Source organism: Dyella choica, assembly GCF_003977665.1.
GTDB lineage: Bacteria > Pseudomonadota > Gammaproteobacteria > Xanthomonadales > Rhodanobacteraceae > Dyella_B > Dyella_B choica.
The window spans coordinates 1-55,863 of record NZ_RYYV01000022.1; the positions used below are offsets into that span (position 1 = coordinate 1).

The 55,863-nt window shown below is 60.4% G+C and carries 57 protein-coding genes (1 of these 57 only partly in view); 35 read left to right on the plus strand and 22 right to left on the minus strand.

Translation table 11 applies throughout. From position 1 onward, the window contains the following. Positions 1-402, plus strand: a 402-nt coding sequence (locus EKH80_RS20095) for a tetratricopeptide repeat protein (RefSeq protein ID WP_230473847.1), incomplete at its 5' end; no start/stop codon positions are given. Positions 403-618: 216 nt separating this feature from the next. Further along, positions 619-942 (plus strand): hypothetical protein, encoded by a 324-nt coding sequence (locus EKH80_RS20100; protein WP_126686592.1) that lies wholly within the window; start codon positions 619-621, stop codon positions 940-942. A 56-nt stretch (positions 943-998) separates the two neighbouring features. Here the strand turns inward: EKH80_RS20100 and EKH80_RS20105 are convergent, their stop codons facing one another. Further along, positions 999-1,532, minus strand: coding sequence for a dihydrofolate reductase family protein (locus tag EKH80_RS20105; protein WP_126686593.1), 534 nt, complete (start codon positions 1,530-1,532; stop codon positions 999-1,001). Positions 1,533-1,674: 142 nt separating this feature from the next. On the opposite strand from EKH80_RS20105, the gene EKH80_RS20110 reads away from it, so the two are divergent. Together EKH80_RS20110 and EKH80_RS20115 are read left to right on the plus strand one after the other, a co-directional pair. Continuing rightward, positions 1,675-2,178 carry a hypothetical protein gene (locus EKH80_RS20110; protein WP_126686594.1) on the plus strand — a complete coding sequence of 168 codons (504 nt, stop codon included), beginning with the start codon at positions 1,675-1,677 and terminating at the stop codon, positions 2,176-2,178. Between the two features lie 113 nt (positions 2,179-2,291). Continuing rightward, entirely contained in the window at positions 2,292-2,987 is a 696-nt protein-coding gene (locus EKH80_RS20115) for an SIR2 family NAD-dependent protein deacylase (RefSeq protein ID WP_230473848.1), read from the plus strand. 533 nt (positions 2,988-3,520) lie between these two features. Here EKH80_RS20115 and EKH80_RS20120 read toward each other — a convergent pair. Both EKH80_RS20120 and EKH80_RS20125 read right to left on the minus strand, forming a co-directional pair. Then, positions 3,521-4,201, minus strand: coding sequence for a response regulator (locus EKH80_RS20120; protein ID WP_126686595.1), 681 nt, complete (start codon positions 4,199-4,201; stop codon positions 3,521-3,523). A gap of 63 nt (positions 4,202-4,264) precedes the next feature. After that, positions 4,265-4,642, minus strand: a complete 378-nt coding sequence (locus EKH80_RS20125) for an Hpt domain-containing protein (RefSeq protein WP_126686596.1) — start codon at positions 4,640-4,642, stop codon at positions 4,265-4,267. Positions 4,643-4,741: 99 nt separating this feature from the next. On the opposite strand from EKH80_RS20125, the gene EKH80_RS20130 reads away from it, so the two are divergent. The 6 genes from EKH80_RS20130 (at position 4,742) to EKH80_RS20155 (ending at position 9,385) form a co-directional block, all read left to right on the plus strand. Next, complete coding sequence (locus EKH80_RS20130; RefSeq protein ID WP_126686597.1) at positions 4,742-5,059, plus strand: hypothetical protein; 318 nt, start codon at positions 4,742-4,744, stop codon at positions 5,057-5,059. 70 nt (positions 5,060-5,129) lie between these two features. Beyond that, positions 5,130-5,717, plus strand: coding sequence for a carbapenem self-resistance protein CarG family protein (locus EKH80_RS20135; protein WP_126686598.1), 588 nt, complete (start codon positions 5,130-5,132; stop codon positions 5,715-5,717). Positions 5,718-6,177: 460 nt separating this feature from the next. Then, positions 6,178-6,534 (plus strand): hypothetical protein, encoded by a 357-nt coding sequence (locus tag EKH80_RS20140; protein WP_126686599.1) that lies wholly within the window; start codon positions 6,178-6,180, stop codon positions 6,532-6,534. 102 nt (positions 6,535-6,636) lie between these two features. Next, positions 6,637-6,891, plus strand: a complete 255-nt coding sequence (locus EKH80_RS20145) for a hypothetical protein (RefSeq protein WP_126686600.1) — start codon at positions 6,637-6,639, stop codon at positions 6,889-6,891. A 181-nt stretch (positions 6,892-7,072) separates the two neighbouring features. After that, positions 7,073-7,699: a YdcF family protein gene (locus tag EKH80_RS20150; protein WP_126686601.1), complete on the plus strand. Its 627-nt coding sequence runs from the start codon at positions 7,073-7,075 to the stop codon at positions 7,697-7,699. A 324-nt stretch (positions 7,700-8,023) separates the two neighbouring features. Beyond that, a complete protein-coding gene (locus tag EKH80_RS20155; protein ID WP_126686602.1) occupies positions 8,024-9,385 on the plus strand; it encodes a S41 family peptidase in 1,362 nt (453 codons plus the stop codon). Positions 9,386-9,512: 127 nt separating this feature from the next. Here the strand turns inward: EKH80_RS20155 and EKH80_RS20160 are convergent, their stop codons facing one another. Together EKH80_RS20160 and EKH80_RS23890 are read right to left on the minus strand one after the other, a co-directional pair. Beyond that, entirely contained in the window at positions 9,513-10,193 is a 681-nt protein-coding gene (locus EKH80_RS20160) for a response regulator transcription factor (RefSeq protein ID WP_126686603.1), read from the minus strand. 65 nt (positions 10,194-10,258) lie between these two features. Further along, positions 10,259-10,828: an Hpt domain-containing protein gene (locus EKH80_RS23890; protein ID WP_158628902.1), complete on the minus strand. Its 570-nt coding sequence runs from the start codon at positions 10,826-10,828 to the stop codon at positions 10,259-10,261. Between the two features lie 691 nt (positions 10,829-11,519). On the opposite strand from EKH80_RS23890, the gene EKH80_RS20170 reads away from it, so the two are divergent. From EKH80_RS20170 to EKH80_RS20195, 6 genes are all read left to right on the plus strand, one after another. After that, positions 11,520-11,816 (plus strand): helix-turn-helix domain-containing protein, encoded by a 297-nt coding sequence (locus tag EKH80_RS20170; RefSeq protein WP_126686605.1) that lies wholly within the window; start codon positions 11,520-11,522, stop codon positions 11,814-11,816. A 681-nt stretch (positions 11,817-12,497) separates the two neighbouring features. Beyond that, the gene (locus tag EKH80_RS20175) at positions 12,498-12,773 is read left to right on the plus strand and encodes a hypothetical protein (protein ID WP_126686606.1); all 276 of its coding nucleotides are present in this window, start codon (positions 12,498-12,500) and stop codon (positions 12,771-12,773) included. Then, a complete protein-coding gene (locus EKH80_RS20180; RefSeq protein ID WP_126686607.1) occupies positions 12,770-13,114 on the plus strand; it encodes a helix-turn-helix domain-containing protein in 345 nt (114 codons plus the stop codon). The genes EKH80_RS20175 and EKH80_RS20180 overlap by 4 nt, the downstream gene beginning before the upstream one ends. A gap of 18 nt (positions 13,115-13,132) precedes the next feature. Then, on the plus strand, positions 13,133-14,149 hold the full coding sequence (locus tag EKH80_RS20185; protein WP_126686608.1) for an ImmA/IrrE family metallo-endopeptidase: 1,017 nt from the start codon (positions 13,133-13,135) through the stop codon (positions 14,147-14,149). Between the two features lie 329 nt (positions 14,150-14,478). Then, positions 14,479-14,766, plus strand: a complete 288-nt coding sequence (locus EKH80_RS23895) for a C1 family peptidase (RefSeq protein ID WP_158628903.1) — start codon at positions 14,479-14,481, stop codon at positions 14,764-14,766. Between the two features lie 3 nt (positions 14,767-14,769). Beyond that, positions 14,770-15,576: a thymidylate synthase family protein gene (locus EKH80_RS20195; RefSeq protein ID WP_126686610.1), complete on the plus strand. Its 807-nt coding sequence runs from the start codon at positions 14,770-14,772 to the stop codon at positions 15,574-15,576. Here the strand turns inward: EKH80_RS20195 and EKH80_RS20200 are convergent. From EKH80_RS20200 to EKH80_RS20210, 3 genes are read right to left on the minus strand one after another with little or no spacing between them, the layout of a single operon-like run. Beyond that, positions 15,570-16,244, minus strand: a complete 675-nt coding sequence (locus EKH80_RS20200) for a uracil-DNA glycosylase (RefSeq protein ID WP_126686611.1) — start codon at positions 16,242-16,244, stop codon at positions 15,570-15,572. The genes EKH80_RS20195 and EKH80_RS20200 overlap by 7 nt on opposite strands. Next, the gene (locus EKH80_RS23900; RefSeq protein ID WP_158628904.1) at positions 16,241-17,452 is read right to left on the minus strand and encodes a nucleoside triphosphate pyrophosphohydrolase family protein; all 1,212 of its coding nucleotides are present in this window, start codon (positions 17,450-17,452) and stop codon (positions 16,241-16,243) included. Before EKH80_RS23900 ends, EKH80_RS20200 begins: the two co-directional genes overlap by 4 nt. Beyond that, the gene (locus tag EKH80_RS20210; protein WP_126686612.1) at positions 17,449-17,760 is read right to left on the minus strand and encodes a DUF4031 domain-containing protein; all 312 of its coding nucleotides are present in this window, start codon (positions 17,758-17,760) and stop codon (positions 17,449-17,451) included. The genes EKH80_RS23900 and EKH80_RS20210 overlap by 4 nt, the downstream gene beginning before the upstream one ends. 41 nt (positions 17,761-17,801) lie before the next feature. Between EKH80_RS20210 and EKH80_RS24480 the strand changes: the two genes are divergently transcribed. Beyond that, on the plus strand, positions 17,802-18,167 hold the full coding sequence (locus EKH80_RS24480) for a helix-turn-helix domain-containing protein (RefSeq protein ID WP_126686613.1): 366 nt from the start codon (positions 17,802-17,804) through the stop codon (positions 18,165-18,167). Between the two features lie 205 nt (positions 18,168-18,372). Here the strand turns inward: EKH80_RS24480 and EKH80_RS20220 are convergent, their stop codons facing one another. Further along, positions 18,373-18,960, minus strand: a complete 588-nt coding sequence (locus tag EKH80_RS20220) for a DUF4124 domain-containing protein (RefSeq protein ID WP_126686614.1) — start codon at positions 18,958-18,960, stop codon at positions 18,373-18,375. 501 nt (positions 18,961-19,461) lie between these two features. On the opposite strand from EKH80_RS20220, the gene EKH80_RS24485 reads away from it, so the two are divergent. The 7 genes from EKH80_RS24485 to EKH80_RS24360 all read left to right on the plus strand — a co-directional run bounded on the left by EKH80_RS24485 (position 19,462) and on the right by EKH80_RS24360 (position 30,879). Further along, positions 19,462-19,626: an SDR family oxidoreductase gene (locus EKH80_RS24485; protein WP_425481168.1), complete on the plus strand. Its 165-nt coding sequence runs from the start codon at positions 19,462-19,464 to the stop codon at positions 19,624-19,626. Positions 19,627-19,709: 83 nt separating this feature from the next. After that, positions 19,710-20,063 (plus strand): putative quinol monooxygenase, encoded by a 354-nt coding sequence (locus EKH80_RS20230; RefSeq protein ID WP_126686615.1) that lies wholly within the window; start codon positions 19,710-19,712, stop codon positions 20,061-20,063. Between the two features lie 789 nt (positions 20,064-20,852). Further along, positions 20,853-22,118: an MFS transporter gene (locus EKH80_RS20235; RefSeq protein WP_158628905.1), complete on the plus strand. Its 1,266-nt coding sequence runs from the start codon at positions 20,853-20,855 to the stop codon at positions 22,116-22,118. Beyond that, positions 22,115-23,113, plus strand: coding sequence for a helix-turn-helix domain-containing protein (locus EKH80_RS20240; protein WP_158628906.1), 999 nt, complete (start codon positions 22,115-22,117; stop codon positions 23,111-23,113). Before EKH80_RS20235 ends, EKH80_RS20240 begins: the two co-directional genes overlap by 4 nt. Before the next feature lie 175 nt (positions 23,114-23,288). Next, positions 23,289-24,104 (plus strand): sulfotransferase family protein, encoded by an 816-nt coding sequence (locus tag EKH80_RS20245; protein WP_126686618.1) that lies wholly within the window; start codon positions 23,289-23,291, stop codon positions 24,102-24,104. Between the two features lie 127 nt (positions 24,105-24,231). After that, positions 24,232-27,945 carry a beta strand repeat-containing protein gene (locus EKH80_RS23905; protein ID WP_158628907.1) on the plus strand — a complete coding sequence of 1,238 codons (3,714 nt, stop codon included), beginning with the start codon at positions 24,232-24,234 and terminating at the stop codon, positions 27,943-27,945. A gap of 45 nt (positions 27,946-27,990) precedes the next feature. Then, positions 27,991-30,879, plus strand: a complete 2,889-nt coding sequence (locus EKH80_RS24360; RefSeq protein ID WP_126686619.1) for an autotransporter outer membrane beta-barrel domain-containing protein — start codon at positions 27,991-27,993, stop codon at positions 30,877-30,879. A gap of 365 nt (positions 30,880-31,244) precedes the next feature. Here the strand turns inward: EKH80_RS24360 and EKH80_RS20280 are convergent, their stop codons facing one another. The 3 genes from EKH80_RS20280 to EKH80_RS20290 all read right to left on the minus strand — a co-directional run bounded on the left by EKH80_RS20280 (position 31,245) and on the right by EKH80_RS20290 (position 33,542). Next, positions 31,245-32,450, minus strand: coding sequence for a HEAT repeat domain-containing protein (locus EKH80_RS20280; protein WP_126686620.1), 1,206 nt, complete (start codon positions 32,448-32,450; stop codon positions 31,245-31,247). A 102-nt stretch (positions 32,451-32,552) separates the two neighbouring features. Further along, positions 32,553-32,993, minus strand: a complete 441-nt coding sequence (locus EKH80_RS20285; RefSeq protein WP_126686621.1) for a hypothetical protein — start codon at positions 32,991-32,993, stop codon at positions 32,553-32,555. Positions 32,994-33,023: 30 nt separating this feature from the next. Continuing rightward, entirely contained in the window at positions 33,024-33,542 is a 519-nt protein-coding gene (locus tag EKH80_RS20290) for a Panacea domain-containing protein (RefSeq protein WP_126686622.1), read from the minus strand. A 379-nt stretch (positions 33,543-33,921) separates the two neighbouring features. On the opposite strand from EKH80_RS20290, the gene EKH80_RS20295 reads away from it, so the two are divergent. The 3 genes from EKH80_RS20295 (at position 33,922) to EKH80_RS20305 (ending at position 36,896) form a co-directional block, all read left to right on the plus strand. Beyond that, positions 33,922-34,956 (plus strand): two-component system sensor histidine kinase NtrB, encoded by a 1,035-nt coding sequence (locus tag EKH80_RS20295; RefSeq protein ID WP_126686623.1) that lies wholly within the window; start codon positions 33,922-33,924, stop codon positions 34,954-34,956. Further along, positions 34,949-36,343 carry a nitrogen regulation protein NR(I) gene (ntrC, locus tag EKH80_RS20300; protein WP_126686624.1) on the plus strand — a complete coding sequence of 465 codons (1,395 nt, stop codon included), beginning with the start codon at positions 34,949-34,951 and terminating at the stop codon, positions 36,341-36,343. Before EKH80_RS20295 ends, ntrC begins: the two co-directional genes overlap by 8 nt. Positions 36,344-36,443: 100 nt before the next feature. Further along, positions 36,444-36,896 carry a GNAT family N-acetyltransferase gene (locus EKH80_RS20305; RefSeq protein ID WP_329955494.1) on the plus strand — a complete coding sequence of 151 codons (453 nt, stop codon included), beginning with the start codon at positions 36,444-36,446 and terminating at the stop codon, positions 36,894-36,896. 66 nt (positions 36,897-36,962) lie between these two features. On the opposite strand, the gene EKH80_RS20310 is transcribed toward EKH80_RS20305, so the two are convergent. From EKH80_RS20310 to EKH80_RS20330, 5 genes are all read right to left on the minus strand, one after another. After that, a complete protein-coding gene (locus EKH80_RS20310) occupies positions 36,963-38,858 on the minus strand; it encodes a phospholipase D-like domain-containing protein (RefSeq protein ID WP_126686625.1) in 1,896 nt (631 codons plus the stop codon). 176 nt (positions 38,859-39,034) lie between these two features. After that, a complete protein-coding gene (locus tag EKH80_RS20315; protein WP_230473851.1) occupies positions 39,035-39,634 on the minus strand; it encodes a YceI family protein in 600 nt (199 codons plus the stop codon). Then, positions 39,631-40,104 (minus strand): SixA phosphatase family protein, encoded by a 474-nt coding sequence (locus tag EKH80_RS20320; RefSeq protein WP_126686626.1) that lies wholly within the window; start codon positions 40,102-40,104, stop codon positions 39,631-39,633. Before EKH80_RS20320 ends, EKH80_RS20315 begins: the two co-directional genes overlap by 4 nt. A gap of 60 nt (positions 40,105-40,164) precedes the next feature. Continuing rightward, positions 40,165-40,797: a ParA family protein gene (locus EKH80_RS20325; RefSeq protein WP_126686627.1), complete on the minus strand. Its 633-nt coding sequence runs from the start codon at positions 40,795-40,797 to the stop codon at positions 40,165-40,167. Positions 40,798-40,947: 150 nt separating this feature from the next. Beyond that, the gene (locus EKH80_RS20330; RefSeq protein ID WP_126686628.1) at positions 40,948-41,970 is read right to left on the minus strand and encodes a hypothetical protein; all 1,023 of its coding nucleotides are present in this window, start codon (positions 41,968-41,970) and stop codon (positions 40,948-40,950) included. A gap of 173 nt (positions 41,971-42,143) precedes the next feature. Here EKH80_RS20330 and EKH80_RS20335 point away from each other — a divergent pair, with 173 nt between their 5' ends. Continuing rightward, complete coding sequence (locus EKH80_RS20335; protein WP_196240415.1) at positions 42,144-42,332, plus strand: antitermination protein NusB; 189 nt, start codon at positions 42,144-42,146, stop codon at positions 42,330-42,332. 141 nt (positions 42,333-42,473) lie between these two features. Here EKH80_RS20335 and speE read toward each other — a convergent pair whose 3' ends face one another. Further along, the gene (speE, locus tag EKH80_RS20340; RefSeq protein ID WP_126686630.1) at positions 42,474-43,325 is read right to left on the minus strand and encodes a polyamine aminopropyltransferase; all 852 of its coding nucleotides are present in this window, start codon (positions 43,323-43,325) and stop codon (positions 42,474-42,476) included. A gap of 267 nt (positions 43,326-43,592) precedes the next feature. Between speE and speA the strand changes: the two genes are divergently transcribed. From speA to EKH80_RS20365, 5 genes are all read left to right on the plus strand, one after another. Continuing rightward, positions 43,593-45,482, plus strand: a complete 1,890-nt coding sequence (speA, locus tag EKH80_RS20345) for a biosynthetic arginine decarboxylase (RefSeq protein WP_126686631.1) — start codon at positions 43,593-43,595, stop codon at positions 45,480-45,482. 103 nt (positions 45,483-45,585) lie between these two features. Next, positions 45,586-46,371: a 3-hydroxybutyrate dehydrogenase gene (locus EKH80_RS20350; protein ID WP_126686632.1), complete on the plus strand. Its 786-nt coding sequence runs from the start codon at positions 45,586-45,588 to the stop codon at positions 46,369-46,371. Between the two features lie 197 nt (positions 46,372-46,568). Next, on the plus strand, positions 46,569-47,360 hold the full coding sequence (locus tag EKH80_RS20355) for an acetoacetate decarboxylase (RefSeq protein WP_126686633.1): 792 nt from the start codon (positions 46,569-46,571) through the stop codon (positions 47,358-47,360). Further along, positions 47,329-48,513: a DUF3734 domain-containing protein gene (locus EKH80_RS20360; protein WP_126686634.1), complete on the plus strand. Its 1,185-nt coding sequence runs from the start codon at positions 47,329-47,331 to the stop codon at positions 48,511-48,513. Before EKH80_RS20355 ends, EKH80_RS20360 begins: the two co-directional genes overlap by 32 nt. Positions 48,514-48,542: 29 nt before the next feature. After that, positions 48,543-49,895: an NCS2 family permease gene (locus EKH80_RS20365; protein WP_126686635.1), complete on the plus strand. Its 1,353-nt coding sequence runs from the start codon at positions 48,543-48,545 to the stop codon at positions 49,893-49,895. Between the two features lie 464 nt (positions 49,896-50,359). Here EKH80_RS20365 and EKH80_RS20370 read toward each other — a convergent pair whose 3' ends face one another. Further along, positions 50,360-51,199 carry a hypothetical protein gene (locus EKH80_RS20370; protein ID WP_126686636.1) on the minus strand — a complete coding sequence of 280 codons (840 nt, stop codon included), beginning with the start codon at positions 51,197-51,199 and terminating at the stop codon, positions 50,360-50,362. Between the two features lie 89 nt (positions 51,200-51,288). Between EKH80_RS20370 and EKH80_RS20375 the strand changes: the two genes are divergently transcribed. After that, positions 51,289-51,567, plus strand: coding sequence for a hypothetical protein (locus EKH80_RS20375; RefSeq protein ID WP_126686637.1), 279 nt, complete (start codon positions 51,289-51,291; stop codon positions 51,565-51,567). A gap of 151 nt (positions 51,568-51,718) precedes the next feature. Continuing rightward, on the plus strand, positions 51,719-52,582 hold the full coding sequence (locus tag EKH80_RS20380; RefSeq protein ID WP_126686638.1) for an NAD(P)-dependent oxidoreductase: 864 nt from the start codon (positions 51,719-51,721) through the stop codon (positions 52,580-52,582). A gap of 73 nt (positions 52,583-52,655) precedes the next feature. Here the strand turns inward: EKH80_RS20380 and EKH80_RS20385 are convergent, their stop codons facing one another. The 3 genes from EKH80_RS20385 to radC form a co-directional block, all read right to left on the minus strand. Further along, positions 52,656-53,357, minus strand: a complete 702-nt coding sequence (locus EKH80_RS20385) for an SPOR domain-containing protein (RefSeq protein ID WP_126686639.1) — start codon at positions 53,355-53,357, stop codon at positions 52,656-52,658. Beyond that, on the minus strand, positions 53,358-55,049 hold the full coding sequence (argS, locus tag EKH80_RS20390; RefSeq protein ID WP_126686640.1) for an arginine--tRNA ligase: 1,692 nt from the start codon (positions 55,047-55,049) through the stop codon (positions 53,358-53,360). Positions 55,050-55,576: 527 nt separating this feature from the next. Continuing rightward, a protein-coding gene (gene radC, locus EKH80_RS20395; RefSeq protein WP_126686641.1) for a RadC family protein crosses the window boundary here: on the minus strand, positions 55,577-55,863 show its 3' end. 385 nt of this gene lie beyond the right edge of the window; 287 of the gene's 672 nt are visible here — the last part of the coding sequence; the start codon falls outside the window, past its right edge; the stop codon is at positions 55,577-55,579.

Sequence of the window (55,863 nt, forward strand, 5' to 3'; positions counted from 1 at the left end):
GCCTCGCTGAATTTGGATTTCTTCATGACACCTCCTGGCGGAAAAGATGCCAGAAAGTTCTACTTCCCGCATGTCCAGGACCTGGGGGAGCTTACGCTCTCGCCTTTCAATTCCCAGTTTCTCTCCGAGCTTGGGAATGTCTACGAAAACGAAAAGAACTGGTCAAGCGCGCTGGATACGTTTCAGAGTGCGGATGGCGCCGCCGAATTTGCGCCGCCCGAGCAAAAGGCCACGCTCCGCTGCCATGCCTTGCGCGGCCAAGGCTTCGTGCTGGTCGAGCAGCATAAGCTCGACGAGGCGGCAAAGAAGTACAACGCCTGCCTCAGCATCAGCCCGGGAGATCAGAGGTCGATCGACGAGCTTGGTTATGTCAGGGGGTTGCAGGCCAAGGCGGGGAAGTGATTACCATGCGGCGCTGGTCCGAAAGCGGGGCAGGGGGCGATAGATTGAGTGCAATCTAGAGGTCTGCTTTCAGCTGGAAGCGGGCATCGTGCATAAACGCCAACCAAATGGCTCGTATAGGGAAGGAATATGAGAAGGCTATGTCTATTGATCGCCACCTTGGCCCTCGCCCTTGGCTCTACGGCAGCCCTTGCTTCAAAGGAGGGTCTCCTTCGAATGAGCTCATTTGAGTTCACTTCGGAAGGTGTCGGCGAATCAGGCAATGTGACGATCACCGGGAAGCAAGGGAATGGCGGTATCTCAGAACTCACCATCATGGCCTTTGGGAAGCAGTTCAAACTGGATGGAGAGCAGTTGGACAAGGTCAAGGGCTTTGCCGTTAATGGCCTTCAACTGTCCTACGAAGCTGGATACAAGGAACTGGGTGGCCGCACGATTTACATCGTTCTCTCAAAGGGTTTTACCTCCGGAACTATCGGCAAGAAATTTGTGGTCGTGACCGAAAGCGGAACACTCAGCGTGAGCGACGAACTCCGTTAAGTAGTCTTCTGCGGTTACCCGGGGCGTCGACGTCATCCGTCAGGCGCGTTGCGCCATTAAGCCGGAGCGTAGGTCAACCTGATCACGTCCTCGCCGATGAAATCGCTGGCCACCAGGCGCAGCGGCGGACGAGGGCCCGCGAAGAAGGGCTTGCCGTGACCCAGCACGACGGGGCGGAGGTAGAGTCGATACTCGTCGATAAGACCAAGGTCGGTCAGGCTTCGCGCCAGGTCCGGGCCGGCGACATCGATCTCTCCGGAGCGCTCGGCCTTCAGTCCCCGTATCGCCGCCTCGATATCATCGGCAACCAGGATGGCGTTGAGGCCGACTGATTTAAGCGAGCGCGACACGACCCACTTCGGTAGGCTTCGGTACACCGTCGCAAATTCGTGATCCTCCTTGTCCCAATCAGGCTGATCCTCGTCCCAATAACGCATGATCTCGTACGTACGGCGTCCGTACACCAGGCCCGTCAGGTTGCGTACGTGTTCTAGGAAGTGGCGAGAGACCAGTGGCCCGGGAGGCCCCAATTTCTGATGGTCGACATAGCCATCCAGGGATTGTGACAATGCGAACACAAGCTTTGCCATGGGAACCCTCCACTGGAGAGTCTCCAGGATAGTGGTGGTGCCCTTACTTCGCGAGCATTTTAGTGGATGTCCCCAATCGCCACCCAATCGCCACTCTTAACCTACCTAACGTGAGGCTGAACCAGTGCGTATTGGCTTAACCGTGAACTCCCAACAGCAGTACATTGCGTCGATGCCATCTGAGGGTTTTTTGAGTGCGCATCTCAATCTTTCGGATCGCCCCAAGTCTGGTGAGACTAAACGTAGAATTCGCATTGTTGGACACGATACTTCTTTGGCCACCGAAAACGTTTCGATCTTTTGGCCAGATATCGAGCTGGCACTAGGAGACGTTGTCGAACTCGCGGTGCTCGAAGACGGAATTGGCTCGCCACCGTCATCTATTCGACGCAGTTCCCAGGATCAGGGGAATCTCTTTGCTAGCAACGAATTGGCGGCCGAAGCGCTGGCAATCGGCCACGAGTTTGAAAAGAAAATTCTCTCACTGCTACAAAAAGCCGAAATGGCGGAGACTGGAGAGGAGGCAAAGAAGATCCGCTTAGCCACAGGTCACCTTATTGCTGCATTGGGTGAGCATCTATTTGCACCGATTTGGCGCCGCCATTCGGATTTGGTGCCGCCAGAGATGAAGGGGGAATTGCTATAAAGGGTGTTGCTACAGCATCAGTGCAACCTTGTGTTGAAGCACCAAACCATAGTGTCTGCTACTTAGCGGTCGTTCCCTGGCTTAGCTCAAATAATTCAATCTCGGAGATTCGCGTGGCGGAGAAGGTCGTCGTCTTCACTGGCGCAGGTGTTAGCGCAGAGAGTGGGTTAAAGACCTTTCGTGACATGGGCGGTCTCTGGAACGAGTACGCCATCGAGGACGTTGCGTCGCCCGAGGGATGGAGACGGAACCCATCCGCAGTGTTGAGCTTCTACAACGAGCGCCGCCAGGCCGTATTGGCAGCACAGCCAAACGCAGCTCACAGAGCTATCGCCAGCCTAGAGGCAAAGTTCGATGTCGTCGTGATCACCCAGAATATCGATGATCTCCATGAACGAGCGGGTTCTACGAATGTCATCCATGTTCATGGCGAAATTATGAAAGCCAGAAGTTCAGTCGATCCATCACTCATCTACATGCTGGCGAACCCAACCATTCAGCTCGGGGAGCTCTGCGAAAAAGGAAGCCAGCTACGCCCAGATGTTGTTTGGTTCGGAGAGGACGTCCGATTCATGGAGGAGTGCCTTGGACACTTCTCAACGGCCTCCCGGATCATCACGGTAGGTACGTCGCTCACCGTCTATCCGGCTGCTGGTTTGGTAAAGAAGGCCCGCTTCTCTGCAGAGAAGTATTTGGTGTCTCTAGAAGCCCAGAAGGTCCCCTACGGTTTTAGATTTCTGAGGGGCGCTGCAGCCACCGTCGTGCCTCATGTCGCGACTTGCTGGCTGGAAGGCCGTAAGCCCGTATAGCAGCCGAGTCCATCGCGGTCAGGGTGGTGGTCCACCGGCAAGCTAGCAGAAAAGAACGAGCAGGCGGCAAAAATAGTCGGCGATATCCTGAAAAGCCCAGAAGCGGTTAGAGCAAAGCTTTCAGGAGGGCGGAGTTGAATATCGCATTGGACAGGACGGACAAGGAGTGAGATTTAACAAGGATGGTTTCTTCAGTACAGTGTTGGACCCAAGGACGAAAATCAAATGAGTGGCTTTAGTGTCGACTTCGTAAGTCCTGTTGAGTACGAGTGGCTTGCGGCGGAAATCTCTTATGAAGGGCAGCTCATATGTCGCGTAAGTGACGAGCGCCCTGATCGGTAATTGGAGGTTCAATTCGCATTTGATGCTCGGATAGGTAAAGTCATGTCCCCAATAGCGCCGTTGCGTGAATTCATGTTGCTTTTGGAAGATGTTGCAAAAGAAGTGGAGGCGTGCCGTGACAAAAAATAACAAATAACGGGAAATGACGGAGCTAGGGGTTGGCCTCTGTATTGACCCATTGCTGAGCCTGCTCACCCGCGCTGATACCGCACCTTGAACAACTCGCGGTCGTTACATAGACCCATCTTGCGGAAGGCTGAGTGCTTCTGCGCGCTGATCGTGGTGACAGACCGGGAAAACTTTTTGGCAATGGCTGTGATGGACATCCCATCGAGCAGGCAGCGCAGCACCTCATGTTCCCGTGCAGAAAGCTTGAAGGTGTCCAGCAACTCGTCGCCGAGGCCCTTGCCGGGCTCGTCACTCCGATGGATGGAGTTGATTGGGCTGGCAAGGTCGGTCAGGTGTCGGCTGAAATAGGTTCGGCCCGCGGCCACCGCCCGGATGGCCAGGTTCAGTTCGGAGTCGTGCTCGGCTTTGCCAATGAAACCGTGAGCGCCGGCCTTCTGCGCGACAGCCATCGTGGCGGCGTTGCAGTGGGATGACACCACCAAGACGCGAACACGCGGATGATGCAGATGCAAGGAGCGCAGCAGCTTGGCGCCATCGGTCTCCGTTGCACCCAGTGCGTAGTCCGTAACGATTACGTCGGGTCGGTCTTCCTTTAGCGCATCGAAGAGTTGCCGAGGCGTGCAAAAGCTGCCTGCTATGTCCACTCCGTACTCTTGCTTGAGCAGCAGCTCCATGCCATGGCGTACCAGCACGAGGTCTTCGAGCAACATCACGCGCAAGCGCGGCAACAGGGCATCGGACATGTCCTACTTCCTTTTCAGATTAACCTGGCCTTCTTTTCCTCTTTCGCTGCCCGCATCGTCTGCTTAGTCAAAGTGGCGGGCGATAGCGACCTTCAACGCGGCGAGCGTGCGCTGGATGTCATCCGGCTGCAGCGATGCATAGCCTCTTGCCGCGAGTTCGAGCCGATCCGCCAACTCGGCCACCTGATCTGCATGCAGCACCAACGCCGCGCCCTTCGCGCGATGCGAAAAGTGCAGCATGTTGGCGGTGTCCTGCCTTGCCAGGGCTCGCTCATACTCCTGGACGTCCGCGTCGATACAGGCTCGGCGCCATCGGGGCGGCAGGGGTTCATCCGGCGCTTGATCAGCGGGAGGCGGTAGATCAAGCCACCGCGCGAGGGTGGCATACAACTGCTCGGGGCGCAGGGGGTTGTGCAGGACATCATCTAGGTGGCTAGTCAACTAGACGCCAATGTCAGATCATGGTCCGAACTGCCTACGCGAGCCCATACTTCGCGGCCTTTTTTGGTGGATGTACCCAATCGCCTCTCCAATTGCCGAATGACTAACGTTGCCGAAGTGCTTTTCCAAAGCAGGAGCCCGACTGCGACGCCGGACGCACTGGCCGATCAGCTGGGCCGACTCGTGTGGCAGGGTACCGATAATGGCGCCTCTATTCTGAAGGAACTGGCAGAGTGGATTGAGGAAGGCGATGCGGAACACGCCGCTATCGCACTTGCCTTCGACGAGGGGCTATTGTTTTGGCCGCCGGATCAAATGAGCGCAGCACTGGACCGCTTGGCGGTTCGCTTGCCTCAACTCGGTCAGAATATCGAGACTAGGCGGAATTGGTTGAGAGAGAATTTTGGTGACCACTAATGTCCGGTTCCGCCATCCACAGCGGACATTGGTTGGCCTGATCGGATTCGATGAATTCAAGGGATTCTGAATGCACAAGCAGGTGTTATGGACCATTGGATTTTTGGCTGTGCTCTGTCTCGTTACCGGGTTTGCTTCGGCCTCCGAGCAGGACGGCAATGCCGAAATATCGATCGACAACGGCATCAACCGGTTTGTCCTCGATGGAAAGGAGTTCATGGCCGTCAGGGCCATACGGGAGAACTTCAACGCACATGACTTTGATGTCGTTACCTTCTATGTGCGCGATTCGGATACATGGAAACTCGTTCCCCTATTCGAGGACTACTCAGACAAGCAAGGTGCTGAGCGTGACCTTCTGACGGTAAGTGGAGGTGCCGACTGTGTGCTACATGACTTCCGTCTGCTGCGTGCAACGGCGACGCATCCGCTAGAACTCGTTGCGGCTGACCGCGAGCTGGGTAAGAGCTACGCAGATAGCAACATTGTCCATTTCACATACTTTGAACTGGCGACGAACGACGCCAACATCCCGGGGCGGCCGTCGCTCTATTTCAAAATGCAGAAATCCACCGTTGCTAGAGCCCAATACTGCGACGTTAATGAAGCGCTGGACAAAGAACTTCATTTGGGGGCAGATAGCCATTTCAGTAGATGACGCTTCTGCGTGGAACGTCCGCTTTCGGCCGACGCGGATCTCAAAATGTTGGGAGGGCGAATGCGTCAATACCATCGCCTGATGCACCGGCAGAGCCCGAACGTCTGCGTAGACGATGAGCGAATTGAGCTGCTGAAACTGCTGATATCCGCGCCCGGGGTAAGCGACGTAGAGATCATCGAGAGGCATCCAAAGGGTGGGTATGTGACCCGATTTGAGCTGTCACCAGACATGCTTGACGATTTCACTGCCTGCCTTGTCGATCACGACTGGAGGCCTGCGGTCTAACCGGGCCTGTTACGAGATGCCCGCTTTCGCCCAAAGTGGACGGTTCGCGCAACGCCTGGCTGGTAGCATGGTCCGAACGGGGTTGACGTCCGATCCATTAGGAAGTGAACCTGCCCCGGTCTGCCTGGAAGGGCTGCGACTCTGAGCGCCGTAACATCCAATAGAGGTGGTAATGGAATACGTAGAAGAAGCCTGGAATTCTCCGATTGGTGTGCTGAGCCTTTTGGATGCGGGGGAAGGGATTTCTGCCGCGAGGGCTTTGATTGGACTAGCCCTCAACTCGCCCACTTTGGTGCCGGCCCTCGAAGTCACGCTAGCGGCCGCTCGCTCTTCCGATCCCCTAGTTCGTGGAAATGCGTTGCTCAGTTTCGGGCACTTGGCTCGTCGCTTTGGCGAGCTTCCACGCGAGCCGGTATACGATCTGGTCGCTAAAGGGCTGGCTGATGCTGATGCGCATGTTCGAGGGCAAGCAGACGCGGCGGCTGATGATCTGGATCAGTTCCTGGGCTGGCGGATCGATGGGAGGTGATGTCCACTTGCTAGCATGTCCGGCATGGAGCAAGCGGGTATTCAATGGACACGGCCATCGATGTGCCGCTAATCCTAATCTGAGATGAGAGGGTTTTAGGAGATGTGGTGCAAGTTCAAGGTGATCGGATACCTGAAGCTGGAATCGTTGACGGTACAGCCTATCGCGCCGCCGGCTCCAGAAGGGCGAGTGATTCTTTTCGATGTTTTTGTCGCTGAGATAGCGCTCGACCTAGTTCCACACGCATTGCGGATGCCAAACAGCGAGTTTTGGGGGCTGGTGGAGGGTAGCCGGACAGTTGTCGAAGTTCGCGCCGAAATCGTCAAAGATTTGCAATGGGTTGCGTTGACCGGCTGAAGCCACTGAGTATGCCGGGAAAGGTGGCGATCCCGACGCTTGACACACTGAAATTAAGAAGGAGGGGCAGAGCCGCCTCTCCGTAAGAAGCACTGCCCGCATTCCGCCCCCTCCTGGCCATGATGTCCGCTGTGCTCATGGCGCAGACTTTCGGCTTTGACGATGGAAGGAGTGGTACCAAATGACACGCACTCGCCCGCACACCCGCTGGTGGCGGCTTGTCTATTGGGGATGCGCGATCTGGACGATCGCAGCTGCAACCGTGGCTTTCGCCGGTTTGCTTACGACGCCCAAGCGTGCCGATCTCGCTCTGGTCCTGGGGAACACCGTGACCAGGGGGAATCGCCCCATGCCTCGCCTTGAGGCCCGCCTTGAAGCGGCCAGGGCCCTGTATGCCAATGGCGGTTGCGCGACCATCATGGTTAGCGGCGGGATTTATCCACTCGATCATCGTAACGAGGCCGCAGGCATGAAGCAGTGGCTGGTCGACCATGGGGTTCCGTCTCAGGACATCGAAGAAGACCCCTACGGGGATGACACGCGCGCCTCCGCTCGCCATGCAGAGGCGTGGCTTGCCGCGCATGACAAACATAGCGTTGTGGCTGTTTCTCAGTTCTACCATCTTCCGCGCGCGCGGCTCGCCTTGCGCCAGGCGGGCGCAGTAGATGCCGGTGGCGCCTATCCGCGCCGTTGGTTTTTGCGGGACATCTATTCCAGCTACCGCGAGGCACTCGGCTATCCGGCCTACTGGCTGCAACTGGACGGAGCACTTCGCCGTAGGCACGCCGACATCAAGGCAAGCAGCTGATTAGGCGATCCATGTGCGTTCGAAAGCCGGGCTCAGGGTGCACATTCCAGCAGTCCGCTTCCGACGGCGGATTCAGTCCGTCGATGCAACACTCTAAAGAATGCGCGGGCGGCGGGGGGGCATCGACCGGCCGATTCGCCCCCAAAGCGCACCTTGCAGGCGTTGAGATCCCTGTGACTTGCGGCACTACTGGCTTGTGCGACGGCGGATGCAACCTATCGGCGCTGCTGAGCTTCCTAAACGGGACAAAAGGGGTGATCAGTGCGTGCCATCCTCCGACGAGTAGTTCTTGTTCTCGCAAGTTTGGCTTTGGCCCTCGTTGTGATGGTGGGTGGACTAAACCTAGCGTTCCACTTCCTTTTCCATCGCGCTGCGCCAAGCGCCAGTTATCCGACGCCGTCATCGCCTTTAGAGGCGCAGCAGCAAGATGTCGACTATCTCACCAAGGTGATAGCGCGCGATCGTGCTTTTTCGCCTACCGCACGTGAGACGGTAGAAGCACGCCTCGTCGCTCTCCGATCCATGCCGAATGCGCTGCCGCCACCCGCTTTGCACGTAGCGCTGATGCAAGTGATGGCGCTGGCCGACAATGGTCACACTCGAATGGACGCAACGGCCGAGCAGCGCGCGCTGATCGTTCCGCTAAGGGTGACGCGCTTCGCGGAAGGTTTCTACGTCACTCGGGCGGCGACTGCCTATCGCGAGATGCTCGGCGGTCGCGTGGTGAGCATCGACGGGCATCCGATCGATCAGATCTTGCCTCAGCTGGATACGCTTCGCGGCGGCGTGGAGGGCTTCCGTCGGGAAAACGATGCGATCTACATCATCGTGCAAGACTTGCTGTACGGCTTGGGCATCGCCACCGAGCCCAAGGCTTCGACCTGGACTGTCGTACTGTCCGACGGTCGAACGGTGACGCGTCGACTGGATGCCTATTCGATGCACAAGGGCGACAGACTACCTGCTGGCGGACGTTGGTTGTCGCCCGAACCGAGCAAGGGCGTCGAGCAAGACTGGAGCGCTTACCACCCGCAATCCACCGAGCTGCCGGAAACATGGCGGGATTTCGATCATCCTTTCCGGCTATTCCCTGCCGCGGACAGCTGCGCCCAGGTTGTGCGACTGCAGAGTATCGGGGATGTTGGTAGTCATCGGATTTCACCGTTTCTCGCTGAGACGGAAGCAACGCTTCGCGCAAACCCACCCTGTGCCGTGATTCTCGACCTGCGTGGCGATGGCGGTGGCGATTACACCAATACCTGGCATTTCACGCATGCGCTGCCGAACTTGCTCGCGCCAGGTGGTCGCATCATCGTACTCACTAATTCGGCGACTTTTTCCGCCGCTATCACGACGGCCGCTTTCGTCAAAGACGCCGGTGGCGATCGGGTCGCGATCATTGGCGAACCGGTCGGCGACCGCTTGTCCTTTTTCTCCGAGGGTAACAAGGCCTGCTTGCCCAATCTAAAGGTATGCGCCTACCCGCAAACGGCGAAGCATGACTACCAGCGCCCTTGCGACAACTGGCGGGTATGCTTTTGGCTCAACTGGTTTTATCCCGTCAGAGTGAGGAGTCTGCAGCCGGATATCGTCGTACCGCTCAGGTTTGAAGATTGGAACACGGGCCACGATGCAGCCTATGAGACTGCGCGCCAGCTAGCCATGCACCCGGCCAGCAAAACGTAAGCTCGCGGCCGGAGCCTTCGTGTCTCGCCGAGTCGTTGTCGCTGTGCAGCTAATAGACGGGCTCCACCCAATAACCAGCTGTGGGGCGGGCCGTGGATTCCCTGTTTTGATCCGGTACTGAGCCTGCTCACCCGTGCTGATACAGCACCTTGAACAACTCGTGGCTGGTACATACACCTAGCTTGCGAAAGGCGGAATGCTTCTGCGCGCTGATCGTGGTGACCGATCGGGAAAACTTCTTGGCAATGGCTGTGATGGGCATGCCATCGAGTATGCAGCGCAGCACCTCATGTTCCCGAGTGGAGAGGTTGAAGGCGTTCAGCCACCCGTCGCCGCGATCCTTGCCGGGCTCGTTACTCTGATGGATGGGGTTGATAGAACTGGCTGGCTCGGGCAGATGCCTGCCGAAATAGGTCCGACCCGCGGCAACCGTTCGGATGGCTAGGTACAATTCGGTCTCGTGCTGCGTCTTGCCAATAAAGCCGTGAGCGCCGGCCCTCATCGCCAGGGCTATCGTAGGGGCGTTGCAGTGGGACGACACCACCAAGACCCGCACATGCGGATAATGCAGGTGCAAGGAACGGAGCAACTTGGCGCCATCGGTATCCGTTGCACTCAGGGCGTAGTCCGTAACGATCACGTCAGGTCGGTCTTCCTTCAACGCCTCGAAGAGTTGCCGAGGCGTGCAAAAGCTGCCTGCTATGTCCAATCCGTACTCATGCTTGAGCAGCAGCTCCATGCTATGGCGTACCAGCACGTGGTCCTCAAGCAACATCACGCGCAAGCGCGGCGACAAGGTATCGGACATGTCCTACTTCCTTTTCAGATTAGCCTGGCCTTCCTTTTTCCTCTCACGCTGCCCGCCTCTTTGGTCTAGTCAAAGTGGCGGGCGATAGCGACCTTCAATGCGGCGAGCGTGCGTTGAGTTTCATCTAGCTGCAGCGGTGCATAGCCTCTTGCCGCGAGTTCCAGTCGATCCGCCAACTCGGCCGCCTGATCCGCATGCAGCACCAACGCCGCGCCCTTCGCGCGATGCGCAAAGTGCACCATGTTGGCGATGTCCTGCCTTGCCAGGGCTCGCTCGTACTCCTGGACGTCCCCGTCGATACAGGCTCGACGCCAACGGGGCGGCAGGGGTTCATCCGGCGCTTGACCGGCGAGTGGCGACAGGTCGAGCCAACGCGCGAGGGTGGCATACAGCTCCCCTGGGCGCAGGGGAGTGTGCAGGACACTATCCAGGCGGCTATCCAAAGCGCGACGCCAGCTCTCCCCACCTTGCCCAACGATGGCAACGAGGGGAATATGGGCGTGTCTTGCAAGGTTAGCGACCGTAAAACGCAGCACGGCTTGATAGACGGCTGCGTCCGGCCCCTCCAGGGCCATCAGGATCACGTCGGGCACCTTCAAATCCATGGCATTCAAGGCTGCCAGGCTGTCAGGCACGGGGAGTGAGTCCAGGCGAAGCGCTTTGAGTTCGGCGGTCAAAACGCTACGCGTTTCAGGATCATTCGCCACCACAAGGATGCGCGCTGGCGCCTGGGGCCGTGCGTGGTACGACGCGGAAGGCTCTCTCACATCCAATGGGTTAAACCACTCCGTAATGCGAGAAGCATAAGAGATGGGCGCAGTCGGAGGCATCCAAGAAGCGGTCTCTTGCCAACTAGCCGAAAACGTCAAATCGCCGTCCGACGCTCGTAAGCAAGCCCTTACTTTGCGGGTTCTTTGGTGAATGTCCTCAATCGCTCTGGCCGAAGTGATGTAGGTGAGTTTAGATAGGGGTGCTGCGCGGCTTTGAAACCAAAACGGGCTGTCGTGCCGGTCCTCTCGACTGTCCGCACCTTTGGTTACCCTGGCCGAGCGGGAATCTATATGCGTGATTTGTTTCATGGCAGCCCAGATCCTTTGGCATGTGTTCTGTCATCTTCGTCGTGTCTGATGACTCGTTGCGGCCTCTGGCTCAGCACGGGTTGCTGGATGGTCTGATCAGGGGGGGCGATTTGTATGGTTGTTTGGCACACTAAAAAATCTGTCCACAGCGACGTCATGCATTCAAACACATGCGAAGAACACATATATGAAGCTCGCATAAATAAGCTGCGCATATAGCTTTTCATGCCACTCGGAGGGTTGCGCGGTGGCACGGAAAAGCATCTACAGGCCAGAGCATCGAATCTTCGCGGAGCTACTCCGCGACGTGCGAATGCAGGCGGAACTCACGCAGGAGCAACTAGCAACGACGTTGGATGTCGACCAGGCATTTGTTAGTGAGGCGGAGCGGGGCAGGCGGCGTCTGGACACCGTTCAGGTACGCGACTGGTGCCTGGCATGCGGAATCGACCTCGTTCACATCAGCAGGGAATTCCAGAAGCGGCTGAGTAATCCTCGATACCAAGAGCCGAGAGAGCCCGATGGTCGGCGTAGGCCACGGTAAGCGCGGCGCCTGAGGTAAGGGCGTCACAGCACGCGATCAGTTCCCCTAAGGGCGATATATGGACGCCCCCTCCTAGTCAAGCCTTTGCGCTGAATGACACGGTGCTCGGACATCTATTCGGCGTCGTCGGTGGGGCGATGAATAGCCCCGCGCCTGGATGAGCTGCGACCCTGAGTGCCCTAACATCCACGCAATCGGGGACATCCAAGAAATGGTCCCTAGCCAACTAGACGCCAATGTCAGGTCACCGGCCGAAGCGCGTAAGCAAGCCCTTACTTCGCGGACTATTTGGTGGATGTTCTCAATTGCCGTAATTGCCTAAAGGCGAACGCCATAGTCGGTACCAACTGGCGACTCATAGTTTGTGCTGGGCGATGCCTATCCATACACACTTTGATTCATACGTGCAGGCAAAGTGTGTATTAGTGCATAGAAATCATGTATTTATGGCCATGTGTGCTTAACCAAGGCTGGCGTAGATCGGGCACAAGGTATGTGCTCGTCCCGCTGGTTAAGTCCGCAAGCGGAACGCATATCCACTCTTAGCTACTCTATCCGCGACCCGGTGACCTCGGCGCCGCCGATTGGCAGTCTACGAAAGGGTTTTAGAGCCAGAGGCTTATTGCGATTAGCATTTCATCGTAGTACGATTTTCTTACCAAGATGGTAGCGAGGTACTACATGAGCGAGCATAAGGCCGAGCTCGAACGGATCCTCAGCAACTTCTGGGATGGCAATGAAATCCCCACCAATGATGCTCCCACGAGCACAGACCAGCTTGGCGCTGCGTTAGATTCGATCACGGCCGTTGCGGTCCTTCTTGAAGTCGACACATTATTTAAACGGAAGATTCCAGTGGAGGCGGTCATCCAGCGAGGCGGTTACAAGGATAAGGAAGAATTCGTTACTAAGTTGCGCGACCAAATCCTTAAGGTCGTTGAGGAAAGCAAAGCATGAGCAACGCAAAAAAAACGCCACGCCAGGAGCTGGCTGAGCGTTTGCGTGGTGCACGCGAATATTTGGGCCTATCTCAAGACGAGGTCGCAGTAGCTATGCAGCTTTCCAGGCCATCGGTGACACTTATGGAGTCCGGCGGCAGGAAGATCGAAGCCACAGAACTCGACAGGCTGGCGAAGCTCTATCGAGTGAGCGTCGAGTACTTGTTGTCGGGACGCGAACCAGAGGATACGGAGCCGAAGCAATTTGCATTCCTGGCGCGAGCGGTGAAAGGGTTGTCCGAAAGCGATGTTCAAGAAGTCGCGCGATTCGCCGAATTCTTGAAGAAGTCCCCCAAATAACCGGCAGCGAGTAAGGGAATGCTCGAATTCAAGACGAAAGCCGCGCAGATCGCTGTAGAAGTCCTACGGGATACAGGTGCTGAGCGCCGCATCCACGAAGATGGCTACACGCGCGTCGATCCACTTTGGATCGCTGCGATGCAAGGCGTCATGGTCATGCGTCGTCCCTTTGAGAAGCTATTAGGTGCGTTCGTACGCGAATCGACGCCGGGCATCATCATCAACTCCGATCGTCCCACGGGTTTGATTCACCTTACCTGCGCGCATGAACTAGGCCACTATTTCCTCGGGCACGAGTCGACGGCCGACGAGCACATCCAATACGACAAGGACGCCGCGCTCCAGGAACGCGAAGCCGACTGGTTCGCCTACTGCCTGCTTACATCCCGTGGCGTCTTGGCCCAGACGATGCGCCGAAAGGGCTGGTCCATCGCCGCGCTGCGGGATCCGCTGAATCTTTATCAGCTCTCCCTCCGTATCGGTGTGAGCTACGCGGCCATGGCCTGGAGCCTGGCGCGTTTAAAGTTGTGGGCTTCCAGTGATGCCGATCGAATGACGCGCACGGAGCCCGCTGAGATCAAGCGGTCGATCTTGAGCCGTGGCGACTTTGAGGCACGCAATGACGTCTGGTTGCTTGATGAACGTGATCGCGAGCTGATTCTAGAGCCATCTGTCCGCGATCAAATCGTAGTTCGCCTTCCAAATCACGCACCGTCGGGCTACCTCTGGTCGTTGGATGAGGCACACAGCGAAGGTTTCCGGATACAGCCGCTAGACACATCCGCCCGCCCGGCCGCAGCAGAGCCGCCGAGTACTACCAATGCCGAGGCTGATCACCTTCTGATAGGCCATACAGAACGGGGTAAGTTCGCAGGGCAGATCTTGCCCTTAATCTTCACGGAAAAGCGTCCTTGGGAGTCCAAGTCGGAAGACGAAGCCCGCTTTCGGACTTCAGTTGGTTTTGAAGAGGCTGGAGAGGGACTCAGCGCTGGTTCGCGCCGCCGTCTACTGCAGGAAGGTGCTCCTGCAGCATGATCACAATTGAACTGACGCTTCCGCAATCGAGATTGAGCGCGCGAGACCAAGGCAGGCGTCTAACGTGCTTAGCGTTCGCTCTTTGCGAAGTGGAGTATGGCTATTCGCCGGGCGGCTTTTTAAGCCCGGAATACCTATACCAACGCGCAGCAGCTCGCTCCCGATCGTGGGTCCCAAACTGCGGGCTGCAACTTTCCGCCGCGCTCCAGGCGGCAAATCAGATTGCGCTTGAAGTGGACTGCCCATATCAGCAGACGGAACCCCCTTTTCCCTTGCCACCACTGCCCTCGGGTGTCCCTCTCTTTGGGGGCTCAGCACACGCATTTTCCATGGATACGGACGAGATCATTCGGCGGTTGCGTGAGGGCCTGGTTGTGGGCCTTGGGCTCATGCTCACCCACGCCTTTTATGCGCCTGATGGCGACAGGATTCGCGACGGCGCTCCCATTGTTCCGCAGTCAGGTCATGCAGTGGCCGTGGTGGGTCTAGGTTGGGAAGAAGAAGAGGCGTTCTTTCTGATCCGCAATAGCTGGGGCCAAGCATGGGGCCAGAATGGCTCCGCATGGCTATCCGCCGACTACATTCAAACGCATGCGCAATGCGCATTTGGGGTCTAGAACATGGCTGAGCTTATAGTCGGTGACCGTATCATCCCCGTTTGGCTCGCAGCGGTAAGGAAGCTAAACACCAGTCCCGGCCGAACGGCACTCAATGTCGTCCTGGAGATCGCGTCTCCCACGCTTATGGCGGACGACCTGGAGATATGGCGAGCGGTCGATGCCAAGCTGAGGACGCACACCACTGACATGTCACTCGACACTGTTGCAGGCACGCTATTCCCCAATCACCTTTACAAGCGGTTCGGCCGACCCGATTTCTACGATCGATATTTGACGGCTATCAAGCGCGGAAAAAAGAAAAACAGCTGGGGCACTTACGCGTGGCGCATGATGGAGCGCCCGGACCGCAAAAGCGGGAAGAACTTCAATCCGCTTGACCGTATCGTGCAGAAGTTTATCGACGCAAAGAATGGGCAGGGATATCAAGCTGTCTATGAGCTCGGCGTTCTCGAACCGGATGATTTGCTCGAAAATGGTGGCGATGGTCCATGGTGTGAACTTCCCGTGGCGAACCCTGCAGCAAAGCCGCGGCGCAATATTCCCTGTCTTAGCCACCTTAGTTTCAAGCTAAATAAAGGCCGAGTCACATTGACTGCCGTATACCGGGCACACTACTACGCGCAGCGTGCCTTGGGGAACTTGATTGGTCTCAGCCAGCTGCAGAAGTTCGTAGCCATCGAGTCGGGCTTGGGAATCGGTCCGCTGACCTGCGTTAGCACGCTTGCTGTGCTCGATACCGACACTTGGGGTGGTGTCGATGCAACAACAACCTTTCTTGGGGGCCTTCCCTCGACACGCGATCAGTAGGCCAAGAGAGCCTGCCGCGGTTTCGCTACCCGAGGTGCGGGGAGAGAGTACGCGTGGCGCATGCCATCTCGGAAGTCCATTACACCGCCGTAGCTCGGATGCCTTACCGTCGTTACCTTGGCATCGAACCGGCTCGCGTAGCGCGCAGCATCCTGGCCGATGGCAACGATGCGTTTGATACCTAACCAAGAGATCAACGCGGCGTTGAGCTCTTCGACTTCGCGAAGTTCAGCATTGCTGAATCGGCGATTGGTAAATGGATTGCCAGGTTCGTGTGGATGTAGTGGGAAGACGTTCCACAGTAGCGGAGGAAGATCGAGGCTTCTGAGGATTGTCCAGATCTCAGCTGCCGTCCGTTCTGCAACCGCAGGACCCTTCGTCGCCTGTCGCGACTCGCAACCCGGATAAAGCTTGCTCATCTCGGTCAGATGGAGCTCATCGGTCAGGGCGAGTCCGGTTCTGCGCCCCCCCCGGTAGCCCAGGTCACGGCCCATCCAGATGGTATCGACGCCGATCGACTTCGCGGCAGCGAGATAGGAACGCAGATTTCTCCGCCTGAACGCGGCGGCATCGCTCAGGTCATGCACCGGGCACACGTCAGCGTACGGGTTGAACACGTTGTGCTGACGTAAAGCAGCTAGGGCGCGAACGAAGGAGGCAGGATTCATGTGGGGTGAGGGAGCTCTTCGTATGTAAGCGTATGATCATTCATGTTGACGGTGACGCGGCCACCCCGATTGGACTTAAGCATCCGAAATACCTCAAAGCCTCTCAGGATGGCCATTTCCCACTGCCATAGTGGGCAGGCCTCCACCTCATACCCTTCCACCATACTTTTGATCTGCTTAAGAAGACCGTAGTCTAGCTTGCCCTGCGCGACATTTTCGTAGTGATCGCGGCGCTTTGCATGATTGAAGATCCAGGTGGCGATGCCCTCCTCGATGATCGTCGCGCGAGCCCCGTCCTCGTTCTCATCGATCTTCGGCTGAGACTTTCTTTTCAGTTTCAACAGGCCACGGAGCACAGGAGACCAGCCTAAATAGGCGACGTAAGCGAGATGAAAGACGTCATGAAAACGATAGTCATCTGGCTCATTGCTGTTGTCTGTTAGACGGTCGCCAATATTGACGTCTTGCAGACGTTGCACAACATAGGTGCGGCCACCTTCAATGCGCTCGACGAAATCGATACTAAACACCCTGGGAAACTGTTCATATTCGGGATAGCGCTCGCTAGGATCAAAAAACGGCAGAAACGCTTGCTCGCTTGGCCAACGATTGGCCGTCTTGGCCAAGTTCTCATAAGCCACGTCTTCGACTTTGAGATCGAACGTGTGGCAGGCCAGTGCCCACTCAGCCAAGATTTTCCCCAGATGCTGACAGGCCGTGGGATGGCTCATTGTTCTCAGCTGCTCGCGAGCAGTCGAGGCTAAGACTCCGGCTGCATTGGCAAGAACGCCCAGCTGAAATGGGCGAACGATGTCCCATTCACCGCGATGGGAATCCATCACTCCGTCGATATGGCGAAACGTAATAGGAAGCTTAGGCGTTGTATCTTTGTCCTGAGCGCGCTTGCGCAACTCCCGAATGCACTCCACGCCAAGATCATCTGGACTCACTTGAAGTGCTTTGGCGACACCGAATAGGTACCAGAGCGCATCTCCCAGTTCTTCCGACGCTAGCTGGCTTTGGGACTCGCTGAGCTGGTCCCGAACGCTGCGCTTGACCGAAGATAATAGCCCTCCGACTTCACCAAAGAACCCGAACCTCAGGTAATCGAGTTCTTCCGGGTCTTTATCCAGCTGGTTTGTGGCGCTGGATTTGAGCGCGTACTCGGGTAAAGAGAGAGCAGCACCCCTTCGCTTGGCTGGCGTCATGGAACAACTTCCTCCTGGAGGTTGCGTTCGGCCCATACAGCACGCTGGGCAAGGAGCTCGCGCCGCAGAACCCTACTTCGATCAACAATGGTAAAGCGATCAGCGTCCACGGCGCCGAGACGTAGCGCTTTTTCGCGAACAGTCATCGTGACGTCGTAGTGCGGATAGGCGCCATGGTCCTGGAACCACTGGCGCTTGAGCCCGAGGCGCCGAGCGAAATCGTGCAGCTCACTCAGCGAATCAGCGACGAGATGACACCACAGGCGGTTGCGCCATCGGATCCCCTCGGAATCAATGTAGACTGCCATGGGTCGAAACCATCGCGAGAGTGTGCAAATATTATGCACAAATGGCGATCAGATTCAAATCAGCTGCGGACGCCGCGGCGCTAGGGGCTAGCTTGAGGTTGGCTCGGGAGCGCCGCAAGATGTCGCGTGCAAAACTGGAAAAAAGGATAAATGTCGACCGATCTCAGATATCAAGGATCGAGCGGGGTCAAATACTATTGGTGAGCACAAATGTGCAGAAAATATGCACATATCTACGCGTTCAGATTGAACCTTATGTTGGGCAATCAACTGACGATCGAGCATCCCTTCAAAGCCGTTTGATTCGCATAAATTCACTCCTTGGAGGACGGCAGGGAGGCGACGGCGCTGTGAGCCAGCTCCTTAACGCCCTGGAGGCGTTCGCCGAGGCTTATTCAGGCAAGTGACACGCTAGGTTTCAGCTACTGCGAAAGTCTGGCGGAGCGCTGTCTCACCAGACGAGTCTGGCCCGGCACTGAGCGGCGATTTCTGACTGCTCAATCTGCGGTCATTAGTCTTTCCGCCTTGCGGAAGAGGGAAGGGGTCAGGATGTTCCCAATCGTCGCATGCTGGTAAACAGCGTCCCCGACCCGCAGAAAGCCAAAGCTTCGCTCATTCACATACGGTGGAGCCGTCTTTGCCGACCGTACACCACTTGCCCCTGGCGGAGTTGAAGGTCTTCGCGGACTGACTTTGCAGCGCATCGCCAGGGTGCTGTTGCTTTATCTCGCTCCAGTGCTCTTTGCGAAACTTTTCTTGCGCCGCATCAGCCGCCACCCGTTTATCCTGCATTTCCTGCATGGTCTTTTGATGTCGGGCCTCGTCTTCGGCTTGCATCTCGCGCCGCATCTGGGCGTCTTGGGCTACTTCCTTGGCGCGTTGTTCTTGCTGGTGCCTGACGTTGGCTTGAACGCGGTCCCGGTAGAGGGCACTAACGCCATTCGCAGCAGCGAAATCCCTGGCCTCTTCGTCGTGGCCGCTATCGAGTAGGCGATAGACGGTATTGGCGATACGGTTCTGCTTCGCCTCGGCGGCTTCCGCCTCCGTCTCCTTGTGCAACAAAGTGGTTTGCTGGCTAGGGCAGGGGGTATCGCTATAGGAAACGGTCCCGTTCTTGCCCGTGCACTTGTAGATATCCGTGCCATTCGCCGTTGAGACCATCAGAGGCAAAAGCACAATCATCCCAAACCTGGCTTGCATGCGCGTTCCCCGATACGTGCCGTTGCGGGAAGTCTAGCAAGCGAATCGAAACGCTACGCGTCGCGCGATGGAAGAGTCGAACGCCAACAGCGCTTCGAGATTCCGAATCGAGTGGCTAATGGCGAATGCCGAAGTCCGTCGCCCCGTTGTCACCTGACGAAAGCTCGATGTCTGGCGACAGCTGTGAAGACCGCGAGCGCGCTTAGCTTGGTGTTTTCCATTAGTGAACCACATTCATCACCGTAGCAAATATTGCTTACTTTTTCGCAGCAGTTCAAATCACCAGAATGGCGCCCAAGGCAAAAGGCCGGGTTGATTCCGACCTAGCCCTTCAAAGACAAAACTTGGATTTTCGAGATGGTTATGAACGCACGCATTGCAAATTAAGACGCTCGCCGGAAAGGTGGCCTTGACCAAGACGGCCTCGATCAAACTGTCCAAGGAAGGCATCCGCGTCAACGCGGTCACCCCCGCATCATCGATACGCCGTTCCAAGACCGCATCCGGCCGGGCACCGAAGCGAAAGCCTTTGTTGCCTCGGCCGTGCCCGGCGGCGCAGGCACGTCGGCCGAAGTAGCAAATGTTGTCGCCTTCCTGGCCTCCGATCACGCGTCTTTCGTCTCGGGTCACGGTCTGCTCGTCGGCGATGGTTACTCCATAGCCTGATCCCTCGCCGTACCAAGCCGCCGATTTCTCGCTACGCCTCCACCGATTACCGACTTATCTCCCCAACCCCCTTGGAGTTCCTCATGACAACCCAGCCCATTGCGAAAGCCCCTGAAGCCGCCAACGGCGCACAACTCACCCTGATTGCCTTCATCCGCGCCAAGCGTGGCCTAGGTGATGAGCTCGGCCGCCGGCTCGCTGGCTTGGTCGACCAGGCGCGCGCCGAGCCCGGAAATATCAATTACGACCTTCATCGCTCGGACGAAGATGCCGATGTCTGGGTTATCTATGAAAACTGGAAGCACCCGTCGGATCTCGAGGCGCACTTCGAACTTCCGTACATGAAAGCATTCGTGGCAGCCCTTCCCGAAGTCCTGGAAGGCGAAATGGATCTGCGCCGCAGTTCGATGGTGACGAAGGTCCAGAACAAGGCCTGACGCACAACCAACCCTCTTTCGTTAGTGGCGCCTCATTTGAGGCGCCACAGCGACAAGTCCGGCGATTCCGACTCCGCCGCGCGTCCAGGTCTTGCCGCATCCAGCCATCCAGTGCGCCAGCCAAGCTGGCAGAAGGTAGATGGTGCAAGTCCATCACGGAGAAGAGGCAAGGGATGCGATCGGGGAGATCCGTGCCATCAGGTCAATCGGAGACATCCAAGAAACGGTCTCTATGTCTCTGATCGAATGTCGGTTTCGGGCAGAACTGCATAGTCCGTACGTTTTCGCACATCCTAAGTTTGTGCATTTGACCGCGCGCCGACACAGACTATGCCGTCTACTAAGATCCATAGTCTGTGCGTATTCTTTTCGGCCAATGAGTTACGCACGACGCAAGTTCGAAAAATGACCTTATATAACCTCATAGTGTGTGCAACGAGGCAGCACTAAAGCCGGTCTAGTGCGCTGGTTGTATAGCGGATCGATTGCTCAACATGGGTATTCAAAGCCACGTGCCCATTTACGAAAAGCAGCTAGTCCGATCGTCAGAATTGGGAGAGCGCTTGTCGTATCGCTCAGTGAGCCGAATGCCGCCGCTTATCTCGCCCTATGGTCACAAGGTGACCGGCAACGTCCGGCCGTCATGGGATCTCACGCGCGCCCGCCCGCCGGTAGGTTGGTTTTTTCCTTGGCATGAGGCTTGCTACGAGCCCTTTGAAAAGCTCTCGAATATGGCTGGCATCGCACGGTAGCCGTGCCGCGGGGAGCGTAGCGTTGTCAGGGGGCGATTTGAAATCACGGAAACTGGCGGTGCCGCTGTTTGCATTGCTGGCGCTGGGTCATTGCCTGGCGTTTGTTGATCGCAACCTGCCCGCGGTCGCCGCGCCTTTGTTGAAGACGGACATGGGTCTGTCGGATGCGCAACTGGGTCTGCTCGATGGACCGGCATTCGTGCTCCTCTATGTGGTTGGCATGTTGGGGAGCTGGCCGCTTGCGCGTTCGCGCAATCGCTTTCGTATGCTGGCCTTGTGCATTGTTACGTGGGCGGCAGGCATGGCGATCTTTGCGTTCGGGCACGCTTTTATCGTGCTGGTGCTAGCGCGAGCGATGGTGGGCCTGGGCCAGGCCGCCTATGTGCCACTTGCCTTGAACCTTATGGTTGAGTGCTCGGCGCCACAGTGGCGTGCTCGCTCCATCGCGATATTTACCGCGGCGGCGCCGATCGGGCGTGGCCTTTCGCTGCTGCTGGGTGGAGGCGTGCTGGCCATGTTCGCGCGATGGGTGCCGGGTGCGGCCTTCGCGCACTGGCGTCTGCTGTTTCTGGTGATGGCGGCGCCGAATCTTTTATTGATCGGAATGCTCTTGAATCGCAAGGAGCTATCGCACGAGGCAGCGCCACCGTCCGGCGGGGTTTTTAAGCAGATACAGGCTGCTTTCTGGGAACGCCCGGGCATGATGTGCGCCTATTTGTGTGGGGCCGGCGCCAGCGTGCTGGTGGTGCAGGCCATTGGCGCGTGGGCGCCGTCGATCTTGCATCGCGAGCACGGGCTTACGCCGGCGATGGCGGCATCGGTATTCGGCGTTTGTTTGCTGGTGGCCCAGCCAGTCGGGCACTTCACAGCCGGCGCGCTCATCGACCGGAGCCAAAGAGGCATGTCGCCCATGACGATGGTTGCTTGGGCTTTGTTGCTGGTCATTCCGCTGCTGAGTCTGATTCCTCGCGCAAGTTCGGCATCCACGGCGTGCTGCTTGCTGGCGCTGGCATCGCTGGTGGGGGGCATCGCAGCGCTGGCTGCGTTGGCCAATTTGCCCTTGATATTGGGTACATCGCTGCACGATGCGGGGTTTCGGATCTTTCTTTCCTTCATCACTTTGACGGGCGTGGCACTTGGCCCTTTCATGACGGGCCTGATCAGCGACGGTCTGGGCACCGGCGGACACGGTTTATCGCTTGCCTTATGCAACGTGTGCGCAGGGGCTGCGGTGCTCGGAACGTTGGCCGCTTTTTTTGCTGGCCGGAACGGACGTCGTACGGCCATGGAGCATGTCGGGTGAGCGAAATTTTCGTGTTCGATAGCGCGGCCTATGATCCGGACGTCGCATTCGCGCGCTATTGCGATCTGTATGCGCGTGGCGCGGATGTCGAGCGCACGGACGCACCGTTCTACGCTCGCGTTCGCAGCTGGCGTCTGGAACGCACCATTGTGTTCGCCCGCGAATACGGCGGCATTCGTCATCGCCGCCGCGAGCGCGTGGAGTCGGATGGATTCGATCATTTTGTGCTGAGCCATGTCATCGGCGGTGAACTGTTCGCCGGCCCGGACGGCCACGCGATGACGATCAGGCCGGGCGAAAGTGTGCTGCTCGATACGTGCGAACCATCGGAAACGGGTGCCGACGGCGTGGTGCAAATCACCGTGAGCCTGGCGCGCGATGCTGTGCGCGCGGCGGTTGGCGATGTGCAGGGCTTGCACGGATATCGGATTGGCGAGCGCGAAGGGGGGTTGCTCGCCGCCTTTTTGCGCGCGCTAGTGGAGCAGATGCCGCACCTGCCGTTCGCTGCGCATTCAACGATTACACGCACGCTTATCGATCTGCTGTCGGTGGCGGTGAGTCCGCTCGGTAGCGGCGCGCGCGCGGAGTTCTACCGGCTTGAGCACGTTCGCTTCGAAACGGTGCGGCGGCTTATCGAAGCAAACATCGGTGTAGCGGATTTTTCCGTCCAGCACATTACGCAGGCCACTGGCATCTCGCGCGCGGGTCTTTATCGTCTTTTCGAATCCAGCGGCGGCGTCAACCGCTTCATACAACAGTGTCGACTGCAGCAATTGCGCGAACGGCTGGATAACCGCGTGTTCGACAGTCTGTCATTGGCCGAGTTGGCACCGACGCTCGGGTTTGCCGATGAAAGCCATGCGAGCCGCTTGTTCAAGCAGGCGTTTGGTATCCCGCCTGGTGCTTATCGCGCCATCAGCATACGTGGCGCGCAAGATCCTGCGGTGGAAATGATGGCGCGTCGCTGGAACAGCAGCCTGACCGAGCTGCGCTGACGCGTTCCTTGTCTGTGTGTTCTAAACCTGAGACGCACAGACATGTCCCTCCTTCTGTCTATCGCCTAGCATTCGAGCAAGTTTAAAAACCGTGATCAATTTCACATAAATGAGCGACGCGACGCGGCGCAGACCCGTCGTGTCCGGAAGTTGGCTAGAGCCTTCAGGGGGGCTGATGAATCGCCGGTTTCACTTTATTTCGGGCCTGCCCAGGTCCGGATCGACGTTGCTGTCGGCCATTTTGAGCCAGAACCCGCGCTTCCACGCGAGCATGAGCGGACCGCTCGGCGGCGTCGTCACCACCCTGCTGGGCGAGCTCAGCGGTCGCAACGAATACTCCGTATTCATTTCCGATGAACAGCGCCGTCGGATGCTCAAAGGCCTGTTCGATAACTACTACGGTCCCGAATACGGAGCCGAAGTGGTGTTCGACACCAATCGCGCCTGGTGCAGCAAGCTGCCTCAGCTCAAGCAGTTGTTTCCGCAGAGCAAGGTGATCGCCTGCGTGCGGCACGTGTCGTGGATTATCGACAGCATCGAGCAACTGGTACGCAAGAACGCTTTCCAGCCATCGTCCATCTTCAACTACCAGACCGGCAGCACCGTGTATGCGCGCGCCGAAGGCCTGGCCAACGGTGATGGCATGGTGGGCTATGCCTATAACGCGTTGAAAGAAGCGTTTTACGGCGAGGACACCGCCAACCTGATGCTGTTGCGCTACGAGACGCTGACCAGCGATCCGGCGCGTGCGATCGCCGCCGTGTACGACTTCCTCGGCGAGCCGGCCTTCGCGCACGACATCAACAACGTCCACTTCGACGCCAGCGAGTTCGACGCCAAGGCCGGCACGCCCGGCCTGCATGCGGTGCGGCCGCGCGTGGGTGCCATCCAGCGCGGTTCGATCCTTCCGCCGGATGTGTTCAACCGCTTCGCCAACGACGCCTTCTGGCTGGACCCGGGCCTCAATCCGCGAGGCGTGCGCGTGGTCTGACGCGCACCCGTTATTCCGCGCTTTTGCATGGCATGACCTGAAGCCGTCCGCATGTCGCGTGCGACGGCAGGTCGAGCGAAAAAAACCAAGCATCACAACGACATTGAAACACCACAGGGACTAGACCATGAACCGCATCTACCGCATTGTCTTCAATCGCACGCTCGGCGTGCCGCAAGTGGTATCCGAACTGGCCAGCGCGCCCGGTGGTGTCGTCGTCGGTGCTGCGGATCAGTTGCCGAAGCTGGGCACGAAGTCGCGCCTGCTCGCGGTTGCGGTCGGTCTGGCGCTCGCCACGGTGACGGTGCCGACATGGGCGCAGACGTGCACGCAGACGTTGGGCGTGTTGACGGCCTCTTGCACAGGTTCGGCGGGTTCCAATGGCGGCCGTGCCCGCTATGGCTCGGGCGGCAGCCCGGCGGCAGCCGGAAGCGGCACGGGCGCGAGCTCAACGACTCCGGGCGCGGGTGGCGCTTTCGGCGGCAGCGGCGGGCTCGGCAAGAGTGGCATTCATACCCCATTTGCCAATGGTGGCGGTGGCGGCACCTATGGCGGTGGTGGCAGCGGTGGTGGCGGTGCCGGCGGTAACGGCGGCAATCCCGGCATCGTGACCTCGGGCACCCTGTCCACTACGGGCGGTGTTGTGATCAACGGTGGCGCAGGCACCAATGGTGTCCCGTACGGCCCCGCCGGTGGCCCCGTATGGAGTGTCGGTGGTGGCGGCGGCGGCGGTGGTGCCGGCGTGAACACAGCTACCTCCAACGCGTCCCTGACGAATGCGGGAACGATTGCGGGCGGCAACGGTGGCAACGGTGCCTACAGCGTCTATACCGGTGGCGGTGGCGGTGGCGGCGTAGGCCTCGGCATCGTCGGCGCCGGCAATCAGGTGTCCAACAGCGGCAGCCTGGTGGGCGGCCGTGGTGGCGATGCCGGTGCTGTTGCCTTTGGCGGAATCAGAAATACAGGCGCCGGCGGCGGCGGCGGCGCTGGCCTGGGCATCACGGGTAACGGAAATTCGGTAACCAACACCGCGAGCATCGCCGGCGGCCAGGGTGGCACTGGCTCGTCGGTCGGGATCGGCGGCGTTGGCGTTGGCATCTCGGGCAACAACAACGTGCTGGCTACCAGTGGCCACATCAGCGGTGGCCTGAATGGCGCAGGCACCAATGTCAACGATGCCGTCCTCATCACGGGCAACAACAACACGCTGGAGCTTGACCAGGGCTACAGCTTCACCGGCAACGTGGTATCCACGGCCGGCAACAGGAACTTGATCGCACTGGGCGGCAGCACCGGTGGAAGCTTCAACATCGCCGGCTTCGGTGCGTTCACCGGTTTCGATGGCTACGCGAAGAACGGCACCGGCACCTGGACGCTGACGGGCAGCTCGACGGCGGTGATGCCGTGGGCGCTCAACGCCGGCACGCTGTCGGTGTCCTCCGATGCCAACCTTGGTGATCCCAGCGGCAGCCTCACCTTCACCGGCGGCACGCTGCAGTTTGGCAGCAGCTTCAACCTTGCCAGCACGCGGGCGATCACGCTTGCTGTCGCCGGCACCATCGATACCAACGGCTACGCCACCACGATCTCGCAGGCGATCACCGGCAACCTTAACCTTGGCCTGACCGTGATGGACAGTGCCGGTGGTGGCGCGCTGACGTTGACGGGTGCTAACACGTACGGCGGCGACACGGCGATCAACGCCGGGGCCAAGCTGATCCTTTCCGGCGCGGGCAGCATCGCCAGCTCCAATACCGTGACCGTCAACGGCGCGCTGGATGTGTCGGCCAACGGCGCATCCATCAAGAGCCTGATGGGCAGCGGCAGCGTGGCATTAGGTGCGCAGGCGCTCACGCTGACCAACGCCGGCAGCGCCTTTGCCGGCGTGATCAGCGATACCGGCGGCAGCACGACGGGCACCGGCGGCTCGCTGGTCCTCAACGGTGGCGCGGAAGCGCTGCAGGGCGCCAACACCTATACCGGCAGCACCACCATCAACGGCGGCACGTTGCAGTTGTTGTCTTCTGGCAGCATCGCTTCTTCGTCCGGCGTGAACGTGGCGAGCGGCGCCACTTTGGACCTCACCCAGACCAACGTCGCGTCCATCCACTCACTGAGTGGCGCTGGCAACCTGGCGCTCGGCTCGAACACGCAGCTCTGGCTCAGCGGGCCTGACAGCGTGTTCGACGGTGTCATCAGCGGTGGTGCAAACAACATCGTCGCCCTGTTCAACGGCAGCGAAACCCTCAATGGCGTCAACACCTACGGCGGCCAGACCAAGGTGAACAACACCGGCACGCTGTTGGTGGGTGATGCCTCGCACACCGGCGCCAGCCTTGCCAGCACCGTGGACGTGATATGGGGCGGCATACTGGGCGGTCATGGCAGCGTGGGCGGCGTAACGCTGGAAAGCGGCGGCATTCTGACCCTGGGCGGTGCCGGCATCGCGGGCGATACCGCGCTTGGCATGTTCACCGTCAACGGCAACTTCATCGCGAACGGACCCAGCACGACCTCGAGCGGATCCAGCACGCTCAATCTCGCCTTTGGCGCACCGGGCGCCAGTTTCCAGAGCGCGGGCAGCAGCGACAGCATCCTTGTGAACGGCAACCTCACGTTGAACGGCGCCACGCTCAACGTGATCAACGCCGGCAGCATGGGGCCGGGCTTGTACAACGTGATCACTTACACGGGCACGCTCGCGCAGAGCGGCGCCGGCCTTAGCCTGGGCAACACGCCGACAGGGCAAAACGTGGCCCTGCAACTGCTCACCGCGCAGAAGCAGATCAACCTGATCGACAGCACCGGCTATGCGCTCAACTACTGGAATGCCAATGGACAGGCCAGCGCCACGCAAATGGGTGGCGACAGCGGCACGTGGAGCACCGCATCCTCGACCAACGGCGCCAGCACCAGCAACTGGACGAACGCCACTGCCAGCGTACCCAACGGCGTGTGGGTACAGGACGGCTTCGCCGTCTTCGGCGGCACGGCGGGCACGGTCACCGCAAGCGGCACCGTGAACGCCACCGGCCTGCAGTTTGCCGTGGATGGCTACACGGTGACCGGCGGCACTCTGGTGCTGGATGCCACCACCAGTGGCGGCACCACCACGGCACCGATCATCCGCGTGGGCGATGGCAGCAGCGCCAGCGCGGGCATGACCGCCACCATCAGCAGTCAGCTCAGCGGCAGCGACGGCTTCACCAAGACCGATGCTGGCACGTTGGTGCTGGCCAGCTCCAATTCGATACAAGGTGGCGTCACCGTGCAGGGTGGCACCTTGCAGCTTGGCAGCGCCTCGCACGGGGCCGTACTGCGAAACACGCCGATCAGCATGTCTGCCGGCACTAACCTGGTGATCGACAACGGCTATGTGACGAGCAGCGCCGGTAGCGCCTCATCCAGCAGCACGAGCACCGGTGGCGCCGGTGGGGCGGGCGTGACCGGCACCGGTTTCACCGTGACCAACAATACCTTCACCAACGGCAACGTTAGCAGTCGTAACAGGATCGGGGGAGGCAATGGCGGCTATAGCCAATACACCAATGGCGGTGCGGGCGGCTCAGGTATCAGCGGCACCGGTTTCACCGCGAACAACGCCGGTTTCATTTCCGGTGGCCGCGGCGGCATCACGCACAGTCTCACCGGCGTGGGCGGTGCCGGCGGTGCCGGCATTGATGGCAGCGCCTTCAAGCTGACTAATGCCAGTACTGGCAAAATTGCTGGCCTTATTGGCGGCATTATCACTGGCGGTTATGGCGGATGGAACAATGGTGAGGGTACCGTCGCTGGCGCTATCGGATCCACGGGCGGCGCAGGTGTGATGGTGGAAGCCTGAGCCACCCAGTCCACGATTACCAACGCGGGCATTATCGACGGCGGCATGGCTGGCAGCGCCGCAAGCGGCAACTACGGAGCGGCTGGCAACAACGGTAGCGGCGGCGTATCTGGGGTGGCGGGCTCCAATGGCACCGGCGGCTCTGGCAGCAATGGTACGGCTGGCGGCAATGGCTTGGCGGGTGGCGCGGGCCAGAACGGCGGCAACGGCGGCAACGGTGGTATCGGCGTCAGCGGCAGCAATTTCGCTCTGATCAACAGTGACAGCATTAGCGGCCGTGGCGGCAGCGATGGCGGCAGCGGCGGTAACGGTGGCAATGGTGGTGCCGGTGGTGCCGGTGGCAACGGCGGAGCAGGCGGCATGGGCACCATGGGCAGCCCTGGCATCCCTCCCATGCCCATGCCTGGCCCCGGTGGCACGATAACGACCCTGCCGGGCACGCCAGGTGGTACGGGCGGCGTGGGTGGCAATGGCGGCAACGGCAGCATCGGTGGTAATGGCGGCGCGGGTGGTAATGGTGGCAACGGTGGCAACGGCGGCAATGGCGGTGCCGGCGTCAGCGGCAGCAACTTCACCCTTACCAATACAGGCAGGATCGGGGGCGGCGATGGCGGCGCGGGCGGTACGGCCGGCTACGGCGGCGGCGGTGGCGCAGCCGGCACGGGCGGCGCGGGTGGTGCAGCTGGCCTCGGCGGCTCCGGTGGCATGGGCACTCCTCCTGGTGCACCCGGTCCCAGTGGCAGCGCCGGTTCCAGTGGCGCGTCTGGCGTTGCCGGCGTGGCGGGTGCCAATGGTGTCGTCGGCAACGGCGGTGTTGGCGCAGCAGGCGTGATTTCTACCGGCGGCAGCACAGTGACCAACGCCGGCAGCATTGCTGGCGGTGTTGGCAATAGCGGCAACGGCGCGCAGGCCGATGCGGTGAACTTCTCGGGCGGCGGCAACACGCTGGTGCTGGAAAGTGGCTACAGCTTTACCGGCAATGTGATCTCCACCAGCGGCAGCACACAGGGCGGCGATACGCTTGCTTTCGGCGGCAGCACGAACGCCAGCTTCAACGCTTCGCAGATCGTTTCCAGCGCACCGAGCGGCTATAACGGCAGTTCCAGTCAGTACTACGGCTTCAGCACCTACGAGAAAACCGGCAGCAGCACCTGGTCCCTCACCGGCACCTTGGTGAGCGGTCTGGCCTGGAACGTGCAGCAAGGCACGCTGGATCTTTCGGCGATCACCAATAACGTGGTGCTGGGATCCTTGACCGGCGCGGGCACTGTCACCACCGGCAGCCATGCGCTGGTGCTGGGATCGACCGGCAGCAGCATGTTCACGGGTACTGTCATCGCCAGCACGCTCGAGGTGCAGAACGGCGACACGCAGATCCTCAACGGCGTCGACACCATCGCCGGCGCCACCACGCTCACCAAGGGCACGCTGGAAGTCGGCGACGCCAGTTCCGGCAGCACCGCGCAACTCACCACCACGCAGGTGGACGTGCAAAGCGGCGGCATCCTGCGCGGCCACGGCACGGTCAATGGCGATGTGATCAACGATGGCATCGTGTGGCCGGGCGGTTCCGTCGGCGTGCTCACCATCAACGGCAACTACACGCAGAACAGCGACGGCGCATTGCAGGTAGATGTAACGCCGACGGCGGCCTCGGAGTTGCTGGTGAACGGCAACGCCAGCCTCGCTGGTACTTTGAATCTGATCTATGCGCCGGGCACCTACAACAGCACGACGTACACGCTGGTGCAGGCCAAGACGCTGAGCGGGCAATTTGCGGCCGTCAACGCCACTGGTTCGGTGCCGATCGCGCTTGATCCGACGGTGACTTACAACGCGACGCAGGCGGATCTGACGTTGAATGCCGCACCGACGCCCACACCCACACCGACACCTACTCCGACGCCGACACCCACTCCGACACCCACTCCAGCCCCATCGAGCACGGTTGTTGCACCGGCCGACGGTGGCCTCTATGCCAACCTGATGCGTAGCGTCAATTTGGTCGGCCAGCAATCGCTTGTCACGGTGCTCGATGCCACCCTGCGTTCCCCCGAAACGGCGTGCGAATCAGCGAATGCCACGCATGGTCATACCGTCGCTTCCGCGTGCAACAGCGGCTTGTGGGCGCAGTACAGCGGCAGCAGCGATTCGCTGACCGGTGCGAACGGCTTGAACAGCAGCGTCTTCGGTTTGCAGGGCGGCTGGGATCATGTCGTCGCCGATGTCGCGCACATCGGTGTGGAAGCCGGTTTCGGTCGCATCAACGGCAATGACCACAACGGCGGCAACGGCACGGTCGACAATGTGCACGGCGGCTTGTACGCGTTCGGCAATGCAGGTCCGGTGGTGTTGTCGGGCACTGTCGACATAGCGCACGAGAGCTACCGCGTGTATCGCCAGACCGGCATCGGCCACGGTGTGGCCACGCCCGATGGCGAAACCATGTCGGCAGCACTGCAGGCCGCCTGGCCGCTGGCGGCAGCGCGATGGCAGATCACGCCGGCCGTGGGTGCGCTGTACCAGCACCAGACGCTGGATTCGTTCTACGAAGTGGTATCGAGCACCAGCCCGCTGGCGCCCGCGTTTGCAGTGAGCGGTGCGCACACCACGTACAACACCATGCAGCCCTACGCAAAGGTGTCGTTCGCTACGGCGTTCGTGGCGCAAGGCATCAGCTACGTGCCGCAGTTCGAAGTGGGCTATCGCTATGACACGCGCAACGGCAACACCCCGGTGGTGCGGGAAACCGCGCAGGACGGCACCGTGTTCGCGATGCCGGGCGACAATCTGGGCCGCGGCATGGCCACGGTGGGTGCGCGCATCACGGCACAAGCGGGCAAGTCGTGGAATCTGTACCTGGATTACCAGGGCCAATTCTCCGGCCGCGTCAGCGACAACGCCCTGAGCGTGGGTTTCACCAAGCAGTTCTAAGCGGTACACGATAGAGCGTCGGCACAAGGATGTGTCGACGTGCCCGATGCGGATAAGCCCCCTTTCGAGCCGATCTGACTGTGTCATGTCGGTCTCGAAATAAACGCCGCAGGGAATCTGAGCGGTGGCATGGAAAAGGTCTGTCCAGTTGCGTCGCTATCGATATCCGATAGGGTCGGCACCTCCTGACTCTAATTCGTTCCGCTACTCAAAGAGGGGGGGCGTCGCCCCTCGCACGTTCAGGTCTTGCCGCATCCAGCCAGAGGAATAGACTGGGATGCTCTGGTTAACTCAGCATAGACGCCACCGCCCCTTCCTATTGGATAAAAAAGAAATGGGGTGACGTCCAGAACGGTGGCTTTCGCCTATACCACAGGGGTATCACGAACGTACGCCGCAACCTCTTCGCGGATGTCCGACAGCCCTACCTTCATTCGAGCCAAATGGGCGTTACCGTCGCGCGGATCCCACAAATTTTGATTGGCGACCAACCCTTTCAAGATGGCGTGTTGATCGCTGGTGAGGTGTTCCGGTAGCGGCGGACGTTTTCCTGGTTTGAAAGAGGCCGCCTCCTTGGGGAATGCCACTTCGAGGATGGGCCCCCATTCGTAGTCGGCTAACAACCCGCCTTTGGAATCGGCGATCAGTGCCAAGGCTGCGGGCAGCCACTGCTCGACCTTCACGTTCCGCGCGATCAGTTTCTCCAACAAGGTAATGCGGGTGTGTTCTGGGAAGAATGGCGGTCGCCTCTTGAACCAGGTGTTTACCTTATCTGGATGGGCTAGTGCCGCGATTAGGATGAAATTGGCGCGTTCGTCAGCGACGAAAAGTGCCGCACAGGCGCGGACTGCCTCGTCTCGGTCTTCAAGCCAGCCTGAGACGTCGCGACCAAGCGTTCCCAATGCCAGCACCAGACCGGCCCGCTCGTCTCGATTTATGGGCCCGCCCAGCCGTTCCCGGATGATCTCGGCGACAGCCTCGGAATCGGCACTGTTGGGTTGAAGGGCTCCCCACTCAGCTACCGCGTTGATCGCTTCCTGGCGAACATCGAACATCTCGTCCGATACAAATGGCGCGATGGCGTTCAGCACATCGCTCGTCATCTCGTGCAAAGAGAGCACGGCTTGGCACATCAGCACGGTGATCAGTGGAGAGCCCCAGCCTTCGTCGTCCTCTCCCTCCTCATCGCTACGAAGATGAAGAATAAGCTCGTCCAGTTCAGCCTCGCTGGGTTGTGGCAAGGGGTCCGGTGTCTGTATGCCGTTCAGGCTTGATCCGACGTCGCCTAGAAACGTGATTGCCTTGGTAAGCGTAACGGTCTTCCGGCCGAGTGGTTCGCGTAGAATCGGATCCCGCAACACCCCCGCAATGACCCGCACGGCCGCCGGAGTTACGGAATATATGGTGCCCTGATGAAGTACGGCACTATCCAAATGGGCGAGCGCCGCCTTGCGTTGCGACGCAAGCTCGCTAGTCAGATTGCGCAAGTGGCCAGGCGTATCTTCCGCCACACCGTAGGCGTGAAAGAGACGCCCCCAATTTGTTTCGTGCAACACATCCCAACCGAGCAAATCCGTTCTCCTGAGCAGGCCGTTGAGAATTTTCCGTAATCAGGGGCATTCAAGAAACGGCCCCTAGCCAACTAGACGCCAATGTCAGATCACAGTCCGATTTTAGGCTTGACTGCCTTTTTCCCTGGGATTTCTTCCTGCGGGAGGCTTCCTTGCTGAAATGGGCTGAAAATGGTGGTCGGAATATAGGTACCGCAAAGCGATGGCGAATAAGCCGAGAATGTTGGCAGTGGTGGTTGCGAGCAGCGCAATGACCACGTTGGGAGACAGCGTAAAAAAGTTAAACGCTGTTCCGAATCCTTCAAGGAAGAGCAGCAGAACTACAGCAGCCACCCATCCTTGGCAGATCCAGAGCAGTGCCGGTGTAATTTTTTCTCGATGCTTTCGACGCTCGGCGTCGTTATCCAGGTATGACTGCTCGTACCAAGTTCTTTCGGCTTGCGCGGTCCTAATCGATTCTCTGGAAGAAGAGGTCTTTACTGACGTAATAAACGTCTTGAACGCAGCATCTAAGTCAGGGCTCGGACTTGTCGTCTCAGTCATGATGATTGCCAGTCCTTGGCCAGCGCCGATTTATGCGGCTGCAGGTTCTTTCATAGCCGCGATTCCAAGCCTTGCCTGGAAGTAATCTTGCATCGTGTCGAGGCCAATTTCAGCGTTCTTTCCAGCTTTTTTCATGGTCGCGTCCCAGGGACCTCCGGGCTCGTGGGACAAAATGGAAAGATCGAGAGCAGTGAGCCTGCCAAAGCTTTTCCAAACATGTCTAAGGAAATCGAGAATGCCTTCGTCAGTCGGCGGCAGGTGCTCGAAAGCCTCAAATTTACCCTTATCGGACAAGTCGAAGTAAACCGCTCTTTCCGTGATTCCGCTGGCTCCGTACTTCTTGAACTCGTGATACACACGCGGGAACACCGGACCATGTTTCCAGGCCTCGACGCCATCACTGATGAGTGGGTTGCCTTTGAAGGCGAGGAACATGCCTTGAGCAAAATAGAGAAGCTTCTGCAACTTCATGTTGCTCAGGCACTCTCCGTCCTCCTCTGCGATGTTGAAGAAGGCGTTAGCCACTTGTTGAGCGTTGTACGTCTGCATTGCGGAGGCCTCTTGGCAGACCCACCCCGTGCTTACGAGAGCTGAACTCGCTCAGCCACTTAGATGCGTCCTACATTCCCAGAATATATGGTGCTTTGAGCGTGGGGCAACCATATATGGGAAAGGTCTCAAGTCATGAGGCAACGCTTGCGGGCCGGCCTTGGCTACGCGAAATCCCTTGTGGAGTCATTGGGCTAAATCCCAAGCTTTCAGCTCGGCTGAGAGCAGCTATGAGTACTTCCATTAACATCGTGGAGGCCTTTTTAGGTCCAGTCCGAACGATGCTATGTCTCTGATCGAATGCCGGTTTCCAGCAGCTGGAAGCCCTTTGTCGTAGGTGGCATTTGCACCAAGCCGACGCATTGTCCATGATGGTGCAATGAGCGAGCAGGTGTCCCGAGGCTGGGTGGAGCAGTTGTCGACCGGGTTGGCGGTGGTCGACCGGGATTTGCGCGTGGAATGGATCAATCCGGCACTGGCCGAGTTGCTGGGGCTAGGGCTGCGGCATGCCCAGGGGCAATCGCTGCGTGGTTTGCTGCAGGATGCCGGGGTCGCGGAGCAGGCGAGGCGGAGCCAGGCCGAGCAGCGCTCGGTGCAGTGTCGCGGCCTGCTGCTGCCTGGGATTGCAGGGGGCCAGCGGGTGGATGTGGCCTTGCAGCCACTGGAAGCGGGGGGCCTGCTGGTGGAAGTGCACACGCTGGCGGAAGTGCCATCCACAGTCTCGCCGCTCTCGGCGACCTTGCGTGGTTTTGCCCATGAGGTAAAGAACCCGCTGGCGGGCCTGCGTGGCGCGGCCCAGCTGCTGCAGCGACGGTTGGAAGATCCGGATATGCAGGCGCTGGCGGGCATGGTGATCAACGAAGCCGATCGGCTGGCCGCGTTGGCGAACCGGTTGCTGCATCACGATGGCGCGCCGCGCCTGGCGCCGGTGAATCTGCACCAGCTGATGGAGCGCGTCGGGGAATTGATAGGCGCGGAGCCGAAACCGCCGCGCTTGCGGCACGACTACGACCCCAGCCTGCCGGACGTGGAAGGCGATGCCGATCGCCTGCAGCAGGTGTTGCTCAATCTCGCGCGCAACGCGATCGAAGCAGGTGCGAAGACACTGACTCTGCGCAGCCGAGCGGAACATGGCGTGCGCCTGGGCGAGCGCATGTTTCGTAGCGCGTTGCGGCTGGATGTGATGGACGATGGCCCAGGCGTGCCGGCGGCCCTGCGCGATAACTTGTTCGAGCCGCTGGTTTCCGGACGAGTGGACGGCACCGGCCTTGGCCTGGCGCTGTCGCGCGAAATCGCGCACGAGCACGGCGGCGAATTGCGTTACGTCAGCCGCCCGGGCGAAACGGTGTTTTCGCTCTATCTGCCTTTGCCTCCGCGCATGGGTCTTGCAGTCACGGGGCGTGCTCATGGCTAAACCGAATGACCGGACTGGCATCTGGATCGTCGATGACGATCGCGGGGTGCGCTTTGTGCTGGCCGAAGCGTTGCGTGATGCGGGCATGGAAGTGCGCGAGTTCGAAAATACGCCGAGTGTGCGCAAGGCCTTGCGTGAAGCGATGCCGGCGCTGCTGGTCACCGACGTGCGCATGCCGGGCGAAAGCGGATTGGCCTTGCTGGAAGAGCTGCATGTGCAAGGCATAGGTCCGGTGATCGTGATGAGCGCTTACACGGATGTTGCGACCACCGCCGCGGCTTATCGCGCCGGTGCGGTGGATTATCTGGCCAAGCCGTTCGATCTGGACCAGGCGCTGGCTTCCGTGCAGCGTGCGCTGGCGGATGTGCCGCAAGCTGAGGTTGCATCTTCAGCAAGTGCGGTTCCCGCCAACGCCTTGCTGGGTGAAAGCGCGCCGATGCGCGAGGTGTTCCGCCTGATCGGCCGCATTGCCGCGAGCGATCTCAATGTGCTGGTTACCGGTGAAACCGGTACCGGCAAGGAACTGGTAGCGCGCGCGTTGCACGAGGAAAGCGCGCGGCGCGGCAAGCCGTTCGTGGCCTTGAATACCGCGGCCATTCCCAGCGAATTGCTGGAAAGCGAACTGTTCGGTCACGAAGCAGGGGCCTTCACCGGCGCTACGCGGCGCGTGGCTGGGCGTTTCGAGCAGGCGGAAGGCGGTACCTTGTTTCTCGACGAGATCGGCGACATGCCCCTGATCCTGCAGACGCGCCTGTTGCGTGTGCTGGCGGGCGGCGAGTTCTATCGCGTTGGCGGGCGGGAGTTGATCCGTTGCAATGTGCGTGTCGTTGCGGCCACGCATCAGGATCTGGATGCACGCGTGATGGCGGGACAGTTTCGTGCCGACCTGAAGCATCGCCTCGATGTGGTGCGCATCGAATTGCCTCCTTTGCGGCAGCGCCGCGCGGATATTCCGCTGCTGGCCCAGCACTTTCTGGCCAATGCCGCGCAGGAATTGAAGCTGCCGCCCAAGCGCTTCTCGAAGGCGGCGCTGAAGGCGATTGCGCAGCGGGATTTTCCCGGCAACGTGCGCGAGCTGGAGAATCTGTGCCGGCGCCTGGCGGTGATCGCGATGGGTGCGGAAATTCTGCCGGCGGACCTGGGCAAATCGGTCGAGGCGCAGGGTGGGGACTGGACGGACGCCTTGCGCGAATGGGCGGGGCGAGCATTGGAACGCAACGAAGCGGATATTCATACGCGTGCGCGCGAGGCGCTGGACCGCGTGCTGATGGAAGCGGCGTTGGCGGCCAACGAAGGGCATCGTCAACATGCTGCGGCGGCGCTGGGAGTTGGCCGCAATACGCTAACTCGCAAGCTGGGTGCATCGCGTGCGCGGCGCAAGTCATAAGCAGGTATTTGCTCCCTCCCCTACGTGTAGTAGGGGAGGGAGCCGCTACCCGCTAGCTGAAATTTGGCGCTAACCAAGTGAGCAGAATGGGAGTCAACGGGTGTCGACATTGATGGTGCGCCCTGCCGAGCGCAGGGACATGGCCGCGATTGCCGAGTGGAACGTGGCGATGGCCTGGGAAACGGAGCAAAAGCGGCTGGACCAGCAGTTGCTTGCGCGTGGTGTTGCAGCGGTGCTGGATGAGCCACGACGCGGGTTCTATCTGGTGGCCGAACTCGATGGGCAGTCCGTGGGTTGCCTGCTTGTCACCTATGAGTGGAGCGATTGGCGCAATGGCGATTTCTGGTGGTTCCAGAGCGTGTATGTAGCGCCGGAAGCGCGCCGGGCCGGCGTATTTCGCGCGATGTACGCCGATGTGGCGCAGCGCGCCAAGCAGGCGGGTGCGGTGGGTTTGCGGCTGTATGTGGAAACGGAGAACTTGCGGGCGCAGCGGACGTACCGGGAGTTGGGCATGGAGCAGTGCCATTACTTCATGTATGAGCAGATGCTGTAGGCTGGGATGGCAATCCCAGCATCGCGCAGCGTGCGTGCATGGCAATGCTGGGTTTCGCAACCCAGCCTACAGCACGCCTTTCACACCCGCCCCAAACGCCACAAACAAGCGCGTGTAGATCAGCTTCGGTGAAATCGCCACATCCGGGAAATCGCCCACCGCGGTATAGCAGCGCGTAAAGTCCGGGTTGCCCGGCTGCATCGGCGGGCAATCGGGGTCGGCTTTCATTTCGTAGCTGGTGGCGTAGCGGAACGGCCAGATGTCGAACAGGGGCAGCCTGGCCGACAGGTCGCCGATGACCTGGCTGATCTGGCCCAGCACCGGGATGACCGGCTTGCGCGGCGCGATCACCCAGGCATTCTTCGGCTCGGTAGCTTCCAGCACGGAATCGCGCAAGATCTGCGCGAAGCGCTGGTCGTACACGATCACGCCGCTTTCGGTGTTGTAGCGATCGGAGCGCGGATCGAAGTTGTGCGAACCGACCATCCCCAGGTCATCGTCGATCACCAGCGATTTGGCGTGCAGGCCGAAGCGGCGGCCTGGGCTGGTCAGCGGTGCAGGGCGGTTGCGGCTGCCCTGGCTGCCGAACAGGCCGAGGTGCTGCTCGGTACCGGGATAGCGTATGCGCCGTTTGCCTGAGGCGCCGGGCACGCTCGGGGCGCCATCTTCCTCATCTTCGACGTTGGCCTGCAGGTACGCGTCGGTGGCCAATTCGGCGCGGGGCTTCAGTTCGTAGATGGTGAAGCCGTATTTGTTGAGGAAGCTTTTGCGGTGCTTGTAGGAGAGGGCATACACCGCAAAGGCATCGGTAGACGCCAGCGAGTTGGTGGATACGATGATCTGCGGCGCCGGATTTTCGCGATGAAGGAACTTGAAGATCTTTTCCGCGCGCCGGCTCATGACCAGGTAGGGTGTCTGCAGCACCACTTCTTTCTTGGCATGGTTGACCAACTGCATCAGGTGCGCAGTGAATTCCCGCGCCTGGCGTTTCGTCGGCTGCTCGGTCTTGGCCGGCAGGTCGCTGAAATACTCCACTTTGCTTGCGTAGAGGCTGTTGCTTAGGACGTGTTCGTTGAGCCAGTCCGGATCCTCCGCCTCGGCCTGGGCCGAGGCGACGCGGGCGGGGTAGGCATAGTGCGGGCCGGGCCATGGCTGCGGCGATGGGTTGCGCAAAATGAGCCGGTTCACGTCGTGCAGATGGGTGAGCGGCACGGCGCGCTTGTGATGCCAGAACAGGTCGAAATTCCGGCCCATTTCCTGCACGGCAGGTCCACCTACCATCACGTCGCGATCGACGTAGTCGAAATCGTCGTCCCAGTTGAAGTAGCGGTTCTGGTAGTTGCGCCCGCCGGTGATGCCGATGGTGTCGTCCACCACCAGCACCTTGTTGTGCATGCGCTGGTTGAATTTCATGAAGCAGCAGAGGATGCCGGCGGCGAATTCCAGCGGGGGTGTACGTGCGCTGTGGAAGGTGGGGTTGTACAGCCGCACCTGCAGGTTGGGGCTGGCGCGCGCGAGCTGGGCGAGCAGCGCCGCGTCTTCAAACGAGAACAGCTGGTCGGCGAGAATGCGCACGTTCACGCCACGCCGCGCCGCATCGATCAGTTCGTTGAGCGCAAGCTGGCCAAGGTCGTCTTCGTCCCAGATATAGGTCTGTACGTCGATGGAAGTTTTCGCGGCGCGGATCAGGTTGATGCGCGCCACCAGCGATGCTTCGCTGTCGTCGAGCAAGGTGACGACATGCTGGGGATGCTCCGGTGTGGAATCGGCCATGGCCTTGCTGGCCGCATCGAGCAGCGGCGATGGCGTGGCGCAGTGGTCATCCCGGCTGCAGGTGACCTGGCGATCGACGCTGGCGGCGACCACCGCGTCGGCTTGGCGAATTTTCTCGCGGTTCAGCGCGCAGCCCTGCAACAGGGCCGCCAGCAACAGGATCAACAGTAGGCTGCAACGTATGTGCATGGACAAGCCCGTTCAGTGCCTGCGCAATGCGCTGCTGCACACCTGCACTGCTGTCCGCTCGCGTCTCCCCATACGATTCACCTTCCTGATAGGCGTACAAACAGAGCCTGCGGGCCGCAGGCAAAGGCTGCTCGGTCCGAGCGCCTCCATCATAGCGACCGATCAGTAACGGCTGTTCAACGGGTATCCGGTTGCAGCGTGATGCTGAGGTTGAGGTCAACGCTATCGGACACGGCCAGGCGATCGCTGGTCATGCCAAAGGTGCTGCGTTGAAGCATGCCGCGCAAGACGATACGGCATGGGGTCGCCGCGGGTCGTTCGCAGTGCGCCGGCGCCACGGCGAAACGGATGGGTGCGGTGACGCCGCGCAAGGTGAGATAGCCGGTGAGGGTGCCGCCATGGTCCAGCTGGGTTTGCGCGAACGGATTGGAAGTGAAGTGGATGACCGGGTGATGGATCGCGTCGAAGAACGACGGAGCCAGCAAGCGTTTGCGCATGCGCGCCGAAGGCATCGCCACGCTGGTCACCGGAATGGTCGCGTTCACCACCCAATTGTCGGACACCGGGTCCTGCGACACGGCGCCGTCGACGTGCGTGAACTGGCCATCGACCTGGTCCAGCCAGAACAGGCGCACATGGAACATGGCTTCCGAACTGGCTGGATCGATGCGGTACTCGGTCCCGCTGGCTGCCGCGAGCAGCGGGAACAGCAGTAGTAACAAGAGCCCCATATGCCGCGATGCGTAACGCTGCAACGCGGGCATGAGGCGCGTCATGGCGACCAGAACGCATCCAGCCGTGCGTTGCCCGGCTCCAGCGGGCCATCCAGGTGAAGCACGGCCAGTCCTGCCGGCGGCATGCCACGGAATTCGTCGGAGCGGCCTTCCACCAGCAAGGCGACCAGCCGTTCAATGCCCGGGTTGTGGCCAACCAGCATCACGGTGTTCGCATCGCCGTGCTGGTCCAGCAAGGCCAATAGCTCGCCGGGTGTGGCGTTGTAGATTTCGGTCGCGGTCAGCATGGACGGGGTGCGCCCCAGTTCACCCAGCGCAAGGTTGGCGGTCGCGCAGGTGCGTTCGGAAGGCGAGCACAGCACCCGATCGGGCCGCTTGCCGTGTTTCTTCAACCATTCCCCCGCAGCGCGAGCTTCCTGTTCTCCGCGTCCGCTGAGGCGACGCACCTCGTCTTGCCCGCCGGGCGGCGCGGGCTGGGCTTCGGCGTGTCGCAGCAAAATCAGTTCGTGCATGACTGTGGGTGCTCCCGAAGAAGGTTCTGGTTCATGGTGAAGATAGCTCGAAGCAGACCCTCAATGTTGCCGCTTGATCCAGCGCAGCAGCGGCGTCCAGTCCTGCTGATGGCCGCGGACCTGTTCGGAGCCGTAGTCGAAGATGCCCTTGCCGAGCGAGGTGAGCAGTACGTAGGCCTGGGTGTCACGCAACTGCGCCACCACCGGGAACGGCGCCTGTTCGGCCAGCTCGGTGATGGCGTCCTGACTGGCGTGGGTCCAAGGCTTGAGGCGGTTGCCGACCAGGGCCACGGGCAATTTGCCGCGCTTGACGCGGCCTATGCCGCGCAGGTGCTCAAGGAATTTCAGCGTCGCGTGTAGATCGAAAGAGGAGGGCAATACCGGCACCAGCACCACATCGGCCTGTTCCAGGTAGGGCTCCAGTTCCTTTTCGTGCGAGCCGGCCGCGGTATCGACCAGTACGCGATCGGTATCTTCCGGCAGCTTATCCAGCGCCCGGCGACCACCCTCCAGGGCCAGTACGCCCGGCACGTTATCCGGACGCAGGCTCGCCCAGCGGTAGCTGGAACCTTGCGGATCGCTATCGACGATGGCAGTGCGCTTGCCATCCTGTGCCCAATGGGAAGCGAGCTGGGTGACCAGCGTGCTCTTGCCGCAACCGCCTTTGCTGCTTGCTACCAACACCGTAAGCATCGGTTACCCCTAATGGCGTGAGGTGGACCAAAGATAGCGGAGGAGTCGGAAACGGGAAACAGGGAGCGGGAAGCGCTATCGTTTTGCTGCTTCGTAGGCTGGGATGACAATCCCAGCTTTGCACGCGACATCTCGAAGCTGGGATGGGTGCTAGTTGCCGCTCCCCGGTTTTTGCGGCTGCCAATCCGCCGGTGCGTCGGTAGCAATGCCCGCGTCGTGCAAGGCAGCCAGCACCAGGCTCATCTGCGTGCCCCCGCTGCGGGCCAGGGCCAGCAGGTGCTGGGACTGGGCCTTGTCGTTCTGCGCGCGCAGGGACAGCGAAGCGAAGTTCTGGACCTGCCAGATCAGGTTGCGGCGAGCATTCTGGGCATCCTGCTGCTGGGCCGGGTCGGTGTTGAGCACTTCGCGCAAGTGCAGGCCTAGCGAACGGGCCAAGGGGCTGGAGCCCCATTCGAGCAGCAGCCCCAATTTCAGGCAGTCGTTCTTGACGGTGTCGTCGTTCGGTGCCTTTTCCTGGCAAAAGCCGGCGGTATCGCGCAGGGCCGGCTGCGGCATGCCGGTGGCGCTGCCATAGGCGATCAGCACCTGCACGCCGTTGGCGCCGGCATCGGAGTTCGGGTCTAGCGTGGCCGTTGGCGGCGGCAGCATGGTGGCGGCATTGGCGAGGGCTTTCAGCGCGACGCCGCTGTAGTCGTCATAAAGCTTGGCGGACGCGGCTTTCGCCAGATCCTGGCGTGCGTCGTCATTCTTCAGGCCGTTGACATCCTGGCTCAGCTTCACCAGCCACACGGCGGCATTGTCCGGAGCCTGTTGCACCAGCTGGGTCACAGCGTCACTGTTGGGGCAGGCATGCGTATTGGGATCGCAATCGGCCAGGCGCGCCCAGCTCACGGCAGGGCCGGCCGCGTCAACGCGGGCGGCGCGTTCGATGAGGGCATGAAAGCTGTTCAGCTTGCTGGGGTTCGGCAGCGGCCGAGCCAGCAGGGCGGCGGCCAGCAGGCGGTCTGCATCGCCACTGGGGGCGAGCACGTTGATCAAGTCGTTTTGAAAGGCGAGCAGCGCTTTTTCACGGGCTTGCGCGGTCTTGGTGGCGCTAGGAGCCGTGTTGGCGGCAACCGCCGCGGTGCTGAGTACAACGGCCAGGGTGAGGGCAATCAGGCGCCGTCCACGCATGGGAACTCCATCGTCGTAAAAAAGAGGGGAAGCATAACCTGAGGGGTTTGAGGCGGTTCTGAACGGGAAGTTCTTCGATTTTTCGCTAAACGCGATGCTGCCGTGCCAGCTCCTGTAGCATGCAGGGCCGCTGTCCACGAGGAACACAGGAGATAGCTGTGGAGTCGCTTTCGATGTTGGCCCAGGGGAACGTTGCCCCGTGGTTCGTGGGATGGGGCACACTGGCCTTGATCAATGCCGGCCTGGCGCAGGGCAAGAATCGCAGCGGCTTGCTGTGGTTTTTGCTGTCGCTGCTGCTGCTGGGGCCGTTCGCTACGCTGGCGATCGTGCTGATGCCCAAGGTGCGTAACCGGATTTTTTGATCATCACCTTGCTCCCTCCCCTACGTGTAGTAGGGGAGGGTTGGGGTGGGGTGAAGCAACCGCGCGATGAACTCAAGCACGGCGGCAAGCTCGTGCAACCCCACCCTAGCCCTCCCCTGCAAGCAGGGGAGGGAACAAAGCTTATTCCCCCAGCGCCTCGCGCATGAATTCCGGCTGCGCCAGCGCAGCCTTGTGCACTTCGGCGTTGTAGTAGCGGGTGGGGAAGTTCTTGCTCAGCGCACCGCGTTCGCGGAAGCCGGCCAGGTCGCCGCCTTTGCGCGCCATGCTGCAGCTCCACCAGCCGGTGGGGTAGCAGGGCTGCGGGAACGGCAGCGTCTTCACGGCGCTGAAGCCCGCCGTGCGCATGGCGGCGCGCATGGACTTGATCAGTTCCAGGTGCGCCATCGGCGATTCGCTCTGCTGCACCAGGATGCCGCCGTGACGCAGCGCCTTGTAGCAGCTGGTGTAGAAGGCTGCGTTGAACAGGCCTTCCGCCGGGCCCACTGGGTCGGTGGAATCGACGATGATCAGATCCAGCGACTCCGGCTCGGCCTCGGCCATGTACTTGATGCCGTCGATGAACAGCAGTTCGGCGCGTGGATCATGGTTGGATTCGCACAGCTCCGGGAAATACTGCTCGGCCAGGCGCGTGACGCGCTCGTCGATCTCCACCTGCGCGGCGTGCTCCACTTCCTCGTGCTTCAACACTTCGCGCAACGTACCGCAGTCGCCACCGCCGATGATCACCACCCGCTTGGCGCGCGCATGGGTGAACAGGGCCGGGTGGGTCATCATCTCGTGGTACAGGAAATTGTCGCGGCTGGTGAGCATCACGCAGCCGTCGATCACCATCAGGTTGCCCCAGTCGGTAGTCTGGTAGATCTCGATGGTCTGGAACGGGGTCTTCTCGGCATGCAGCAGCTTTTCGACGCGATAACCGATGGAGGAACCGGAAGCCTGGTGTGCTTCGGTGAACCAGCTGGGCTGCGACATGGGGGAGCGATCCTTGAAACGAGGGTTAAAGGCCGATGATTGTAGCGGCAAGGCCGGCGTCGTGCCGATAACACGGTGAGGCCTTGCCGCTGCCGACTGACCTCAAATTGTCGCAGCCGCCCGTTACACTATGCGATCGGCCGCCCGGGGCGGCCGTCAGGCTCCTCCGGCCCCGCGGCGTGCGAGGCTTCCGGCCGGCGAGCTTCAGTTCGTCAAGGCTCCGCCGCTGCGACGACGACATCCCCCTTGAAACGGAGATACCGTCACATGGCGAATGCCTGGAACATCGATGCCGCCCGCCACACCTATGCCGTGCCCTATTGGGGCGATGGCTATGTCGACATCCATGACGCCGGTCACATCGTGATCCGCCCGCATGGCCCTAGCGGCCCCGGCTTTTCCCTGCCCGACATCGTCGAGCGCGCACGTGCCGAAGGCTTGCGCCTACCTTTGCTCGTGCGCTTCCCTGACATCCTTGCCGACCGTCTCGCACGCCTGCAGGGCGCGTTCGCCAAGGCGATCGGCGAATGGAATTACGCCGGCAGCTATACGGCGGTCTACCCGATCAAGGTGAACCAGCAGCGCGGCGTGGTGGCCGAGCTGGTGGCGGCCGGCGCACACGGCTTTGGGCTGGAAGCCGGCTCCAAGCCGGAGCTGATGGCGGTGCTGGCGATGGCGCGGCCCGGTTCGGTGGTGATCTGCAACGGCTACAAGGATCGCGAATACATCCGCCTGGCGCTGATCGGACGCAAGCTGGGTTTGCGCATCCATATCGTGATCGAAAAGCCGTCCGAGCTCGATCATGTGATCAGCGAAGCGAAAGCCCTTCAGGTGGAGCCGCTACTCGGCGTGCGCGTGCGCCTGGCTTCGATCGGCGCCGGCAAGTGGCAGAACACCGGCGGTGACAAGGGCAAGTTCGGCCTTTCGCCCGCACAAGTGCTGGATCTGGTGGCGCGCCTGGAACAGGCGGGCCTCAAGCACACGCTGAAACTGCAGCATTTCCACATGGGTTCGCAGATTTCCAACGTGCGCGATATCGCCAACGGCATGCGCGAGGCCACGCGTTATTTCGTGGAACTCACCCGCCTGGGCGTGCCGCTTGAGATCGTCGACGTGGGCGGCGGCCTGGGCGTGGACTACGAAGGTTCGCGTTCGCGCAGCCACAACTCGATCAACTACTCGATCGACCAATACGCCGCCACCATCGTGCAGTCGCTCGCCGAAGCGGTGGAGGCCGAAGGGCTTGAAGCGCCGCACATCATCACCGAGGCAGGGCGCGCGATGACCGCGCATCACGCCGTGATGGTGGTGAACGTGAGCGAAGTGGAAGCCGTGCCGGCCGGCAGCCTGCCGCCAGCCGACGGCGACGAGCCGGCGGTGCTAAGGCATCTGCGCGAGGTCTACGAAGAGCTGGATGCGCGCCCGCCGCTGGAGCTGTTCCACGAAGCGCAGCATCACTTGCAGGAAGGCCAGACGCTGTACGCGTTGGGCCAGCTTTCGCTGGCGGCGCGCGCGCGGCTGGATGAGCTTTATTACGCGATTGCCAACGCGGTCCGTGCACGTCTGCTGCCTGCGGAGCGTTCGCATCGCCAGGCGCTGGATGAACTGGACGAGAAGCTGGTCGACAAGTATTTCGTCAACTTCTCCGTGTTCGAATCGGTGCCGGATGTGTGGGCGATCGACCAGATCTTCCCGATTGCGCCGATTGCACGCTTGAACGAGCAGCCGACGCGCCGCGGCGTGCTGGTGGATCTGACCTGTGATTCGGATGGCCGCATCGACAACTACGTGGATGCCGAAGGCGTGGACGTCAGCCTGCCGCTGCATGCGTTGAAGGACGGCGAGCCTTACCGGCTCGGCATCTTCATGGTGGGCGCTTACCAGGAAACGCTGGGCGACATCCATAACCTGTTCGGCGATACCGATGCCGTCAACGTGCGCGTGGACGGTGGCAACTATCTGTTTGCACACAAGCGCCGCGGCGACACGACCGACCTGATGCTGGACTACGTCGGCTACGACCTGGAGGCGTTACGCCGCAGTTATCGCGAACGAATTGCGGCGGCCGGTATAGAAGGTGAGCTGGCGCAAAGCCTGTTTGTAACATTGAATGAAGGCTTGACCGGCTATACCTATCTGTCCGAGGGCGCGCGCTAGCGGAGGCCTTAAGGATGTTTCGAATGCTTGAGCGTTCGAAACATCCTGCGGTGAACCGGTGTATTGCCCGCGGTTCATTTTTTTCCATCCGAAGGAGTGGCACATGGCAAGTCTCGACGGCAAGGTTGCATTGATCACAGGCGCCGCCAGCGGCCTGGGCAAGGCAATCGCCGAGCTTTATGCGAAGAACGGTGCGGCGGTGGCGATCGCCGACATCAATCAGCAGGCGGCGGATGCCGCGGCGGCGGAGATCAAGGCAGCCGGCGGCAAAGCCATCGGCATTGCCATGGATGTCACCAGCGAGGAAGCGGTGAATGCGGGCACGGACAAGACCGTGGACGCATTCGGTAGCCTGGACGTGCTCATTTCCAACGCGGGCGTGCAGATCATCAACCCGATCGACCAGTTCGCTTTCGCCGACTGGAAGAAGATGCTGGCGATCCATCTGGACGGCGGCTTCCTCACTACCAAGGCCGCGCTCAAGCACATGTACAAAGATAACCGTGGCGGCACGGTGATCTACATGGGTTCGGTGCATTCGCACGAGGCCTCCAAGTTGAAGTCCGCCTACATCACGGCGAAGCACGGACTGCTTGGCCTTGCGCGCACGCTGGCGAAGGAAGGCGCGGCGCATAACGTGCGCTCGCACGTGATCTGCCCCGGCTTTGTGCGCACCCCGCTGGTGGAGAAGCAGATTCCCGAGCAGGCCAAGGAGCTGGGCATCAGCGAACAGGAAGTGATCAAGAACGTGATGCTGAAGGACACAGTGGATGGCGTGTTCACCACGGTCGAGGACATTGCCGAGACGGCGCTGTTCCTGGCCGCGTTCCCGAGCGCGGCGCTGACCGGGCAGAGCATCGTGGTCAGCCACGGTTGGTACATGCAGTAATCAATGCGTCTCGCCACGGCTCCCTCCCCTGCATGGCAGGGGAGGGCTGGGGTGGGGTTGTATGAGCTTGCCGCGATTTGAACTTCATCGCGAGATGGCTTCACCCCACCCCATCCCTCCCCTACTACACGTAGGGGAGGGAGCAGATTCGGCGAGTTGAAAGTTCGACCCTAGTGGAGCCTTTCAAAGGAAGCCTGATGAAAATCGCCGACGTCAAAGCGAATGCCTTCGCCATGCCGCTCACCAGCCCCGCGTTCCCCAAGGGGCCGTATCGTTTCGTGAACCGCGAATTCCTGGTCATCACCTACCGCACCGACATGGACGCTTTGCGCGCCGTGGTGCCGGAGCCGCTCGAAGTCACCGAGCCGCTGGTGAAGTACGAATTCATCCGCATGCCCGATTCCACCGGCTTTGGCGACTACACCGAATCGGGACAGGTGATACCGGTGAGCTTCCGCGGCGAGCGCGGCGGCTACGTGCATGCGATGTACCTCAACGATCATCCGCCGATCGCCGGGGGCCGCGAGCTGTGGGGCTTTCCGAAAAAACTCGCCACGCCCATCCTGGAAACGGAGATCGACACCCTGGTCGGTACGCTCGACTACGGCAAGGTGCGCGTGGCTAAGGCCACCATGGGCTTCAAGCATCAAGCGGCGGATGCGAACGCGATCCTGGCCGGGCTTGCCGCACCGAACTTCCTGTTGAAGATCATTCCGCACGTCGACGGCACGCCGCGTATCTGCGAGCTGGTGCGCTATTACACGACCAACGTCACGCTGAAGGGCGCCTGGACCGGCCCGGCGTCGCTGGAACTGCATCCGCATGCGCTGGCGCCGGTGGCCGATCTGCCGGTGCTCAAGGTGGAATCGGCGCTGCACTACATCACCGACCTCACGCTCGACCTGGGCACGGTGGTTTACGACTATCTTGATGAACAAGCCCACGCAGGAAAAACGTATGGTCGCGAACAAGACCTCGTCGAAGGCTGAAGCCGTTCCCCATCATCCCGCCCAGGATGCGTACAAGGTCACCGCGCTGGTCCTGCAAGGGGGCGGCGCGCTCGGTGCGTACCAGGCCGGGGTTTACCAGGCGATGGCGGAGGCCGACCTGCATCCGAACTGGATCGCCGGCATTTCCATCGGCGCCTTGAACGCGGCCATCATCGCGGGCAATGCCCCGGAACACCGCGTCGAACGGCTGACCGAATTCTGGGAAAGCATCTGCAAGTCGGCGTTGTGGCCGAAGGCACCGGCATTTCCGTGGCTGGAAGGCACGACCCTGCCGTCGATCATGCGCGAGGGCGCGAACATGTTCGCCGCCTGGCGTGCGATCGTCGAAGGACAGCAGGGCTTTTTCCAGCCGCGCATGCCGCCGCCGGTGCTGCATTGGCACAGCACGCCTGCCACCACCAGCTGGTACGACACTGCGCCCTTGCGCGAAACGCTGGAGCGCCTGGCCGATTTCGATCGCATCAACCATCCGAGCTGCGTGCGCGTATCGGTCGGTGCGGTGAACGTGCGTACCGGTAACTTCGCCTACTTCGACAATCGCAGCGAAAAGCTGCGCCCCGAGCATTTCATGGCCTCGGGCGCCCTGCCGCCTGGCTTTCCCGCGGTGGAGATCGATGGCGAGTACTACTGGGACGGCGGCATGGTTTCCAACACGCCGCTGTACAAAGTGCTGACCGAGCGGCCGCACCGCGATGCGCTGATTTTCCAGGTCGATCTGTGGAGCGCGGTCGGCGCCCTGCCGCGCGACATGGGCAGCGTGGCCGAGCGGGCCAAGGACATCCAGTATTCCAGCCGCACGCGCCTGATCACCGAGTACATGCACCAGAGCCGCGAACAGCAGCGCTTGTTGCATGAGCTGATGGACCTGATCCCCGAGGACAAGCGCGACAACCCGGCCTTCAGGCGCGCCGAGCGTTACGCCAATGGCGCGCTGACCAACCTCATCCATCTGATCTATCGCGACAAGCCCTATGAAGGGCATTACAAGGATTACGAGTTCAGCACGACCACCATGCACGAGCACTGGCAAAGCGGCCTGGCCGACATGCGCCATACGCTGAGCCACAAGCATTGGCTCGAACCACCCTCGTCGGAAAATCCCTTCGTGACACATGACGTTCATCGTGGCTGAATAGGGTTTTCTCCGGGGAACCGTGCGGCATGATGCATAAGAACGGCGGGCAAGCCCCCACCATCGAGCGCCTGTTCGGCGTGCATGCCGCCGGCTCCAGCCTCCGCGTGGAAGTGCTGGCCGGCATCACCACCTTTCTTACTTCGATGTACATCATCGTGGTGAATCCCGCGGTGCTGGCGCATGGCGGGGTGCCGTTCTCCGCCGGCCTGACCGCCACCGTGCTGGTGAGCTTCCTCGGCAGTTGCGCGATGGGCCTGTACGCGCGCAATCCGGTGCTGGTGGCGCCAGGTATGGGCATGAACGCGCTGTTCGCCTTCGTGATGGTGCATGGAGGCGGCATGTCCTGGCAGACGGCGCTGGGCTGCGTGTTCTGGTCGGGCGTGATCTTTGCGCTGCTGGCGTTGTTCAACGTACGCAAGCTGGTGGTGGAGGCGATTCCGGAAAATCTGCGCCACGCCGTGTCCTGTGGCATCGGCCTGTTCATCAGCCTGATCGGCCTGGTCAACGCCAAGTTCATCGTGGGCGATCCGGTGACGCTGGTGCACTCGGCCCGGCTCAATCCGGTGCTGCTCACCTTTCTCGCCGGGCTCGCGCTGACGATTCTGCTGCTGGCGCGGCGCATCAAGGGCGCGTTGATGCTGGGCATCGTGCTGACCACAGTGCTGGCGGTGCCGATCGGTCGCTGGTGGGGCGACGGCAGCGCTTATGGCGGGGCCGCAACGCTGGTGAACTGGCAGGGCTGGATCGCCATGCCGGATTTTTCCGCCATCGGCCAGCTCGATCTGCGGGGTTCGCTGAAGCTGGCGTACTGGCCTTTCATCTTCGTGATGTTGTTCACTTCGTTCTTCGATGCCTTGTCCACCTTCATGGCGGTATCGGATGCGGGCAATCTGCTCGACGAACACGGCAGCCCGCGCCATATTCGCCAGTCGATGCGGATGGACGCTTTTTCCGCCTTGCTGTCGGCGCCGCTGGGAACGAGTCCAGCCAACGCCTTCATCGAATCGGCGGCAGGGATTGCACAAGGCGGGCGCACTGGCCTGGTAGCGGTGGTGGCGGGCTTGTGCTTCCTGCCGTTCCTGTTCCTGTCGCCACTGCTATCACTGGTGCCTGCCATCGCCACGGCGCCGGCGTTGATCCTGGTCGGCGTGTTCATGATCGAAGCGATCACGCGCATCGAGTGGCAGCGGTTCGACGAAGCGGTGCCCGCCTTCGTGGCCATCATTCTGATCCCACTGACGTATTCGATCACCGACGGGGTGGCTTATGGCTTCCTTTCCCATGTGCTGATCAAGCTCGCCACCGGCAAGGCGCGCGAGGTTAAGTCTGCGATGTGGGTGATTGCGGCGCTGGCGGTGCTGCTGCTCGCGAAACTTTGAGCGTTGGTGGTTCCTAGGCGCGCTCTTCACACTTGGCAGGTTGACACGCGATAGGTGCTTAGCAATTGACTTCACTCAGCGACACGCATTACCTCTCAATGCAGCGCCTGACTAGCGTTGTGTCTGAGCTGGCGAGTATCTGCTCCTGCCTCTAAGTGTATAGAGCCTGCCCCGGACTTGATCCGTGGGGAACCTAGTGATGAGCTAAAACGTGGCAGCAAGTTCGTGCACGCCCCAACTCTCCCTTGCAAGCAGAGGGACTAGCATGTCGCATAGCTGAGATTCGGCGCCAATCAGGAGGAAGCATAAGAGCCTGCTAGCCACTTCCGCGTGGTTTGCACTGAGCACCCTTCTGGCGTAGCGCGAATAAGTCGGAGGCAATGAATAGACTCTAGTTTCCTTAAGAGGAATCCGCTCAGCATGACACATAACGTGAGCAGATAAGCCATCCCTTACGTGAGACATCAATTCAACAGCATTAAATTAATTGCTTCGATCCCCCGCTCATCGTGAACTGTAGGGTCGCAATATTCGTTATAATCTACGGATTGACCTTTGTAATACTGATTGTACCGCTGCGTACTTGATTTGCTCATGCAGATGCAAACTCCAAATATGGAGTGACCTATTGTTGTTATTCTCCTGAGAAGACTGTTGGTGGTTGGGTCTCTAAATGCTAAATTCGGGGCTAGAGGGTTCGCGTTGGCCCTGGTGTCGCGTGCTACGTATCTATCGTTGGTCCTTACATCGGTCGTAGGTTCGTAACGCGACGTAATGTTATTCCAGGAATATCTTCTTGCTTCCCTTACCAGGGATCTGTCTATTCCACCTAATGCAACGTATTCCGCTTCGGCCTGCATGGCTAGGCGCGCACCAAAGTAGGCCATTTGCGCTCTTTGCGCTATTGAAGGATTGGGCGAATCGAGGGCATTCGTTACCGTGCTATACGAGTCGTGGAAATTTTCTGTGGCCCGAATTGTGTACATCCAAATATCAATTCTTGGCGCCCTGGAAGTACTCGAATATGCTCGACTGATAAAGGCCTCGTTTGCTTCCAGTGTAGAGCTTACGCTTACATACGCTGAGTTCGCGGTGCCAAGTGCGCCGTAGCTTCCAGAGCCGCATGAAAGGCCAATTTGATGATCAGCCAAATCAGAATTGCTTCCATATGGTTCAAAACCTTTATCAAATATAGTGTCAGGACTTCTGAAGTCAGCCCTATATACCGTGGATGGTGGTTCTGCATTTGCAAATATTGAATAAAATAGCGTGAGTAGTAAAAAAATTATTTTGAGCTTGTTCATGAATATCGTAATTCAAGAAAAATGGGTGTCAATGTGCAGGGCGATGGGTGTGAAATAGATGGCTCATAATAAAAAAAAGTAGATGCTTTGTGAATATTTCATGTAATGCGAAATTGCTTCAATTTGTTGCAGCTGTGATTTGTAAAGAGCCGGCATTCGTAGCGATCACTTTTATCTCGCTGCTGTGTTCGATCACTATCGGCGTGTCTTCTTGCCTCCTTCCCTATGCACTAATCAAGCTCATCACCGGCAAAGTAGGCGAGGAGAGGCTCGCCGTGCTTGGGATGGAAAAAGTCCGTGACGGACTTTTTCAGGCGCGCCGCGTCCGGTACACGCCCGGACGTGGCTACGTCAAATCAAGCGCTTAAGCGCTTGATTTGCGGCGGGCCTTCCCTGGTGGTTGCAGCGCTTGCGATATTGTTGCTCGCACATCTTTGAGACTTGCCGGCGCATTCTTCATACTTGGCAAGCTGGCGCACCGCGTGCGCTTACCGATTGATCTTCACCCAGGAACATCCAATGACCCTCAAGGCAGCATTCATCGGCCTCGGCGCCATGGGCGAACCGATGGCCGGACATCTCAAGCAGCACGGCCTGCTGCATGCAGTCGCCAATCGCACGCATGCCAAGGCTGAGGCGATTGCGCACACGCTTGGCGTCGCCGCGCCTGCGTTGGCTGAGCTGGCGGCCCAATGCGATGTGGTCGCGCTGTGCGTCACCGCCGATGCGGATGTGCTCAGCACCGTCGATGCGCTTGTTGCGCATGTAAAGCCCGGCACGATCGTGATCGATCATTCCACCGTGGCACCGGATACGGCCAAGCAGGCGGCGGCGCGTCTGGCCGCAGCGAATGCGCATTTCCTGGACGCGCCGGTCTCCGGCGGGGTGGAAGGCGCGAAGAACGGCAAGCTCTCGATCATGGTCGGCGGCGATGCGGCGGTGCTCGAGCGTGCGCGTCCGGTGCTCGAAGCTTATGCCTTGCGCATCACGCACCTGGGCGACGTCGGCGCGGGCCAGGCGACCAAGGCGATCAATCAAGTGCTGGTAGCCGGTATCGCCCAGGCGGTGTGCGAAGGTCTCGCTCTGGGCGAAGCGCTGGGACTCGATCCGGAGCGCCTGATTCCCACGCTGGGCGCCGGTGCGGCGGGCAACTGGTTCCTGGACAAGCGCGGCGCGACGATGTTGAAGGACCAGTTCAGCGTCGGCTTCAAGCTTGCCTTGCTGCACAAGGATTTGGGCATCGTGCGGGGCATCGCGCAGAAAGCAGGTACTTCACGCACGGTGATCGAGCAGTCGCTGGCCGACTATGCCGAGCTGATGCGGCAGGGGCATGGGGATGACGATATCTCCGGGCTGATCCGCCTGAAGCGGCCCCGCCCGTAACCTACATGGTCGTCATTCCCGCGTACGCGGGAATGAAGTCCTCTCCTAGGTACGCAAGTCCACCCAAAGAGAATCAGCCGCCAGCCTTCAGCGCAATTGCCGAAATCCCCGCCGCCGACAAGCGCTGCTTCGCCGATTCCAGGTCGGTCGCCGAATGGAACGGCCCGAGGCGTACGCGATGATAGGTCTGGCCGCTGACATTCACCGACTGCACACTGGCGACGAAACCCTGTAGCGCCAGCTTCGCCTTCAAGGTTTCCGCATCGGAGGCGCTCGGGAAGGCGCCCACTTGCAGCAGATAGCCACTGGGGCCGGTGGCGGGTGGGGCCGCCACGGCGGAAGCCGGTGCGGCGGTGATGTTCTGGGTCACGGCCGGCGGTGCGTTGGGTGGCAGCTTGGGCGTTGCCGGAACAGGGGCCTGGACCTGCTGCTGCTTCTGTTGCTGCTGTTGCTCGGCCTTGGCCTGCGCGCTGATTTCCGAATCCGGAATGCGCACTTCCTTCTCCGACAGCACGGAGTAGAAGTCGTACTGCGGCTTTTTGGCAGCCGTGGAGGTGCCGCCTGCAGGAGCAAGTCCCTCGTCGCTACCGGGTTGTGCCGTGGCTTCGGGGTTGGGTTGGGGGCCCTTGGGCGTCATCGGCACCAGCGAGTGACGCATCAGCACCACGACGACCAGGGCGCCGATCAGGATGCCGAGCAGTATGCCGGCCCAGGCCGGAAACCCGCCGCTGCTGTTGCGAACGGCCTGCCGGCCCTTGCCCTTGCGTGGTGCCATTTACATCTTCTCCGGGGCGCTGAGGCCCAGTAAGTCCAAGCCGTTGCGGATTACCTGGCGGGTAGCGACGGCCAGGGTGATGCGCGCGTTGCGCAGTTCGGCGTCATCCACGATCCACTTATGCTCGTGATAGTAGCTGTGAAGCGCGCCGGCGAGTTCGCGCAGGTATTGCGCGATCAGGTGCGGTTCCAGATTGTTGGCGGCCGCTTCCACCGCTTCCGGGTAGCGCGACAGTTCGGTCAGCAGGATTTGCTCGTGCTCGGTATCCAGCCGGGCCATCTGGGCGACACCGGCTTGCGTGTCCACCAAGGGCAGGCCGCGCTCGGCCAGTTCTTCCAGTACGCGGCAGACGCGAGCGTGGGCGTATTGGATGTAGTAGACCGGGTTGTCGTTACTTTGCGAGCGGGCGAGGTCGATGTCGAAAACCAACTGCGAGTCGCTCTTGCGCGCAATCAGGAAGTAGCGCGTCGCGTCGCGGCCGGCTTCGTCGATCAGATCGCGCAGGGTGACGTAGCTGCCGGCGCGCTTGGAGATTTTCACTTCCTGGCCACCGCGCATGACGGTGACCATCTGGTGCAGGACGTATTCGGGCCATCCTTTGGGAATGCCGCAATCCAGCGCCTGCAGCCCGGCCTTTACGCGGGCAAGGCTGCCGTGATGGTCCGAGCCCAACTCGGTAATGGCACGCTCGTAGCCGCGCAGCCATTTGCTGCGGTGATAGGCCACGTCCGGCAGGAAATAGGTATAGGTGCCGTCGGACTTGCGCATCACGCGGTCCTTGTCGTCACCGAAATCGGTGGTGCGCAACCATAGGGCGCCGCCTTCCTCGTAGGTGTGGCCGTGGGCGACCAGCTCGCGCACGGTTTCGTCCACCTTGCCGTCGCTATACAGCGAGGACTCCAGGAAATACACGTCGAAATCGACGCCGAAGGCCTGCAGGTCCAGGTCCTGCTCATGGCGCAGACAGGCCACGGCGAAATGGCGAATGGCTTCGAGATCATCCGGATTCCTGGCGCCGGTCACGGCGTGGCCGTCGGCGATCACCGTCTCGCCGGCCAGATAGGAGCGCGCTACGTCGGCGATGTAGTCACCGCGGTAGCCGTCTTCAGGCCAGCCGGCGTCGCCCGGTGCGACGCCGCGCGCCCGCGCCTGCGTGGAGATCGCCAGATTCTGGATCTGCACGCCGGCGTCGTTGTAATAGAACTCGCGCTTGACGTTCCAGCCGGTTGCTTCGAGCAGGCGGGCGATGCAGTCGCCGATGGCTGCTGCGCGGCCATGCCCCACATGCAGCGGGCCGGTCGGATTGGCCGACACGAATTCCACGCCCGCGGTATGCCCGGCACCGCTGCTGTTGCGCCCGTAAGCCGGGCCTGACGAGAAAATGCGCCCCGCCTCCGCGTGATAAGCCGCTGCTGCCAGAAAGAAATTGATGAAGCCCGGGCCGGCAATCTCCACTTTGCCCACCAGGTCATTGGCGGGCAGGGCGGCGACTAGCTTCTCGGCCAGCTCGCGTGGCTTGGCCCGGGCCGGCTTGGCCAGCAGCATCGCTGCATTGGTGGCGAAGTCGCCGTGTTCGCGGCTGCGGGCTCGCTCGATGACGAAGTTGGGCAGGTCGAGCTCGGCGGGCAGGGTGCCATCGCCCTGAAGGGCCCGGATAGCCGTGAGGACCAGTTCGCGCAGCGCTTCTTTCACAGGAGGGGATCGTTCGGGAATGGAACCGCGCATCGTAACAGACCGCCATGCACGAGCTCTCGCTGCTGCCGAAGGGATGTCATCCCAGGCGGCGTGAGGGCTGCTGCAGCGCAGTGGATCATGCTGTGGATAAGTCTGTGGGGAAAGTGAAGCGGCTGTATTCAAAACCCTGTGAAAATCCGGCAGAAACCCCGCTGTCATGTAATTTATCTTTATAGAACAATGAATTAAAATGTGAACTTGATGTGCTTTTCGGCGATATGGGTCTAAGTGGCCTGCGCAGCGCTGTGTGCATAAGTCTTGCCAAGGTCTGTCAGGCGTGCTTTTGGCAGGCGCGCTAACGGCCGCCGGTCATGGATGTCATACGCCAGTCATGATGCGACGCGACAATAGCTGGGTATCTCCGGCGTCTCCCCCGTCGGCTCGATACGGGACTGCCGCATTCCCTCATACCCTCCCCTCATGCGGCTCCACGGCGCGCACCCTCCCGGTCGCGCCGTTTTTTTTGTTTCGTTTTTTTGCCTCGCTCAGAACAGGCCGCGAGCCGCCATGGATACCGGTTCGGCCTGGCCGACGATCAGGTGGTCCAGCACGCGCACGTCGATCAGCTTGAGCGCCTGGCTCAGCTCGCGGGTGATGGCTTGGTCGGCGCAGCTCGGTTCGGCCACGCCACTGGGGTGGTTGTGCGCGAAGATCACCGCGGCGGCGTTGTGCTTCAGGCAGGCGCGAACCACCTCGCGGGGATGCACGCTGGCGCCATCCAGCGTGCCGCGGAACAGTTCATCGAAGCCGAGCACGCGGTGGCGGTTGTCCA

What these genes read in the sequence shown, in the direction of transcription:
- EKH80_RS20100 (WP_126686592.1), top strand. Translation starts at nt 619, where the DNA reads ATGAGCTCATTTGAGTTCACTTCGGAAGGTGTCGGCGAATCAGGCAAT.
- EKH80_RS20105 (WP_126686593.1), bottom strand. Translation starts at nt 1,532, where the DNA reads ATGGCAAAGCTTGTGTTCGCATTGTCACAATCCCTGGATGGCTATGTC.
- EKH80_RS20120 (WP_126686595.1), bottom strand. Translation starts at nt 4,201, where the DNA reads ATGTCCGATGCCCTGTTGCCGCGCTTGCGCGTGATGTTGCTCGAAGAC.
- EKH80_RS20130 (WP_126686597.1), top strand. Translation starts at nt 4,742, where the DNA reads ATGACTAACGTTGCCGAAGTGCTTTTCCAAAGCAGGAGCCCGACTGCG.
- EKH80_RS20135 (WP_126686598.1), top strand. Translation starts at nt 5,130, where the DNA reads ATGCACAAGCAGGTGTTATGGACCATTGGATTTTTGGCTGTGCTCTGT.
- EKH80_RS20140 (WP_126686599.1), top strand. Translation starts at nt 6,178, where the DNA reads ATGGAATACGTAGAAGAAGCCTGGAATTCTCCGATTGGTGTGCTGAGC.
- EKH80_RS20145 (WP_126686600.1), top strand. Translation starts at nt 6,637, where the DNA reads ATGTGGTGCAAGTTCAAGGTGATCGGATACCTGAAGCTGGAATCGTTG.
- EKH80_RS20150 (WP_126686601.1), top strand. Translation starts at nt 7,073, where the DNA reads ATGACACGCACTCGCCCGCACACCCGCTGGTGGCGGCTTGTCTATTGG.
- EKH80_RS20155 (WP_126686602.1), top strand. Translation starts at nt 8,024, where the DNA reads ATGGTGGGTGGACTAAACCTAGCGTTCCACTTCCTTTTCCATCGCGCT.
- EKH80_RS20160 (WP_126686603.1), bottom strand. Translation starts at nt 10,193, where the DNA reads ATGTCCGATACCTTGTCGCCGCGCTTGCGCGTGATGTTGCTTGAGGAC.
- EKH80_RS20175 (WP_126686606.1), top strand. Translation starts at nt 12,498, where the DNA reads ATGAGCGAGCATAAGGCCGAGCTCGAACGGATCCTCAGCAACTTCTGG.
- EKH80_RS20180 (WP_126686607.1), top strand. Translation starts at nt 12,770, where the DNA reads ATGAGCAACGCAAAAAAAACGCCACGCCAGGAGCTGGCTGAGCGTTTG.
- EKH80_RS20185 (WP_126686608.1), top strand. Translation starts at nt 13,133, where the DNA reads ATGCTCGAATTCAAGACGAAAGCCGCGCAGATCGCTGTAGAAGTCCTA.
- EKH80_RS23895 (WP_158628903.1), top strand. Translation starts at nt 14,479, where the DNA reads ATGGATACGGACGAGATCATTCGGCGGTTGCGTGAGGGCCTGGTTGTG.
- EKH80_RS20195 (WP_126686610.1), top strand. Translation starts at nt 14,770, where the DNA reads ATGGCTGAGCTTATAGTCGGTGACCGTATCATCCCCGTTTGGCTCGCA.
- EKH80_RS20200 (WP_126686611.1), bottom strand. Translation starts at nt 16,244, where the DNA reads ATGAATCCTGCCTCCTTCGTTCGCGCCCTAGCTGCTTTACGTCAGCAC.
- EKH80_RS23900 (WP_158628904.1), bottom strand. Translation starts at nt 17,452, where the DNA reads ATGACGCCAGCCAAGCGAAGGGGTGCTGCTCTCTCTTTACCCGAGTAC.
- EKH80_RS20210 (WP_126686612.1), bottom strand. Translation starts at nt 17,760, where the DNA reads ATGGCAGTCTACATTGATTCCGAGGGGATCCGATGGCGCAACCGCCTG.
- EKH80_RS24480 (WP_126686613.1), top strand. Translation starts at nt 17,802, where the DNA reads ATGGCGATCAGATTCAAATCAGCTGCGGACGCCGCGGCGCTAGGGGCT.
- EKH80_RS20220 (WP_126686614.1), bottom strand. Translation starts at nt 18,960, where the DNA reads ATGCAAGCCAGGTTTGGGATGATTGTGCTTTTGCCTCTGATGGTCTCA.
- EKH80_RS20230 (WP_126686615.1), top strand. Translation starts at nt 19,710, where the DNA reads ATGACAACCCAGCCCATTGCGAAAGCCCCTGAAGCCGCCAACGGCGCA.
- EKH80_RS20245 (WP_126686618.1), top strand. Translation starts at nt 23,289, where the DNA reads ATGAATCGCCGGTTTCACTTTATTTCGGGCCTGCCCAGGTCCGGATCG.
- EKH80_RS23905 (WP_158628907.1), top strand. Translation starts at nt 24,232, where the DNA reads ATGAACCGCATCTACCGCATTGTCTTCAATCGCACGCTCGGCGTGCCG.
- EKH80_RS24360 (WP_126686619.1), top strand. Translation starts at nt 27,991, where the DNA reads ATGGCTGGCAGCGCCGCAAGCGGCAACTACGGAGCGGCTGGCAACAAC.
- EKH80_RS20285 (WP_126686621.1), bottom strand. Translation starts at nt 32,993, where the DNA reads ATGACTGAGACGACAAGTCCGAGCCCTGACTTAGATGCTGCGTTCAAG.
- EKH80_RS20290 (WP_126686622.1), bottom strand. Translation starts at nt 33,542, where the DNA reads ATGCAGACGTACAACGCTCAACAAGTGGCTAACGCCTTCTTCAACATC.
- EKH80_RS20295 (WP_126686623.1), top strand. Translation starts at nt 33,922, where the DNA reads ATGAGCGAGCAGGTGTCCCGAGGCTGGGTGGAGCAGTTGTCGACCGGG.
- ntrC (WP_126686624.1), top strand. Translation starts at nt 34,949, where the DNA reads ATGGCTAAACCGAATGACCGGACTGGCATCTGGATCGTCGATGACGAT.
- EKH80_RS20310 (WP_126686625.1), bottom strand. Translation starts at nt 38,858, where the DNA reads ATGCACATACGTTGCAGCCTACTGTTGATCCTGTTGCTGGCGGCCCTG.
- EKH80_RS20315 (WP_230473851.1), bottom strand. Translation starts at nt 39,634, where the DNA reads ATGACGCGCCTCATGCCCGCGTTGCAGCGTTACGCATCGCGGCATATG.
- EKH80_RS20320 (WP_126686626.1), bottom strand. Translation starts at nt 40,104, where the DNA reads ATGCACGAACTGATTTTGCTGCGACACGCCGAAGCCCAGCCCGCGCCG.
- EKH80_RS20325 (WP_126686627.1), bottom strand. Translation starts at nt 40,797, where the DNA reads ATGCTTACGGTGTTGGTAGCAAGCAGCAAAGGCGGTTGCGGCAAGAGC.
- EKH80_RS20330 (WP_126686628.1), bottom strand. Translation starts at nt 41,970, where the DNA reads ATGCGTGGACGGCGCCTGATTGCCCTCACCCTGGCCGTTGTACTCAGC.
- EKH80_RS20335 (WP_196240415.1), top strand. Translation starts at nt 42,144, where the DNA reads ATGTTGGCCCAGGGGAACGTTGCCCCGTGGTTCGTGGGATGGGGCACA.
- speE (WP_126686630.1), bottom strand. Translation starts at nt 43,325, where the DNA reads ATGTCGCAGCCCAGCTGGTTCACCGAAGCACACCAGGCTTCCGGTTCC.
- speA (WP_126686631.1), top strand. Translation starts at nt 43,593, where the DNA reads ATGGCGAATGCCTGGAACATCGATGCCGCCCGCCACACCTATGCCGTG.
- EKH80_RS20350 (WP_126686632.1), top strand. Translation starts at nt 45,586, where the DNA reads ATGGCAAGTCTCGACGGCAAGGTTGCATTGATCACAGGCGCCGCCAGC.
- EKH80_RS20355 (WP_126686633.1), top strand. Translation starts at nt 46,569, where the DNA reads ATGAAAATCGCCGACGTCAAAGCGAATGCCTTCGCCATGCCGCTCACC.
- EKH80_RS20360 (WP_126686634.1), top strand. Translation starts at nt 47,329, where the DNA reads ATGGTCGCGAACAAGACCTCGTCGAAGGCTGAAGCCGTTCCCCATCAT.
- EKH80_RS20365 (WP_126686635.1), top strand. Translation starts at nt 48,543, where the DNA reads ATGATGCATAAGAACGGCGGGCAAGCCCCCACCATCGAGCGCCTGTTC.
- EKH80_RS20370 (WP_126686636.1), bottom strand. Translation starts at nt 51,199, where the DNA reads ATGAACAAGCTCAAAATAATTTTTTTACTACTCACGCTATTTTATTCA.
- EKH80_RS20380 (WP_126686638.1), top strand. Translation starts at nt 51,719, where the DNA reads ATGACCCTCAAGGCAGCATTCATCGGCCTCGGCGCCATGGGCGAACCG.
- EKH80_RS20385 (WP_126686639.1), bottom strand. Translation starts at nt 53,357, where the DNA reads ATGGCACCACGCAAGGGCAAGGGCCGGCAGGCCGTTCGCAACAGCAGC.